The following is a 57,671-nucleotide window of genomic DNA, read 5'->3' on the forward strand; positions in this document are numbered from 1 at the left end:
TGGACGCATTTGTCGGATCATTTGCCATTGGCGGTGGAAGTGCATTTGTAGCCAATACCTGTTAGTTCTTACAGTATCCCGTCGCCTGGATTGAAGGCATCCTTTGTCAACTGTTCATTGGGCGGAAACGACGGTTCACGATGACTTCCCTTGCGTGTCACGACAGCAACACTCCGACGTTGGCAGTGATGGACTCTCGGGGGCTGCCTGTCCGTATCGTCGCCTACTGTCGTGAGCATGCAATCCAGATCGCGGAGTCGCGGATCACTCGTCAAGCCTTCAACGCTGCCGGGCAAAAGGTGGCGAGCTGGGACCCAAGACTGTGGGAAGACTCACCGACACCCAATGTGGCAACGGTGCACGGACTGTCGGGTCAAACGCTACTGACCAACAGTGTCGACGCTGGTTGGAAAGTGGATTTGCTGAATGACGCAAGCTCATCACTGGTGAGTTGGGACAGTCGCGGCAGCCAGCGTCAAAACGAGTACGATTGGCTTCAACGCCCGGTTACCATCAGCGAGCAGTTGGCCAGCGAATCACAGCTTATCGTCGAGCGATTGATCTACGGCACTGCGAGCACTGAGTTTTCGGCCCATAACCAATGCGGCCAACGTGTTCGTCATGATCATGCTGCTGGCAGCCAATTGTGGGCGGAGTACACGGTAAGCGGTGTGCCAATCGTAGAAGTCCTGCGCTTTTTGAAAAGGCTGGACACACCAGACTGGCCACTCGCTCTGCCGATGCGCGATGCATTGCTTGAGGATGGCGCAGGTTATGTTTCATATCACTCCTACTACGCAGCAGGTGCAATGCGCAGTGAGACTGATGCCGGGAATAATCTTCGGTCATTTACCTATACGCTGGCCGGAGAGCTCAAAGAGGTTCGGCTGAAACTCGCGGGTGTGGGCCAATCAACGCACGTGCTGGTCAGCGACATTCATTACAACGCCTCGGGCCAAGCTGAAAGCGAAACGGCCGGTAACGGAGTGGTGACGACCTCGCAATACAGTGCTGACGACGGCCGCCTGATTCGACTGTCGAGTGGTGTCCCCGGCTTTGCCCCGCATCAAGACTTGCATTACCACTACGATCCAGTGGGCAATATATGTCGCCTCGAAGACAAGGCACAGCTCGTCCGTCACTTCAAAAACCAGCGAACCGACCCCAGCAATAGCTATTGCTATGACAGCCTTTACCAGTTGGTTAAGGCCCATGGAAGACAAGTGGCTTCAAGTAGTCATGGCCCTGCCCTCCCATCCATACTGCCCACACCATTGGATGCGAATCAGCTCATCAATTACACCCAATCCTTCTCTTATGATGCTTCCGGCAATCTGCTTTCTCGCCACCATAGCGGCTCGCCGGCATTGAATATGGCCGTTTCCAAATGCAGTAACCGTTGTTTAACCGTGTTCGATGAAACATCTCCACCTGATGAGGAAGCAATCGCCAGCGGGTTTGATGCCGCCGGTAATCAAACGCAACTAACGCGCGGTCAGGTCATGAGCTGGAACGCTCGAAATCAACTGCATCGGGTCACGATGGTCGTGCGGGAGGATGGCCCGGACGATCTGGAATTTTATGTTTACGGTGAGCGCAGTGAGCGACTGCGCAAAGTGCGACTTACTCAAACGAGCAGCCGCACATTGCGCGCTGAGGTGCGTTACCTGAAAGGACTCGAAATACATATTGATAACGCGAGCGGCGAAGAGCGCCACGTCCTCAATGTGAGGGCGGGCCAGAACCAGGTTCGAGTTCTGCATTGGGAAACAATGCCGCCAAAAGATGTTATTCAGGATCAACGTCGTTTTGGCCTGACGGATCTGCTTGGTTCATGTACCGCAGAGCTTGATGAAAACGCTCGCCTGATCAACCAGGAAGGTTTTTACCCGTATGGCGGAACCGCATGGTGGGCGGGAGTTAGCTCTTTGGAGACGAAATACAAGACTCGACGCTATTCGGGAATGGAGCGGGATGCCGCAGGGCTTTATTACTATGGGTATCGTTACTATGCGCCGTGGTTGCAGCGATGGATGTGTCCGGACCCGGCGGGTGATGTAGAAGGGCTTAATCGATACCTGATGGCTGTAAATAATCCGGTGAGTTTTTTTGACGCTGATGGGTTGTTCCGTACACCCATAACAGAGCGGACCAGCAAGTCTAGACTTTCATACCACGATCCAGACCTACAAGAGCGCTTCGACTTAGCCGACGAAGCAACAAAAAAACGATTGGATGTGGTCAAGGAAAATTTGATACACACCGCAAAACCGAAGCACGAATTCCAATCGGTATCACGGTATGACCCATCGGTGTACAAGCCAGATAGTTTTACCAATGTATTTGAACGACATACCTGGACGTTCGAAGACAATTATCGAAACCCAGACAGCTCAAACTATTTCGCAAATGACGTAGCGAAATTTCAATACGACAGGGTCTCGAAAGCTGGAGGTTTTTTCGGACACCTGCCTTCCATAATACGTCGATGGGCTGTTAGCAATCGGCAGACACTTCAGGTCACCAGAAACATGGAAAGTGGATCATCAGAACTGTTGGAAGCTTTCATGAATAAAACAGTCAACGGAAAATCCACGCAGCGAATTTTGGATGACTTTGGACTGAGAGCGATAAGGGTAGACTTCGCAGATGATACTTTCGATGTTTACGTAGAACCGGTTACAGATGAAATCGTTGAGTATGATGAAATCAGTTATCTTGAAAGAAAAAATACAATATCAACGGAAATTTCACACTCCTCCGATACAGAATCAAACCATTCACCAGAACTTACAGCAACGCTCCACGCCATTGAAGAGCAGCCCAAGCGTTCTTCTGCTCGAAAACTTTCAATATCCTAGTAGAAACAAGGCCGGCGACTTCAACGACTGGCAGCTGCAAGGCAACACCGCCCTCGCCCGCCGTGACTACCTGCACGAAGCCTTCGAACGTCACCACGGTCGTCCTGCCAAAACCTATACGGCGCGGTTTCCGTTGCTGCGCCTGGACCGGATTTACCTGCGCAACGCCAGCAGCCACGAACCGCGAATATTGGGCAGCAGGCCATGGACGCATTTGTCGGATCATTTGCCGTTGGCGGTGGAGGTGCATTTGTGATTCGCCGCCGGCCTCGTTTGACCCCATGCTAAAAAAAAACAGCCGTACCTGTTATTTCTGACAGTAGCCACGCTGAGAATCTGTTGTTACGGTGCACGTGTCCGTATCAGTTGCAGGTACGGATGGAACCGTAGCGGCCAACATTGCCAGGTTTTATTCAGTTCGGCTTTTTTGCATTACCGATGTCGTCTCGCAATTCGCGCTGCCAACAGCGTCTGAAACCCTGTCACTCCTGACGAGTGAAGGCCTCGGGCGCCTCCGACGCGTGGAGACGAGCATGACGTTTTCGACACACCTGCCCCATTGCCGTTATTCGGCCTGCGCCATTTCCCTCTCGCTGTGCATAGGCGCATCCCCTTCCACTCTTGCCACTTGCGCATTCACACCAACCGCCGGCAACGACAGTTTCACTTGTGACAGCGGCAGCAGTGGGCCTTTGACCGATCTGTCAGGCAATAACACCCTGAACTTTCCCGTCAATGGCACCGGCACCCTCAACGGCAATGTGATCTTTGGCGCCGGCGACGACACCGTAGACATGAGCTCGGGCAGCCTCGCGGGCACTCTCGATCAGGGCGATGGCGACGACAGACTGATCATCAGCGCCGGCCAGATAACCGGTGCCGTCAGCCAAGGCAACGGTATCGATGACTTCATCATGTCGGGTGGAATCATCGCGTCCCTCGCCCAAGGCGACAGTCGAGACACCTTCCTCATGACCGGCGGCACCATCGTCGGCGCGTTCGAGGACGGCGATAACGCCAGAATGACCGCCGGGACCATCGGCCGGGTCGACATGAAGCTCGATGACAACCTGTTCGATCTCTCCGGCGGGCGGATTATTGGCAATCTCGTTACCGGATTTGGCACTGACACCCTTATCGTTTCCGGCGGGTGGATCGGCGGCAATGTCAGTGTCAGCGGCGGCAACGATAGCGTCACGGTGACAGGAGGCGAGATCGTCGGCGAAGTCCGACTCAGCGCTGGTGATGACACCTTGCTCTGGGACGGCGGCGGTGTCATCCACTCGGCCATCCTCATGGGTGAAGACAATGACAGCGCCACGCTGCGCGGTCTTGATGAAAGCATTCTCGCCGCCTCGCCGGCCATCGATGGCGGCAACGGCAACGACATGCTGATGTTCGACCGGACCGCCTCGGCGGGCGCCAGCCGTTATATCAACTGGGAAACGGTAAACTTGAACAACGGCTCGCGCTTCGACCTCGCCGGCAATTTTGTGCTGGGCGATAACGCCAGCGGTACGGGTGTGTTCAATATCGACGGCAATAGCATCCTGACGTCCACCCAGGGCAGCATCACGCCGTTCTCTGCTGCTCAGCGCGTCACTTTGAACAACGCTGGCGCGATCGATTTGAGCAGCGGCAATACCCGCACCAACGACACCCTGACGGTACAGGGCAATTATTCGGGCAGCGGCGGTCAGTTAGTGTTGCAAAGCGCGCTCGGCGCAGACAATTCCCCCAGCGATAAACTGGTGGTCAACAACGGGACAATGACCGGAAACACTCTGCTTACCGTCAGCAACGTCGGAGGATCCGGCGGTTTGACCCTGCAAGACGGTGTCCAGGTGGTTCAGGCACAGGGAACGACGACCAGCGACAACGGGGCCTTTGCCCTAAGGGGCCCGGTTTCGGGCGGGCCTTACGAGTACTTTCTGTTCAAGGGAGGAATCACTGCAGGCAGCGAAAACAGTTGGTTCCTGCGCTCCACTATTGTGACCTCTGCCGAGGGCACTCCGGTGGCGGCTGCCGGAACGCCAACTTTGCCCATCGCCGTCGCCGGAGCGGCGCCGATTCCCTTGTACCGTCCGGAGGTCCCGACCTGGTCAGTCATACCGCCGGCAGCGGCACAGCTGACCATGGCGGCGCTCGGGACGTTCCATGATCGCCAGGGCGATCAGCGCCTGCTTAAAGAAACCGGTACCGTCGGCGCTGGCTGGGGCCGGGTCTATGGCAGGAACCTTGACCAGACCTGGGCTGGCACTGTATCGCCGCGACTCGATGGATCGCTTGACGGTTTTCAAGTCGGAAACGACGTGTACAGCTCACAAACGCCCAGCGGCCAGACCTGGCGCACTGGTCTGTTCGTCGGCCACACCCGCTTGCGGGGCAATGTGGACGGTTTCAATCAGGGTTTTGAAGGCAAGCGTGCGGGCAAAGTCAAGCTGGAAGGCGAGAGCTTTGGCCTGTACTGGACGTTGACTGATCCCGAAGGCTGGTACGTCGACGCCGTCGCAATGGGCACTCGACTGAGAGGCGACAACCGTTCCGAACGCGGACTGAAACTCGACAACCGCGGCCACGCCCTCACCCTTTCGGCCGAGGCCGGTTATCCGATTGCGCTAGCGGGCGACTGGGTCGTGGAGCCCCAGGTGCAAGTGATCCACCAGAAAATCGATCTCGACAGCCAGGACGATGGCGTTTCACGCGTCTCGTTCGATGCCGATGGCCTCTGGACCGGGCGCCTGGGGGCTCGACTCAAGGGCCGTTATGCAGTCAGTGGCCGGCCAATCGAGCCCTATCTGCGAGCCAATCTTTGGCAGACCTTTTCGGGCACTGACACGGTGACATTCGGGACCTATCCGATCGAAACCCAACAAAAATCCGCTTCCGCCGATCTGGGTGTCGGGGTGGTGCTGAGCCTCGCGTCGTCCGTCAGCGTGTACGCCAGTGCCGACTACAGTAGCAATATCGACAGCAATCCATTGCGCGGGAGGTCGGCAAATCTGGGTGTGCGAATCACCTGGTAAGATGATAGCAAGCTACCAAAAAGCCTCTAGCCCGAAGGTTTCATGACGTTTTTTCGAACAAACAATAACTTAGATGGCCGTCGAAAATCAGTCACTTGCGAACGCTAAAATAGCACTACCACTTATCGGCCATTTTCTTGACGCAGCGCCACGGGTCTTCTTAGCTACACGGTACTACCCCGGAATTAACACCTGAGGCAATCCCCCAGACACCCGTGAAAACGAGCGGGCCAAGGCTTGCCCCACGCCATTCGGTCGCCCCTCAATCGGGGTAGGAGAGACGCCAGAGCGAGATACCGCATGCGACTGCAAGGTAGACCTCCATGAAAACTTCATTCACCCCACAAGAGATCAAAGTCACTTTTTGCACAGTCTCGAGCTCACTCCTGCTGTGCTCATCCATGGAAGTGCAGGCCTCACCTGCCGAGGAAGAAACATCCCTCTGGTATGACCAGGAGGTCCCGGCGCTTACCTTGCCCGCGCTCGCCTCAACCTACCCCGGCCGCTTCAGCGCCAACCCTGATTTGCGAAGTTCACACCTGACCATCGAAGACGCTGCACCCTTAGCCTGGGATCAGCTGTACGGGCAGACGTCGCGGCAGGCTCAAACCGATTACCAGTCTCAGGGCTTCACGCTTCCTGGTGCCCATCAATTCAAAGGTCCGGCGATCCTGACCCTGCAAAGTGGTAGCGGCCATACCCAGCAGTTCGGTCTGATCGGCGGCACCAGTCAATTCCAGAGTAACGGCAACGGCCTGCTGACCAGTCGCGCCCTCGCCGCCCCCAATACCGACACGCTTAACCTGCAAGGTCAGAGCCTCGGCGCCTACTACAGGCTGACCGGCCCCCAAGGCTGGCACGTGGATTTGACGGCCAGCGGCGGTCGGGTCAACGGCATCAGCCGCAGCGAACAAGGCGCCCGGCAAGTCACCGAAGGCAGCGCAGTCACCTTCTCGGTGGAAGGCGGCTTTCCGATTGGTCTGAGCGACAACTGGGTCGTCGAACCTCAGGCGCAGTTGATCAATCAGCGAGTCACACTGGACACCCCTTATGCAGGATCGGGAAATGCCTCGTCCAGCGACCTGTCCTCCTGGAGCGGCCGGGTCGGTGCGCGACTGAAAGGCAGTTACGACATCAAGGGCCTCGCCGTTGAACCGTATGTGCGGACCAACTTGTGGCACACGGTGTACACCGGCAATACCGTGACCCTCGATCAGGTCGACAAGATCAGCAGCAGTCGCTACTCATCCACCGTCGAAGTGGGGTTGGGTCTGGTGGCCAGGGTGACGCCCGCCGTGAGTCTGTACTTCAGCGCCGATTACAGCAGTGATGTGGATGACAATGATTTGAATGGGTTGATTGGCAGTCTGGGTGTGCGGATGCGGTGGTGAAAAAAACCGGGCTCCACTGTTATTTCTTACAGTAGGCAAGCGCGTGAAGGTCGTGCATTTTGATGCGCAGTCCACATTGATCAAGGCCAGCACGGATGCCTACTGGAATCTTCACCAACGCGCACACCGGCACACCGACCCTTCGGGTGTCGGAAGCGCGTGGGCTGGTGGTGCGGGACGTGCAGTTTCACCGGCGTGAGGTGGATGACCCGATTGATACGCGGGTAACCGAACAACGTTTCGATGCGGTTGGACGGTTGGTGGCCAGCCGTGATCCGTATCTGTTCGACCTGGCGAAGACTGATGAGACGACGCCGTTCAACCTGAGGCAGACCATGAGCCTGTCCGGCCTCGCGCTGGCGAACGACAGCGTGGACGCCGGATGGCGCGTTGGCCTGCAGGGTGAAGCCGGGCAGAGCCTGGAAAGATGGGACGGTCGCGGCAGCCACTCACTGACGCAATACGATGAACTGCTGCGCCCGACGGCCATCCGAGAGCGGGGACAGGACGTCGCCGAGCACACGCTGGAGCGTTTTACCTATGCCGATGCCAATGCGGAGGCTGCCGCGCACAACCTGTGCGGCCTGCTGATTCGCCATGACGACCCGGCGGGCACGGTTCGTGTGCATGACCAGAGTCTTGCCGGTGGCGTGCTGAGCCACACCCGGCACTTTTTACGCGACACCGAGGCGCCCGACTGGCCGCTGGAGGTTGCCGAGCGAGAGGCACTGCTCGAATCTGGCGACGGTGCGACGACATTGAATGCCTATTCCGCCAACAGTGAGCCGTGGAGCCAAACCGACGCCTTGGGTAACCGCCAGGCGTTCACCTACACAATCGATGGCCAACTGAAAAACACCCGGCTGACCCTCGCCGGCGACAGTCAGACCGAAAAGCTGCTGGTCAGCGATCTCCGTTACAACGCCACCGGCCAGCTCGAAACGGAAACTGCCGGCAACGGCGTCATCACCCGCCACCGCTACGACGAGGCCGACGGCAGGCTGACGCAACTCAGCGCCCACAAAGCCGATGGCACGCCGCTGCAAGACCTGAACTATCTCTATGACCCGGTGGGCAATGTGCTGAGTATCGAAGATGCCGCGCAACCGATCCGCTACTTCAATAACCAACGCATTGAGCCGATCAAAACCTATCGCTACGACACGCTCAACCAGTTGATTTGCGCCACGGGGTGTGAGGCCAAAACCGGCCGCGGCGGCCCCGCCCTGCCCGATTTTCAGCCATTGCCCCCCGACCCCAGTCAGATTGCCAACTACACGCAAACTTATCATTACGATGCGGGCGGCAATTTGCTGGATCTGGTGCATGTTGGCGCCCAAGCTCATGGCCGTACCTTGACTAGGTCCCGCTACAGCAACCGCTGTTTGCCCCAGCGCGACAATCGGCCGCCGACCGAGGACGAGTTGGCCACCGGCTTCGATGCCAACGGCAATCTGCGAGAGCTGCAAGCCGGTCAGTCACTGTTCTGGGACTTGCGTAACCAACTGCGAGAAGCCCACCCCGTTGTGCGCGAGGACAAAGAAGACGACCGGGAATGCTATATCTACGACGGCGACGGCCAACGCGTGCGCAAGGTGAATTCAAGTCAAACCAACGCGCGCACGATCATTCGCGAAGTACGTTACCTGCCCGGCCTGGAAATCCGCCGTCACAGCGGCACCGGGGAAATCCTCCTCGTCATCACCGCCAGCACCGGTAGCAACAGCCTTCAAGTGCTGCATTGGGTGTCGAAGCCGCCCGATGAAATTGCCTTGGACCAGGTGCGTTACAGCCTTGACGATCACCTGAAATCCAGCACGCGGGAACTGGATCAAAATGCTGGCCTGATCAGCCAGGAATGGTATTACCCGTTCGGTGGGACTGCGTATTGGGCTGGACGAAATGCAACCGAGGCCAAGTACAAGACCGTGCGTTATTCCGGCAAGGAGCGCGATGCCACAGGGCTTTATTACTACGGATTCCGCTATTACGCGCAGTGGTTGCAGCGGTGGATTAATCCGGACCCGGCGTGGGCGATTGATGGTCTCAATTTCTATCGTATGGTCAGGAACAATCCAGTTGCGTTATTTGACACCAATGGGTTGTCGCCGCAGGGCGAGCTAGCGGACAAAATGATGAATAGCAACAAATTTCACGATATCTATCTCGATAGTCCAGAGAAGGCATTTAGGTACTTATCCCATAGACACAGAGACGAAGACCCGGATGTTGTTGCAAAGGCTCTAAAGCGAGTCCAAAAAAGAATGGCTCCCAGCGATGAATCGCTGACCCAGAAAATGAGCAATCTTACAGTTACTACACACCAAAAACTCATACGCAATCCATCGCAAGAATATAGTTACATGAAAGAATTCAAAGCCATATACGCAACCACTCATGGATCGCACGCAATCAACACGGCCATGAGAAAAAATGAGGAAATTTCACTCAGCGGAAAAACAATAATACGCGAACTGACTGATCGCCATGGAGATCAGGAGTTTTCGGGGGCGCACGGAAAAGAAGCTGCAAGATCCATCGAAATAATCGCAAAAGTTTTCAATCTTCATGACACAAAGCAAATAAGCTCTCAGCTATACAATCAAACTAACGAGTCAACCCGCACCTATTTTCGAGGACAATCTTTAAGTGCGGCTGCACTGGAGGTATTCAGGACGGCACAAGAAGATGGTTCCATAGTCTACTCAAAGAGTTTTCTTTCCGTCGCCAAAGAAAAAGAAACAGCCGTAGATTTTATACGCAGTGAGTCAGCTGTTCTTTTTATAATATCTGGATTTAGTGCCGCAAACGTAGTTTCAAATTATTCTGCGTCGACCGTAAAAACCCTCGTATTTACGCCTTATGCAGACTTCAAAGTGACCGCCGTCGGTTATAGCACCGAAAAAGAAGGCAGAGTTATTATCAAACTAACAGAAGTGCGAGGTCATACGGGAAACCGCATCCCCATGCCTCGTTAATTAAAACCAAACAGGCACTGGGCATTGGCATATACCGAAATCACCAGACTGATATCGCTCGCCTGTTTTTGCGCTTCAACATACACTCAGCACCCTTTATAGCTACATGCCCATCAACCCTCCGGCCGCAACATCAACACCGCCAACGGCGGCAAATTCAACACCAACGACAACGCTTGGCCATGGCTCGCCTCTTCCTCGGTAAACGCCCCGCCGCTGTTTCCGTAATTCGACCCGGCATACATCGCCGCATCACTGTTGATCACCTCAGTCCAGCGCCCGGCAAACGGTACGCCAATCCGATAGCCCTCACGCGGCACCGGCGTAAAGTTGGCCACCACTAACACCGGCCGGCCGTCCTTGCTCCAGCGCATAAACGCTGTTGATCGCATCATCACCGATCAACACTGGAACCCTTGCCGCGCGTCGTCCTGGCCATGCTCCTCGACCTGTTACTTCTTACAGTAGGCAGCCGTGTGAAGGTCGTGCATTGTGATGTGCAGTCCACATTGATCAAGGCCAGCACGGATGCCTACTGGAATCTTCACCAACGCGCACACCGGCACACCGACCCTTCGGGTGTCGGAAGCGCGTGGGCTGGTGGTGCGGGACGTGCAGTTTCACCGGCGTGAGGTGGATGACCCGATTGATACGCGGGTAACCGAACAACGTTTCGATGCGGTTGGACGGTTGGTGGCCAGCCGTGATCCGTATCTGTTCGACCTGGCGAAGACTGATGAGACGACGCCGTTCAACCTGAGGCAGACCATGAGCCTGTCCGGCGTCGCGTTGGCGACCGACAGCGTGGACGCCGGATGGCGCGTTGGTCTGCAGGGTGAAGCCGGGCAGAGCCTGGAGAGGTGGGACGGTCGCGGCAGCCACTTACTGACGCAATACGATGAACTGCTGCGCCCGACGGCCATCCGTGAATGGGGACAGGACGTCGCCGAGCACACGCTGGAGCGTTTCACCTATGCCGATGCCAGTGCAGAGGTCGCCGCGCACAACCTGTGCGGCCTGCTGATTCGCCACGACGACCCGGCGGGCACGGTTCATGTGCATGACCAGAGTCTTGCCGGTGGCGGGCTGAGCCACACCCGGCACTTTTTACGCGACACCGAGGCGCCTGACTGGCCGCTGGAGGTTGCCGAGCGAGAGGCACTGCTCGAATCTGGCGACGGTGCGACGACATTGAATGCCTATTCCGCCAACAGTGAGCCGTGGAGCCAAACCGACGCCTTGGGTAACCGCCAGGCGTTCACCTACACAATCGATGGCCAACTGAAAAACACCCGGCTGACCCTCGCCGGCGACAGTCAGACCGAAAAGCTGCTGGTCAGCGATCTCCGTTACAACGCCACCGGCCAGCTCGAAACGGAAACCGCCGGCAACGGCGTCATCACCCGCCGCCACTACGACGAGGCCAACGGCAGGCTGACGCAACTGAGCGCCCACAAAGCCGATGGCACGCCGATGCAGATCCTCAAATATCTCTACGACCCCGTGGGCAATGTCCTGAGCATCGAGGATGCCGCGCAACCGATCCGCTACTTCAACAATCAGCGCATCGACCCAATCAAGACCTACCGCTACGACACGCTTTACCAGTTGATCTACGCCACTGGTTGTGAGGCCCAATCCGGACGCGGCGGCCCCGCCCTGCCCGACTTTCAACCCTTGCCGCCCGATCCCGGCCAGATCGCCAACTACACGCAAACCTTTTATTACGACGCGGGTGGCAACCTGCTGGACCTGGTGCACGTCGGCGCGCAAGCCCATGGCCGCACCTTGACCCGAGCACGTTACAGCAACCGCTGCCTGCCCGAGCGCGACAACCGGCCACCGACCGAGGAAGAACTGGCCAACGGTTTCGATGCCAACGGCAATCTGTGTGAATTGCAAGCCGGCCAGCTGCTAAGTTGGGATCTGCGCAACCAACTCAGGAAAGTCTGTCCCGTCGTGCGCGAAGATAAAGAAGATGACTGTGAATGCTATTTCTACGACGGCGGCGGTCAACGCGTGCGCAAAGTACACTCAAGCCAGACCAATGCCCGTAGCGTCACTCGTGAGGTGCGTTACCTGCCCGGCCTGGAAATCCGCCGTCACAGCGGCACTGGGGAAATCCTCCATGTCATCACCGCCAACGCCGGCAGCAACAGCGTGCAGGTGCTGCATTGGGTGTCGGCACCACCCGACCCAATGACTCAGGACCAGGTGCGTTACGGCCTCAACGACCACCTGAAATCCAGCGCACTGGAGCTGGATCAAAACGCCAACCTGATCAGCCAGGAATGCTATTACTCGTTTGGTGGCACGGCGTATTGGGCCGGTCGAAATGCGACCGAGGCCAACTACAAAACCGTGCGCTACTCCGGCAAAGAACGGGATGCAACAGGGCTCTATTACTACGGATTCCGCTATTACACGCCATGGTTGCAGCGGTGGATCAATCCTGATCCGATGGGATACATAGACGGGATGAATTTGTTTTTGATGGTTTATAACAACCTGATTAACTATCAGGATGCCCGTGGACTATGCGGCTCCAAAGTCAAAGCAACACCCCCCATAAAATCTAAAAACATGAAGGCCGCAAAAAACAAGCTCGCAACCATGCATAAAAACAAACAGAAATTCCACGCAGAAAACCTTAAACACCTAGGAGAGTGGAATATTTTACCCAATGAATTATTATTGGTTCACACATTAAGACTGGATCTGGAATCACACAAAAACAGCGAGTTACTCTCACAGAGCGCAGCATCGTTATTTTCAAGCTGGGATATTATAAGCGCTAGCTTAATAAAGCTTAGCGATCGAAGCACAGCCACCTATTCAAAAAATATTAAAACACAATTAAGTGGATTCGAGGGTATGACCTTTGATTCGCCAGAAAATACTTCGGAGCATTACACCCAATCCAAAAGAATTACTTTCGGAGAAATTGCTTTTAAACTTAGAGTACCAGCAGCAAACATCATAGGAACCATCCCGTTCGATAACGGTTTTCCTAATCAAACGGGCCGAAACGCAAAGACTACCGAAGAAAAAGGCAGTCTTGCCAAAGCATTCCATAACGGACAAACAAAATTCAATGGAGAAAAATCAGAACTGAACACTTATTACCAAATTGTTTCTCCAGAGCAGCTAATCAAAGATCAAAGTGAGTGCGGCGGCGATTGGAATGAAGTTCTTATTGTGGGGCGAAAGGATATCTCAATACATCCTGGTTTCCCAAATACGGGGGCCATTTCAGTAGAAGAAATATTTATATTGCCACAGCAAGATATACGACTATCAGATGGAAAGCCGGTACTTCCAGACTTTCTTCAGGAAGCAGCTGACAGAATAAAAATTGCAAACCCCGGAATTCCTATCACTATAAAATAATAGGCGACCGGCTCCAGAAACATATCTGGGGCCGGCCCCCTGACTTATTACGCTGCTTATCCCTCCGGCCTCAACATCAACACCGCCAACGGCGGCAAATTCAACACCAAGGAAAGCGCCTGCCCATGACTCGCCTCTTCCTCGGTAAACGCCCCGCCGCTGTTCCCGTAATTCGACCCGGCATACATCGCCGCATCACTGTTGATCACCTCAGTCCAGCGCCCGGCAAACGGTACGCCAATCCGATAGCCCTCACGCGGCACCGGCGTAAAGTTGGCCACCACTAACACCGGCCGGCCGTCCTTGCTCCAGCGCATAAACGCATAAACGCTGTTGATCGCATCATCGCCGATCAACCACTGGAACCCTTGTGGGGCGTCGTCCTGGTCGTGCAAGGCGGGTTCTTCGCGGTACAACCGGTTCAGGTCGCCGACGAGTTTCTGCACGCCTTTGTGTTCCGAATACTGCAGCAAGTACCAATCCAGCTGCTGATCGTGGTTCCACTCGCGCCACTGGCCAAATTCGCAGCCCATGAACAACAGTTTCTTGCCCGGATGTGCCCACATGAAGCTCAGGTAAGCCCGCAGGTTGGCGAATTTCTGCCAGCGGTCACCGGGCATTTTGTCTATCAGCGAGTGTTTGCCGTGAACCACTTCGTCGTGGGAGATCGGCAGGATGAAGCGTTCGGACCAGGCATACACCAGGCCGAAACTCAGTTCGTTGTGGTGATGGGCGCGGTACACCGGATCTTGCTGGATGTAGTGCAGCGAATCGTGCATCCAGCCCATGTTCCATTTGTAGTCGAAACCCAGGCCACCCTGCTGCGTACTTTGGCTGACGCCAGGCCACGCCGTGGACTCTTCGGCGATCACCAGCGCGCCGGGCGCTTCGAGGTTGACCACATCGTTGAGGTGACGCAGGAAGTCGATCGCTTCAAGGTTTTCCCGACCGCCGTGACGGTTCGGCACCCACTCGCCGGCCTTGCGCGAGTAATCGCGGTACAGCATCGACGCCACCGCATCGACGCGCAGGCCGTCGACGTGGAAATGCTTGAGCCAGTGCAGCCCAGAGGCCAGCATGTAGCCGTGCACTTCGGTGCGACCGAGGTTGTAGATCAGCGTGTCCCAATCCTGGTGGAAGCCTTCCTGCGGGTTACCGTATTCGTACAGCGCGGTGCCGTCGAATTGCGCCAGGCCGTGAGTATCGGTCGGAAAATGCGCCGGGACCCAATCGAGAATGACGCCGATATCGGCCAGGTGGCAGGCGTTGACGAACGCTGCGAAATCATCCGGCGAACCGTAACGGGCGCTCGGGGCAAACTGTGAGAGCAGTTGATAGCCCCATGAGCCGCCGAACGGATGTTCCATGATCGGCATCAGTTCAATGTGGGTGAACCCCAGTTCCTTGACGTACGGAATCAAGCGTTCGCCCAGCTCATGCCAGGAGTACTGGCGCGCCACTTCGCCCAGATCGTCCAGCTCGCACTGCCAGGAACCGGCGTGCAATTCGTAGATCGACAGCGGCGCGCTCGGTTTTGAACGCTCGACGCGAGCCTGCATCCACTCGTGATCCTGCCACTCGATGCTCAAGGGAGAGGCGACTTTCGACGCAGTGTCCGGCGGCAGCGTGGTGGCCAGGGCCATCGGATCGGCCTTGAGCGGCAGAATGCCGTGGGTGCCGAGGATCTCGTATTTGTAAGCCTCGCCTGCCTGCAGGCGCGGGATGAACAGTTCCCAGACGCCGGTCGGGTGACGCAGGCGCATCGGGTGCCGACGGCCATCCCAGTTATTGAAGTCGCCGACCACCGACACCCGTTTGGCGTTCGGAGCCCACACGGCGAAACGCACGCCGTCGACACCGTCGACGTTTTTCAGCTGCGCACCCAGGCAACTGCTCAAGTCACGGTGATTGCCTTCAGCGAACAGGTACAAGTCCATTTCACCGAGCAACGGACCGAAGCTGTAAGGGTCTTCGGAAACCTGTTCGCCGCCCGCCCAACGCATGCGCAGCACATACGGCTGCGCCCGATCGAAATGCCCGACAAACAGCCCGGGCGTTTCGGTGGCCTCAAGGGCGCCGAGTTCCTCCCCGGAATCCTTGGCCAACACCTGTACGCTCAACGCGTCAGGCAGGTAGGCCCGAATGAATTGCCCGCCAGCGCCATCGCCATGGGGGCCGAGAATTGCAAAGGGGTCTTGATGCTGGGCGCGTACCAGCGCGTCGATGTCCCGCGATCTGGGCAGTAACGCCTCTTTAGCGTGACCCTGTTCCTTGTTCGAGAAACTCATGACTACTCTCCACCAAGATCGGAAAAGGGTTTAAGCCCACTCAATAATCCATATAAACCGTGCAATGGCACGGGCAACCAGGTGGGCCGATTTTCTGCTTCATAGGCCACCTCGTACGCCGCTTTTTCCAGACCGAACAACGCCAGCGCGGCGTCCTCGCCTTCCGGATCTTGCCACGCATGAGCAAGACTAGCTGCCGCCAGCCGATAAGCGTCGACAAATGCCTGTTTCGCTTCATTTAAATAGCGTTCCGATACCCGCAGCCGGGCTGCCCGGGCATCGGTGGTGTTATCGACGTTGTGCACGTTGATGGCCATAGCCGCCGCGTAGTCGAACGAGCGCAAGACGCCGCTGACATCCTTGTAGGGGCTGTGCTTGCCGCGCCTTTCGGCCAGGGGCCGCGCCGGTTCGCCTTCGAAGTCGATCAGGTAGGCATCGCCCTTGATCACCAACACTTGCCCCAGGTGCAAGTCGCCATGGACGCGAATCCGCAACCCACCGGTCGCCTTTTTGCCCAGTTCCTGGACGTGGCTGAGGATGGCTTTTTTGTTGTCCAGTAAACGAGTGACCAGGGTTTTGTCCGCCGGGTTCAGTTCGTTTTGATGCTGCTTGAGCAACTTCAGCGCGTGTTCCAGTTGCGCGGCGACATCCTTGGCCGAAGCCAGGGCATCTTTTTGCGTGGTGACTTGCGGGGCGAAGTCCGGGTTGTCCGTGGGCGCTGCCAGCACCTGATGCATTTCCCCCAGACGCTGACCGAGCATCCCGGCGAAGTCGCGCAGTTCGCCGAGGGCGTTGTAATGCTGCTCCTGCTCGGACATGGCATCGGCGAGTTCGTCGCGCAATGCTCGTTCGAGGTTGTTCTGCGTCCATTCCCATGCATCGCCCTGATTGCTCAGATAGCCTTGGGCGATCATCAGCAGGTTGTCTTCGCCCTTGGCATCGCGACGGACCACCGACCCCAGCAATGGAGAGATATTGGCGAAACCCGCATCGGTCAGGTACGCGCTCATTTCCAATTCCGGGTGAACGCCTGAGGCCACCTTGCGGATCAGCTTGAGCACCAGGCTGCTGCCGATCACCACCGAGCTGTTGGACTGCTCGGCCGACAGATAGCGCACTTCCGATTCAGCGCTCAGGCCCAGCTTCGCCAACTCGGCAGTCGGTTCGAAGCGAATCTCGCCGCCATCGGACGGCAGCACAGTGTTGTCCTGCATGCCTTGCAGCACCGCACGGATGAAGTTTTCGAGGCTGAACGCATCCGTGATCAAGCCCACTTGCGGACCTCGTCGCACCCGAGACAGCGCCAGTTGCTGCGGCAACGCGGGGCCCACCTGATCATCCGCAATGAAGCCGAACGGCAATTGGTAACGGCTGGTCTGACCGCCGCTGGTGACTTCGATTTCACTCAGCAGCACCGGATGCAACGCATCACCGAAGCGCACGCCATAGGCCAGGTTGACCTTGTCAATGGCCGCATCCTTGCCGGCGAACCAGCGCCGGTTTTGTAACCAGTTAGGCAGGATGCCCTGTTCCAGCGTGCCGCGAGACGGCGCTTCGAGCAGTTCTTCCATGCGCTTTTTCAGCACCAGGGTGGTGAAGTCCGGCAGGCTTTGCGCCGGTTCTACGTGCCAGCTAGGCATTTGATTCTCCGCTGCGAGTCCGAACCAGTAAAAACCGTAAGGCGCCAGGGTCAGGAGAAAATTCAACTGGCCGATCGGCGGGAACGCGTTACCGCCCAGCATCTCGACCGGCACCATGCCGACGTAGGCCGACAGGTCCAGTTCTGCCGCTTGTGCACTGCGGGACACGTTAGCCACACACAGAATGATCTCGTGCTTGCCATCTGCCCCGGTGAATTCACGGGTGTAAGCCAGAATCCGTCGGTTGCTCGGCGACAGCATTTTCAGTGTGCCGCGTCCGAACGCCTTGGATTGCTTGCGCACGGCGAGCATGCGCCGGGTCCAGTTCAACAATGAATGCGGATCGCCCGCCTGGGTTTCGACGTTGACCGACAGGTAACCGTATTGCGGGTCCATGATCGGTGGCAGCACCAGGCTGGCCGGATCGGCGCGGGAGAAGCCGCCGTTACGGTCGATCGACCATTGCATAGGCGTGCGCACGCCATCGCGGTCACCAAGGTAGATGTTGTCGCCCATGCCGATTTCATCACCGTAATACAGGGTCGGCGTGCCGGGCATCGACAGCAACAGACTGTTCAGCAGCTCCACACGGCGACGGTCGCGTTCCATCAACGGTGCCAGGCGCCGGCGAATCCCCAGGTTGATCCGCGCCCGACGGTCGGCCGCGTAGTAGTTCCACAGGTAGTCACGCTCCTTGTCGGTGACCATCTCCAGGGTCAGCTCATCGTGATTGCGCAGGAAAATGGCCCACTGGCAGTTGGCCGGGATCTCCGGGGTCTGGCGCAGAATGTCGGTGATCGGGAAGCGGTCTTCCTGGGCCAGCGCCATGTACATGCGCGGCATCAACGGGAAGTGGAAGGCCATGTGGCATTCGTCGCCGTTGAGGCCTTTTTTATCGGTGTCACCAAAGTACAGCTGCGTATCTTCCGGCCATTGGTTGGCTTCGGCGAGCAGCATGCGATCTGGGTAATTGGCGTCGATTTCGGCGCGGATCTGCTTGAGGACGTCGTGGGTCTCGGGCAGGTTTTCATTGTTGGTGCCGTCCCGTTCGATCAGGTACGGAATCGCATCCAGCCGCAAACCGTCGATGCCCATGTCGAGCCAGTAGCGCATCACCGACAGCACGGCTTTCATGACTTGCGGGTTATCGAAATTCAGGTCCGGCTGGTGCGAATAGAAACGGTGCCAGAAGTACTGGCCGGCGACCGGGTCCCAGGTCCAGTTGGACTTTTCGGTGTCGAGAAAGATGATGCGGGTGCCGTCATATTTTTGATCGTCATCGGACCAGACGTAAAAGTCCCGCGCCGCCGAACCGGGTTTGGCTTTTCGCGCCCGCTGGAACCAGGCGTGCTGGTCCGAGGTGTGGTTGATGACCAGTTCGGTGATGACCCGCAAGCCACGTTTGTGGGCTTCAGAAATAAAGCGCCTGGCGTCGGCCATGGTGCCGTAATCGGGATGCACGCCACGGTATTCGGCAATGTCGTAGCCATCGTCGCGCCGGGGCGACGGGTAGAACGGCAGGAGCCAGATGGTGTTGACGCCAAGGTCGGCGATGTAATCGAGTTTGGCGATGAGGCCGGGAAAGTCGCCGATCCCGTCATTGTTGGAGTCGAAAAAAGACTTAACGTGAACCTGGTAAATCACTGCGTCCTTGTACCAGAGCGGGTCCTTGATAAAGGTGGCAGCCTTGGGTTTCTTCGCCATTTGAAACTCCTGTTGAATTCAATAAAGCCCCCGCTGAAGCACACGGGCTGCAGAAGAAGGCTCTTTTGTGGCGAGGGCGCGTGCTCCCGCTGGGCTGCGAAGCGGCCCCTGCTTTCGTTCTGACAAACCGCATCCACAGGACTTACGACTGCTTCGCAGCCGAGCAGGAGCAAGCTCCCTCACCAGAAGAGCGGGCAGCCTGTCTAGACAGTGATCCGCCAGATGCCGAACGGTTGATGCGCCGGGTCGATCCGCATGAATTGGTACTTGCCGTGCCACGTCCAGCGATGGCCGCTCATCAAGTCCTCGCCCTGAGTACTGGCGTCGTCGGGCAACCCCATTTCCCACAGCGGTAACTCGAAATTCGCTTCCTGAACGTTATGCGGATCGAGGCTGACCGCGACCAGAATGAAGTTGCTGCCATCCTCGCTGCGTTTGCCGAAATACAGGATGTTGTCGTTCCAGGCGTTGTAGACCTTCAGGCCCAGATGCGTGTGCAACGCAGGGTTCTGCCGGCGAATGCGGTTGAGCTGCGCGATCTCGGCAATGATGTTGCCCGGCGCGTTGAAGTCCCTGGGGCGGATTTCGTACTTCTCGGAGTTGAAGTATTCCTCCTTCCCAGGCACGGGTGCGGCTTCACAAAGCTCGAAACCTGAATACATGCCCCACAGCCCGGAGCCCATGGTTGCCAGGGCCGCACGGATCAGAAAGCCGGCGCGTCCGGACTCGTGCAGAAACGCCGGGTTGATGTCCGGTGTATTGACGAAGAAATTCGGCCGGTAGCATTCGCGCCACGGCGACTCGTTCAACTCGGTGAAGTACGTCGACAGTTCGTACTTGGTGTTGCGCCAGGTGAAGTAGGTGTAGCTCTGCGAATAACCGACCTTGCCCAGGCGCGCCATCATCGCCGGCGTGGTGAAGGCTTCGGCGAGGAAGATCACTTCCGGGTACAGCGCCCGCACATCGGCGATCAGCCACTGCCAGAACGGCAGCGGTTTAGTGTGCGGGTTGTCGACGCGAAAGATCTTCACGCCCTCCTCGACCCAGCCGACCACGATGTCGCGCAATTCGACCCAGAGGCTGGGGATCGCGTCAGCGGCATAGAAGTCGACGTTGACGATATCCTGATATTTCTTCGGCGGGTTCTCGGCGTATTTGATCGTGCCGTCCGGGCGCCAGTTGAACCAGCCGGGATGCTGTTTGAGCCACGGATGATCCTGGGAACACTGAATGGCGAAGTCGAGTGCGATTTCCAGGCCATGGTCGGCTGCTGCGGCTACCAACCGACGGAAGTCTTCGCGGGTGCCCAGTTCCGAGTGAATCGCCTCATGCCCGCCCTCTTCACTGCCGATGGCATACGGGCTGCCTGGATCGTCGGGGCCGGCGGTGAGGGAGTTGTTCGGGCCTTTGCGGTAGCTGCGTCCGATCGGGTGGATCGGCGGAAAGTACAGCACATCAAACCCCATGTCCTGAATCATCGGCAGCCGCGAATGCACGTCGTTAAATGTGCCATGACGGGCCGGATCGTCGGTGATCGAGCGCGGAAACAACTCATACCAACTGGCGAACTGGGCGATCTCACGTTCGACGTCCAGCGGATACTCGGGGCTGAAGCTCAAATAGGCGCGGTGATCGGCCTGAGACATCAGGTCGGCGCTGCGCTGGTGCAGAAACAGCGCCACCTGCTCGATTTCGAGCAACCCGGCCAGTTCGTGGTGCAGCGCTGCCAGCCCTTCACTCAGTTGGCCTTCGGAGCGTTCGGCTGCCTGTTGAACCAGGGTGCGACCTTCCTGCAGCTCAAGACTGACGGGCACACGGGCCGAGTGCTTCTTCTCCAGCTCATAGCAGAAGCTGGCGAACTGATCGATCCAGGCCTCGATGCAGAACACATAACGGCCCTGACGCGAGACGCGGAATTGGCCTTGATACCCGTTATTGCCCAGCTCACCCATGACTTCGCTTTGCCAGGCGTCATCATCGGCAGCGCGCCAGCGAACCCGCACGGCCAGTTTGTCGTGCCCGTCGGCGAAGACTTTACTCGTGACCACCACGTCTTGCCCGATCACGGCTTTAGCGGCGAATTGCCCGCCATCCAGGGTCGGCATGGTGTTTTCAATGGCGATGCGCGGCAGCAACAAGGCCTGCGACAACGGCATATGAGGGTTGTAGTTCAGCTCTGTCGGTTTTTCTGCAGTCATCGAGCATCTCTCCTTTACGCCCCATGGACGCTCTTGTACCTGATCGTCGTTCGCGCAAGGCCAGCGGCCCCGGAATGAACTCACTTAGGTTCCGAGCGACAGGCTTCGGTAAAGTTCACGTGGATTTGCCCGCATCTGCGGTGGAATCAATTCGTATGCAAAGAGGTCAATCCACTTAAGCACGACTTGCGCCATCTGCCACTGGAGGCTTCAACGATGAGTATTCCAATCCCGGCTGAAACACCCGATCCAAACATCGACACCCCGACGATTCCTCCCACCGAGCCGCCGCCGGTGCCCGAGCAGGAGCCGCCGGGGACTACCCCGCCGCCGCGGGAAGATCCGCCGGAGACGATGCCGCCGGTGATCGTTGCCCCCGAGTAAAGTGGCGAGGGAGCTTGTCGGAACGCCGCACCATCCCCTTCGGCTGCGCAGCGGTCGTGATTTTTTGGAGGAGCTTCTCACCCCAGCGGGAGCAAGCTCCCTCCCCACACAAGCTACTCCGCCACAAATGCGCCGTCCGTCAGGGTTTATCTTCCTGCTCGTTTTTCTCAAGCAACTTAACGATCCTCGGCATCACACTGAAAATCGCCAACGCCAGCAACGTACTGAACACCGCCGTCGCCTCACGCCCCAACCCGGCGGAAACACCAATCGCCGCTGTCAACCACAACCCGGCGGCGGTGGTCAGGCCTTTCACGTGGCCCTCATCGCCTTCCTGGTTTTTAAGGATGGTCCCGGCACCGAGGAAGCCGATCCCGGCGATCACCCCTTGCACCACGCGACTCATGGCATCGGCCTGAGAGCCGGACATCTGCGGCACCAACACAAACAGCGCGGCACCGAGCGCCACCAGCATGTGCGTACGCACACCGGCGGCCTTGCCCTTGTGCTCGCGTTCAAAACCGAGAATCCCGCCCAACACGGCGGCCATCAGCAGTCTTACCGTGATACGTGTCAGTTGTGAGGCATCGCCAATGTCAGCGAACTCCGCTTGCAGCGTCACCCAAACTTCATGCCACCAGGCGTCCATGGTGCATTCCCTGTAAATGATCGATAGAGGATGGACCGCGCCGACCATTAATCGGTTGCACAGAACGATGGCCGCCTGTTGAGCCCTAACCTTGTATAACCCGCAGAAAAAAGGACCTCTCCATGACAGTGCGCATCGAAAACAAGACCTGCTTTTTCACCACCGAGAACGGCGAGGAAATCCGCCTGTGCCCGGATGTGACCATCGTCACCGACCCCGAGAAAGCAATGTCGGCAGTCGATATCAACGGCCAGCACATCTACATCACCGAAGCAGAAGCCGATGCATTGACCGTAGCAGGTGCGGTGGACGGTCGCCGGCATTTGAAGGCCACGGACAGTGATTCGGTGATTTGACTGACCCGGATCAATACGACCCGCGGGCGTCTGTAATAGCGCCCGTAGGCCCGTTGCCGCAGGTGCTTCAAGTTGTCGCACGTAGCGGCTAAGCGCTCATCTGATCCGCTTTTTATTGCGATACCTGAGTCTGTTATGCAAACAGATCGACGCTCATAGTGACCTGGCCTGATGGAGGCTGATGAGCGTATGACCATGAGCGAAAGAATCCCCGTCCGAACTATAGAAAGTGTCCCGTTAGTCAGCAGCTATGAGCCTTCGCGTCCAAAGATGAAGGCCAAATCCAGCGACAACCTGATCCACACCCGCAGCTTCACCGGCCTGTTCCGCACCCTGCGCATGAGCGGTGCGGGCTTTCTGTTCCTGCTGTTCTTCGGCACGGTGTGGCTGAACTGGGGCGGCCGCCAGGCGGTGCTCTGGGATCTTTCTGAAAGCAAATTCCACATCTTCGGTGCGACCTTCTGGCCACAGGACTTCATCCTCCTGTCGGCATTGCTGATCATTGCGGCGTTCGGCCTGTTTGCGATCACCGTGTTTGCCGGACGCGTCTGGTGCGGCTACACCTGCCCACAGAGCTCCTGGACGTGGATCTTCATGTGGTGCGAGAAGATCACCGAAGGTGAACGCAACCAGCGGATCAAACTGCAAGCCGCGCCCTGGGGCCCGAACAAATTGATGCGCCGCGCGGCCAAGCACACCTTGTGGCTGGCGATCAGTTTGCTGACCGGCCTGACCTTCGTCGGCTACTTCACACCGATCCGCCCGCTGGCCGAAGAACTGCTGACCTTGCAGATCGGCGGCGTCAGTCTGTTCTGGGTGCTGTTCTTCACCGGCGCCACGTACATCAACGCCGGTTGGCTTCGTGAGGCGGTGTGCATGCACATGTGCCCGTATGCACGGTTCCAGAGCGTGATGTTCGACAAAGACACCCTGACCATCTCCTACGACGTCGCCCGTGGCGAAAACCGTGGCCCGCGCAAACGTGACGTGAAACCTGCCGAAGTCGGCCTTGGTGATTGCATCGATTGCCAGCTCTGCGTGCAGGTGTGCCCGACCGGCATCGACATTCGCGATGGTCTGCAAATGGAGTGCATCGGGTGCGCCGCGTGTATCGACGCCTGTGATTCGATCATGGACAAAATGGGCTACGCCCGCGGCCTGATCAGCTACACCTCCGAACACGAGTTGCAAGGTGGCAAGACCCACCTGCTGCGACCACGGCTGATCGGCTACACCGCGGTGTTGCTGGTGATGATCGGTGCGCTCGCCCTGGCCCTCGTCGAACGGCCGATGGTCTCGCTGGACGTCAGCAAGGACCGTGGCCTGTTCCGCGAGAACAGTCTGGGGCAGATCGAAAACATCTACAGCTTGAAGGTCATCAACAAGACCCAGCAACGCCAGGACTACCGTTTGGCCCTGGTCGATGGCGACGGCTTCCAGTTGCAAGGCAAGACCGAACTGAGCCTGGCGCCCGGCGAGATTGTTGACGTGCCGGTGTCCGTGGCGATGACTACGGAACGGCCGAGCAGCAGTTCGCAGAGCATCGGCTTCAAGATTGTCGACAGCGATGAGCCTGACATTTATAGCGTCGCGGACAGCCGCTTTGTTGCGCCGATGAACCGTTGAGCCTTTAAGATGCAGTGCTTGTGAGATGCGGTCCTCTGTGGCGAGGGAACTTGCTCCCGCTGGGGTGCGAAGCGCCCCCAAGATCTACGAAAGATCTACGACTGCTACGCAGCCGAGCGGGAGCAAGCTCCCTCGCCACATCAGTGCACTAACCGAACAATTCCAACCGGGCCTTAGATGAAACGCTACGAAAAATTCGCCGATGACATCGCTGAACTGATCCGCTCCGGCGTCCTTGGCCCCGGCCAGCGCGTGCCGTCGGTGCGCTACGCCAGCCAGACCTACGGCGTCAGCCCGTCCACGGTGTTCCAGGCCTACTACCTGCTCGAACGTCGTGGCCTGATCCGCGCCCGTCCGCGCTCCGGTTATTTCGTCAACACCCATGCACCGAGCCCGTTTTCGGAGCCGGTGATCAGCAGCCAGGTCAACGAATCCACCGAAGTCGATGTCAGCGAACTGGTGTTCTCGGTGCTCGACTCGATCAAGGACCCCAACACCGTACCGTTCGGTTCCGCGTTCCCCAGCCCTACCCTGTTTCCCCTGCAACGATTGTCCCGTTCCCTGGCCAGTGCCGCCCGGGACATGGACCCGCGCATGGTCGTCACCGACATGTCGCCGGGCAACCCGCAACTGCGTCGACAAATCGCCCTGCGCTACATGGTCGGCGGCCTGATGCTGCCCATGGAAGAACTGCTGATCACCAACGGCGCACTGGAAGCGCTGAACCTGTGCCTGCAAGCCGTCACCGAACCCGGCGACCTGGTGGCCATCGAAGCCCCGGCGTTCTACGCCTGCCTGCAAATCCTCGAACGGTTGAAGCTCAAGGCTGTGGAAATCCCCGTGCACCCGCGCGACGGCATCGACCTCGGCGTGCTCGCGCAAACCCTGGAGCGCCACCCGATCAAGGCCTGCTGGTGCATGACCAGTTTCCAGAACCCCATGGGTGCGACCATGCCCGAAGCGAAAAAGCGTGAATTGGTGGAATTGTTGCGTAGCCACCAGGTGCCGCTGATCGAGGACGATGTCTACGCCGAACTCTATTACGGGCAACAGGCGCCGAAACCGGCCAAGGCGTTCGATACCGAAGGGTTGGTGATGCATTGCGGCTCGTTCGCCAAAAGCCTCGCACCGGGTTATCGCATCGGCTGGGTAGCTGCCGGGCGCTATGCACAGAAGATTGAGCGACTGAAACTCATGACCTCACTGTGCGCGTCGATGCCAGCTCAGGCGGCCATTGCCGATTACCTGCAACATGGCGGCTACGACCGGCATTTGCGTAAATTGCGTTATGCGCTGGAAGAGCAGCAGAGTGCGATGCTGGCGGCGATTGCGCGCTACTTTCCGGCGCAGACCCGCGTCAGTCAGCCGGCTGGCGGCTACTTTTTATGGCTGGAACTCCCGGCGCAGATGGATTCATTGAAGTTATTTCAGATGGCGTTGGCGCAGGGGATCAGCATTGCGCCGGGGCCGATCTTTTCGCCGGCGCAGCGGTTCAGGAATTGTATTCGGTTGAATTATGGGAGCCCTTGGGATGAGGCTTCGGAAAAGGCGATGGAGACGTTGGGGCGAATTGTAAGGTCGTTTTGACAGTGACAAATGCCGTCTAACTATTGGTGCAATGAAAGCTGAGCACTGCGGCTTGATCTTTCTCGGCTTATCGCATTAGAGAAAGCCGCTAGCGTATCGGCGTTATTAAGAGCCATGTGCGTCCTAAGCGCCGGGTTTTCTTTAAAACGTTTGAATGCCTCATCCATATTATCGGCTTCGGCGGCCAATAAGAAATATCGCCGGGTTCCAGATTTAATATTACGCTCATCAGCATCCACGCCACTCATCATATTTTTCGACGCAGCCTCCATTGCTATGTATTGTAGTTCGTCCACTACGTAACGATCACCGCTTATTGTGAGAACGCCGTTTAATTCATCACCAATCGGAACACTTAAATACCACCAGTCTTCAGACCGCAATGTTTTACTGCGATGTGTCAGCTCATGAATTAATACATGACTATTGCTTTCCACTGTTCCGCGCGCAATAAAATATGAGTTGAAGTATATTTTTCGCCGCCTATCATTGGGCAAAACAAACGCCCAAGACTTGCTCAAACTTTCAGCATCAGAAAAAGCTACCATTTTTTCTGGTTTGTCTTGCAGCTCGCGAATATCGTTTAGAATTTCACGATAGCCTTGCACGAGCCTGTCAATATCATCAGAGTCAACTGCACCAAAGTAATCATTAATAAGGCCCCTATCAAAGTCTCCGCCTTCCAGCTCTGCCACGACATCTTCCAATACCTTCTCAGACCTATAAAAAGCTTCAATCAATGCGTTTGCCAGTTGCGGAAGGTGCTTTCTAATATTCTTCATTCCTCGCTGTTCGATCAAAACATGGTCGTCTTTATTCCGCTCGATCATTCGATCACTTATCCACGCCAGAATCGAAAACTTTCCTTGTTGGTCCACATACTTAATAGGATTATTTCTGACAAAACGATAAAAGTTCAGACCATCCACATTCCCTGCCGAGTCCGGACTCAACCAGCGCTGCAACCACGTCGCGTAATAACGCGCGCCATAGTAATAAAGCCCCGTCGCATCTCGCTCCTTGCCAGAATAACGCACAGTCTTGTAACTGGTTTCTACCTCATGCCGCCCCGCCAGCCATGCCGTGCCGCCAAACGGGTAATACACTTCCTGGCTGATCGGTTTCGCCTGCGCATCCACTTCAATCGCACTCGACCCCAGGTGATCGTCGAAGCAGTAACGCAACTGATCGTTTTCCACGCCGTCGGGCGGCGGGCTGTCCCAATGCAGCAGCCGCACGGAACAACGCCCGGCCTGAACATTGAGGACCTGCAACTGCTCACCCGTGGCGCTGTTGGTGTGCAGTTCGATACCCGGCAGGTAATGTACTTCGGCTGTATGGGTAATGGAGTGCGCCGCAGCGCTGCGCCATTTGCGCAGACGCATGCCTTCAGCATCGTAAATGTAGCGCTCCCAATCATCGGCGGCAGCGATCCGGGTTACCTGGGTGACCTGGGCCAATTCATTGCGACCATTCCACTGCAACGCCTGACCCGGTTGCAGCTCCAGCAAATTGCCACGAACATCGAACAGCGCCTCCAAATCCGCGCCCGGTCGATCTTTGATGCTGCGATTGCTGTGCTCCGCCACCCGCATGATCAACGTGTCGTTCTCGGCACCGAGATGAGTGCGCTCCAGCAGATTACCCGCGGCATCATGGTGATAGGTTTCGCTGTAGTTGCGCCAACGGCTGGCATCGGGCGGGCCGAAGGCTTGCCACTCGGGTAATGCGGGACCGAATGAGGGCTTGGCGGTTTCCCAGCCAGTGGCTTTGATCAGTTGATTCAACGTGTCGTAGGTGAAGCGGCGGACCGGTTCGATGCGCTGGTTGGCGAAATACTGGATCGGTAACGCGGCGTCGGTGATTTCGGTGATGTTGCCCGCCGGGTCATAGCGGTAGCTCAGGTTTTGCAAAAACATGCCGTCCGGGCCTTGATTGGCCAGCGACAGCAGATGCCCATCGGCCGGGTCATAACTGGAAACGGTGCGCATGCCGTTGCCGGCGAGTTCCTGCTGAACCTGTCCGAGTGCGCTGTACTCGAGGGCGCTGACCAGCGTTTCGGCGGCAGGTTGTCCGGCCCGTCGCAGGCGAACTTCGCGCAGCTGGCCGGCCCGATCATGGGCGAAGTGGCGGACGTGGCCTTTAGCATCGGTCTGGCTCAGCGCCTCACCGGTGACCGCGAAGTGCCAGGCAGACTGCGAACCGTCACCCGGCTCCAGCAAGCTGTCGCGTTCAGTCTCGGCGAAGGGCCAGTCCGGCGGATCCAGGCTGTCGAGGAAATGTCGGACTTCGGCCAGTACTGCGCCTGTCAGCCCATACTCAGGGAGCAATCGGCTGCCCGCCGGATCATCGTGTCGCACCGGTTGGCCGCAGCGATTGTGCCGCGCATCGTCGGGCGAAGAACTGCCCCAGGTGATCCGCTCGGTACGGCGCGCAGGCTCGTCGGAAAAGTGCTCGACTATCGCCACCGGTCGCAGCGACGAGTCATGCTCGGTTTGACGATGCCAGCCTCGCTGATCCCATGCCTCAAGCGCCTGCCCCGCAGCGCCAGACAAACTCAGCTGCCAGCCCGCATCGACGCTGTCGCTGCACAGACTCTGGCCTGACAAGCTGAAGAAAGTAGACAGATTGGGGGGCACCGCAGCACCCGACTGCATCAACGCAAACAACCGGGGATCCCGCTGTTCAGTGAGCCAGCCCGCTGCATCGTGAAGCTGGTGCGTGACCCGCGCTTCAACAGGATCACCCACATCGCGTCGATAATAAGCCACTGCACGAACGGGCAGCCCGCGTGACTCAATGGCACTTATTGACGGTGTGAAACTGTGCAAATCGTGGCACTCAACGATGGAGAGGCCACTCGCAATCTAGGCGCGTCGGGGACCAACGTCTACTGTCAATAATGACAGTAGACGTTGGTCCCCGTTGATCAGAGGTTGGAATGCTAGAGCAGATAAACTCGCTGTGGCGGATTGTGCGGTATTTTTGAGCAGTCCTTGAATAATCTCCAAGGCAAGACACTCATTGAGTCGCGCCATTTAAATAGCCGGAGCCATAATATAACTCGCGTAGTTATCAGGATTTCTAAATGCCATTTTTGTTCGAAGCGCAGGAGTTTTTTTGAAACTCTCTAATGCTTCATCAATGGATGCGCCCCCCGCAACGTTTACAAAGTCATCTTGAACGCTAGGATCGATATCGTCTATTACAATATTTGTTGTCGTCATCATTCTTTTCGACATGCTTGCCATGGCCGCATTTTTCGAGGCTTTTAAGTCAACGTTTCCGCTGACAAGTTTGGCGCCAGCATAGTCGCTAGATGTCGGCACCAAATACCATAAGTCTTTTTGAGCACTTATAACTTTGCTTTGATGAATGCGCTCATGAATAATAATAAAAGCTAACTCTTCTGTCGGAGCACTTGTGAAGAACTGATTGTTTACGTATATTTTTTCTCTTCTATCGCCAGGAATGACAAATGCGGCGGTATCTGCGTAGTCGCCATCGACATCGTCGAAAACGACAATTTTTTCAGAGATGTCAGTAATTCGCTTAAGTCCTGATAATGCTTCTTTGTAAACCTTGATTAACTGATCAGTATTGCTGCCACCTTCAACTCCGAAGTGTGCGTTCAGTTTTTCTCGATCATGGCTACCATTTTTCAACTCCTCCACACTTCGACTCAAACCCTCTACTGCTAATTTAAGCGCTTCTTTTAGTTTGCTAGCCAAAAGTGGCAGGTGAAGACTGATGTTCGCCATTCCTCTATGCTTGACAATGTCAGGAATTCCGATTTTCTGTTCGAACATAACATCATATTCGGCAGCTGAAATTGGGGCGTATCCGTCGGGATCAAAAAATACAAGCGGCCTATTGTTTACAAAATCATAAAAATTTAACGCATCTATATCCCCCGCGGGATCTGGACTCAGCCACCGCTGTAACCATGGCGCGTAAAAACGCGCGCCATAGTAATAAAGCCCCGTCGCATCTCGTTCCTTGCCCGAGTAACGGATAGTCTTGTAACTGCTTTCCACCTCCTGCCGCCCCGCCAGCCACGCCGTGCCGCCAAACGGGTAATACACTTCCTGGCTCATCGGTTTCGCCTGCGCATCCACTTCAATCGCACTCGACCCCAGGTGATCGTCGAAGCAGTAACGCAGTTGGTCGTTTTCCACGTCATCGGGGGGCGGACTGTCCCAATGCAGCAGCCGCACCGTACAGCGCCCCACCTGAACACTGATAACCTGCAACCGCTCACCCGTGGCACTGTTGGTGTGCAACTCGATACCCGGCAGGTAGCGCACTTCGGCTGTGTGGATGACGGATTTAGCTGCAGCGCTGCGCCATTTGCGCAGACGCATGCCTTCAGCATCGTAAACGTAGCGCTCCCAATCATCGGCGGCAGCGATCCGGGTTACTTGGGTGACCTGGGCCAATTCATTGCGACCATTCCACTGCAACGCCTGACCCGGTTGCAGCTCCAGCAAATTGCCACGAACATCGAACAGCGCCTCCAGATCCGCACCCGGTCGATCTTTGATACTGCGATTGCTGTGCTCCGCCACCCGCATGATCAACGTGTCGTTCTCGGCACCGAGATGAATGCGCTCCCGCAGATTGCCGGCCTCGTCATAGTGATAGGTTTCGCTGTAGTTGCGCCAACGGCTGGCATCGGGCGGGCCGAAGGCTTGCCACTCGGGTAATGCGGGACCGAATGAGGGCTTGGCGGTTTCCCAGCCGGTGGCTTTGATCAGTTGATTCAACGTGTCGTAGGTGAAGCGACGGACCGGTTCGATGCGCTGGTTGGCGAAATACTGGATCGGTAACGCGGCGTCGGTGATTTCGGTGATGTTGCCCGCCGGGTCATAGCGGTAGCTCAGGTTTTGCAAAAACACGCCGTCCGGGCCTTGATTGGCCAGCGACAGCAGATGCCCATCGGCCGGGTCATAACTGGAAACGGTGCGCATGCCGTTGCCGGCGAGCTCCTGCTGAACCTGTCCGAGCGCGCTGTACTCGAGGGCGCTGACCAGCGTTTCGGCGGCAGGTTGTCCGGCCCGTTGCAGGCGAACTTCGCGCAGCTGGCCGGCCCGATCATGGGCGAAGTGTCGGACGTGGCCTTTGGCATCGGTCTGGCTCAGCGCCTCGCCAGTGGCTGCGAAGTGCCAGGCAGAACTCGAACCGTCATCCGGCTCCAGCAAGCTGTTGCGTTCAGCCTCCGCAAGGGGCCAGTCAGGCGGAGCCAGGCTGTCGAGGAAATGTCGGACTTCGGCGAGGACCACACCCGACAGCCCGTACTCGGGGAGCAATCGGCTCCCCGCCGGATCATCCTGTCGCACCGGTTGGCCGCAGCGATTGTGCCGCGCATTGTCCGTCGAAGAACTGCCCCAGGTGATCCGCTCGGCACAGAGCTCGGCTTCGTCGACGCTGTGCTCGAAGATTGCCACCGGTCGCAGCAACGCATCAACTTCGGTGCGGCGGTGCCAGCCTCGCTGATCCCACGCTTCAATGGGCTGCCCGGCCGCACCGGGCAAACTCAGTTGCCAGCCGGCATCGACGCTGTCGCTGCACAGTGGCTGGCCGGAAAGGCTTGGGATGCTGACCAGATTCGGCGGCACCGCGACGCCGGACTGCGCCAGGGCAAACAAGCGAGGATCGCGCTGTTCAGTGAGCCGACTCGCCGCGTCATAAAGCTGGTGCGTGACTCGCGTCACCACCGCTTCGCCGGCGACGCGTCGATAATAGGCCAGGGCACGGACAAGTAAACCGCGGGGCTCAATGACACTGATTGATGGCGTATGGTTGTACAAGTCGTGGCGCTCACCGATGAGAGGCCACTCGTAATTTAGGTGCGCGAGCTATCGACGTCTACTGTCACAAATGACAGTAGACAGCCATTCAGCGCCCACCACCAAGATCAACAAACGTGCCGGTCGCGTAAGAAGCCTTGTCCGACAACAACCACACAATCGCCTCAGCCACTTCATCCGGCCGGCCCCCGCGCGCCATCGGGATCGCCGATTCCAGTTTGCTGACCCGGTCCGGATCGCCGCTCAGCGCATGGAAATCGGTGTAGATGTAACCGGGGCGCACGGCATTGACCCGAATGCCTTCGCCCGCCACTTCCTTGGACAGGCCGATGGTAAACGTGTCGAGCGCGCCTTTGGACGACGCGTAATCCACGTACTCATTTGGCGCTCCCAGGCGCGAGGCGACCGAAGATACGTTGACGATACTGCCGCCCTGCCCGCCGTGTTTCGGCGACATGCGCAGCACGGCGTGCTTGGCGCAGAGGATCGGCGCCAGGACGTTGGTCTTGAGGGTTTTGAGAATGCGGAACTCGGACATTTCGTCGACGCGGGATTTGTGCCCCACGGTCCCGGCATTATTGACCAGCGCGGTCACCCGGCCCAGTTCGGCGTCAACGCGGTTGAACAGCCCGATCACTTCGTCTTCGATACTAACGTCGGCTCGTACCGCGATGGCCTGGGCACCGAGGGCGCGTACTTGCTCAAGCACGCGGTGCGCCGCCTCTTCGTCGGATTGATAGTTGATGCAGATCCGATAGCCCTGTGCGGCGGCCAACAAGGCTGTGGCGGCGCCGATGCCGCGGCTGCCGCCGGTGATGACGATGACTTTGTCCATGCGAGCGTTTCCCCCGTTAAAGCGTTTGCAGTCGGGGCCAAGAATAACCGCCATTGGCGGGTTTTGCATGGGGTCTGTGGTTGTCCTGTGGCGAGGGAGCTTGCTCCCGCTGGGCTGCGCAGCAGCCCCAAAGCCTTGCGTCGCAGTGCATCAGTTAACCGCATACATTGTTTTACGACTGCTGCGCAGTCGAGCGGGAGCAAGCTCCCTCGCCACAGAGGGGTCAACTTACCGCCAACCGCTCCCCGCGAAGAATATCCACCATGAAGCGCTCCGCCGGCAGCGGATGCCCCAACAGATAGCCCTGCAACGAGTCGCAACCGAGTTGAGTCAGGAAATCCTGCTGCACATCGGTTTCCACACCTTCGGCAACGATGCGCAAATCCAGCGCCTGGCCGAGGGCGACGATGGCGGAAACGATGGCCGCGTCGTCGCTGTCACGTTCCAGGTCGCGAACAAACCCCCGGTCGATTTTCAGTTCGTTGGCCGGCAGGCGCTTGAGGTACATCAGGCTGGAATAGCCGGTTCCAAAGTCGTCAATCGACAGGTCGACCCCCATCTCCGAGAGTTCGTTAAGCACCATCATGCTCGCATCGGCATCGCTCATGGCGGTGGTTTCGGTGATTTCCAGGGTCAGGCTGTTGGCCGGCAAATGATGCGTAGCCAACGCCTTGGCGACACTCTGGACCAGGCCAGCGTGGCAGAACTGCAAAGCCGACAGATTCACGGCGATGCGCCAGTCGGTGTAACCGAGCACGTACCATTCGCGCATTTGCCGGCAGGCTTCGTTGAGCACCCAATCGCCGATCGGGATGATCAGGCCGGTCTTCTCCGCCAGTTCGATGAACTTGTCCGGCAGCAGCATGCCCTGCGTCGGGTGCACCCAGCGCAACAACGCCTCGGCGCCGACAGGCCGGCCGTTGCCGGCATCGAATTTTGGCTGGTAGTAGAGGCAGAATTCTTGCTGTTCCACTGCATTGCGCAGGTCTTGCAGCAATTGCAGCTGTTTGCGCGCGTTGCTGTTCATCGAGGCGTCGAAGAAGCTGTAGCCGTTTTTGCCCGCGCCCTTGGCGTGATACATCGCCGCGTCGGCGTTCATCAGCAGTTCTTCGCAGGTCTGGCCGTTTCCCGGATAAAGGGCGATGCCGACACTGGCGGATATTTGCAAATCATGTTCAGCAACGCGAAACGAGCGCGCGATCAGCCCGACTTGCCGCGCCGCCAGATTCAGTGCGTCATGTTCATCAGCCAGTTGCACCAACAGCACGAACTCATCGCCACCAATCCGCGCCAGCGTGTCCTGGCTACGCAAGTCCTCACGCAGGCGCAGTGCGACTTCGCGCAGCAACTGGTCCCCCATGTGATGGCCGAATGCATCATTGACCGGCTTGAAACCGTCCAGATCGATGAACATCAAGGCAAAACAACCGCCTTGCTCCTGCACTCTCGACATGGCCTGGTCGATACGGTCAGCCAGCAACACCCGATTTGGCAGACCGGTCAGGGTGTCGTGCAGCGCCAGTTGGGTGAGTTCGCGATTAGCCTCTGTCAGCGAATGGGCCAGCTCGGCGGTGCGAGCCTCCAGGCGCGCATCGAGAATCGAGGTGAGCAAGGCAATGCTCAGCACCGCCATCGTAGTGATCAGTACCAGGCTGTCCAGGCCCTTGCCGTTCAAACCGTTGATCGCCGCGCCACAAAAACTGCCGTCTGGAAAACGCGCAGCGGCCATGGCGGTGTAGTGCATACCGACAATGGCAATGCCCATGATCACCGCCGCGCCGCCTCGAAGCAGACTGACAGAAGGCGTGTGCCGGCGCAGGCGGAAGGCGATCCATAATGCAGCGCCCGAGGCGCCGACGGCGATGAGCAAAGAGGCGCCGAACAATGTCGGGTCGTAATCGATACCCGGTTGCATGCGCATGGCCGCCATGCCGGTGTAGTGCATGGCGCTGATGCCAGCCCCCATCACCAGCGCCCCGAACGCCAGTTGCCAGCCCGGCAGTTGTGGCTGGCTGACCAGCCACAGGGCAAAGCCGCAGGACAGAATGGCGGTCAGCAGCGACAGGGCCGTCAGGGTAACGTCGTAGCCGAGGTCAATCGGCAGTTCAAACGCGAGCATGCCGATGAAATGCATCGACCACACGCCGATGCCCATCGCCAAAGCGCCGCCGGCCGTCCACAAATGCACGGCACGGCCTTTGGCCGTGGCGATGCGCCCGGTCATGTCGAGCGCGGTGTAGGACGCGAGAATCGCCACAAAAAGCGAGATGATAACCAGCGTGGGGGAATAGCTACCGATGAGCATGGGACTTCTCGTGACGACCCGCCGTACTGCTTCCATTCTCGGGGGACAAATCCGGCGATTGTACTGATTGCATGAAAGAACGCACTGACAAAATTAGCAAAAGGCCATCAACCCGATGAAACGCTTGTTTGATTGCTGGCGATGACGCTGGATTGGCGTTCCCGGAGCCCACCCCACGCGCCGCCGGGCGCCCTGTAGGCGCTGTCGAGTGACCTACAAGTTACGGTCGAGCTGGCCATCCCATCCGCCACCCAGCGCCGCAATCAACTGCACGCTGGCAATCAAGCGGCTCTGCAACAAATCCAGCATGTTGCGTTCGTTGTTCAGCGCTGTGGCTTGCACGACCACTACATCCAGATAAGCGATCAACCCGGCCTTGTACTGATTCCGGGTCAGGCGCAAGGACTCACGCGCCGCGTCCAGGGCCTGCTGACGCACGGCCGATTCGTTCTCCAGGACCTTGAGCTGGACCAGATAATTCTCCACCTCGCGGAAGCCGTCGAGCACGGTCTGGCGGTACTTGGCGACGGTTTCGTCGTAGGCTGCTTCGCTGCGGTCGACTTCCGCCGAGCGTTGGCCGCCGTCGAACAAGGTCATCGCCAGTTGCGGGCCGACCGACCAGAAGCGGTTTGGCACACTGATCCAGTTCGAAGTGGTGCTGCTGCTGTAACCGCCATTCAAACTCAACGTCAGGTCCGGGTAATAAGCGGCCTTGGCCACACCGATGTTAGCGTTGGCGGCCATGACCGAGCGTTCGGCGGAGGCGATGTCCGGGCGGCGTTCCAATAACTGCGAAGGCAGGTTCAGCGGCACCTCGGGCAGCATCGGGATATCCGCGGATTCCGCGAGGCTGAACTCGGCCGGCGGCAACCCGATCAGCACGGCAATGGCGTTCTCGAACTGCGCACGCTGCCAGATCAGATCGACCAGTTCGGCCTCGGTGCTCTTGAGCTGGGTGGTGGCCTGGGCCACCGCATCTTTGCCGGAAACACCGGCGCGGTACTGGTTTTCGGTCATTTTCAGCGAGCGTTGATAGGCCTCGACCGTGGCTTGCAGCAGACGTTTCTGCTCATCGATCACGCGCAATTGCAGGTAGTTCTGCACCAGTTCCGACTGCTGGCTCAACCGCATCGCCGCCAGATCGGCAAAACTCGCCTCGGCATTGGCGGTGTCGGCTTCCAGCCCGCGGCGCAGCTTGCCCCAGACGTCGGCCTCCCAACTGACCCCTGCCTGTGCGGTATAGGTGTCGCGGATACCACTGGAGGAACTGGTCAGGCTCGAACTGCTGCTGCCGGTGCCCTGGCTGGAGCGGTTTTTCCCGACCGTCAGGTCCACGGTCGGAAAAAACGCACCGCGAGCACTGCGCACCAACGCCTGGGCTTGACGGTATTGGGCTTCGGACTGGGCAACCGTCTGGTTGGCGCTGTTGAGTTTCTCGATCAGGCCATTCAATTGTTGATCGCCATACAATTCCCACCACGCACCGCGGGCCAGGGAATCGCTCGGATTGGCCTGACGCCAACCGGCCGCTTCCTTGTACTGCACCGGCGCAGCGGTTGGCGGGCGCTGGTAATCCGGGCCGATGGCGCAGGCACTGAGCAGCGCAACGCACAGCGACAGGCTCAACAGGCGCGAGCCTCGGGCCGTGATCAGCGGTGCGGACAGGTTGATTAGCGAACGGTCAGTCATAGCGGAGTTTCCAGGGCAGCATCGGTACGCACCCCACGCCAGTGGTTGAAGCGATGGCGCAGTTTGTCGAGATAGAGGTAAACCACCGGGGTGGTGTAAAGCGTCAGGACCTGACTGAAAATCAACCCGCCAATGATGGTCAGGCCCAGTGGTTGACGCATTTCCGCACCTTCGGCACGGCTCAGTAGCAGCGGCAAGGCACCGAGGATCGCGGCCAGCGTGGTCATCAGAATCGGACGCAGACGTTGCAGGCAAGCGCTGCGAATCGACGCCAGCGGTTCCAGGCCCTGATGCCGCTCAAGTTGCAATGCGAGGTCGATCATCAGAATGGCGTTTTTCTTCACCACGCCGATCAGCAAAAACAGCCCGAGCAACGAGATCAGGCTGAACTCACCGCCCAGCGCATAGATCGACAGCAACGCGCCGACCCCGGCCGACGGCAAGGTCGAGAGAATGGTCAGTGGATGGATGTAGCTTTCATACAACACACCCAGCACCAGATACACCGCCACCAGCGCGCCAAGAATCATCCACGGCTGGCTTTTCTGGGTCGCGGCGAAGGCGTCGGCGGTGCCGGCCATTTTCACGATCACGTCTTCCGGCATGCCGAGCTTGGCAATCGCCCGTTCGATGGCCGCAGTGCCCTGCTCCACCGTCACGCCTTCAGCCATGTCGAAGGAAATGCTCTCGGAGGCGAACTGACCTTCGTGGCTGACACGGTCGTCCTCCAGGCTGTTTTCGTAATGGGCGATGGTCGACAGCGGAATCCGCGCGCCATCGGCGGTGATTACCTGAACCTGCTTGAGGGTGATCGGGTCCTGGGCGTACTTCGGATTGACCTCCATCACCACCTGATATTGGTTGAGGCTGTCGTAGATGGTTGAAATCTGTCGCTGGCTGTAGGCGTTGTTCAGGACGGCGGTGACCATGTCCATGTCGACCCCCAGGCGTTTGGCCTGGTCGCGATCGACGATCAAGGTCACCTGCTGCGCCCCGCGTCCTTCACGGGCGTCAATCGCGGTCAGCTCCGGCAACGCCTTGAGCGCGGTCACCACCTTCGGATACCACTGGCGCAGTTCGCCAAGGTCGGCGCTTTGCAGGATGTAGGAATACTGCGAGGTGGTCTGCTCGCGGCCGCCGCCAAATTGCAGGTCCTGATCCGCCATCAGCATCAACTGCGCGCCGGCGACCTTGGGCATTTCCTTGCGCAGGCGCTCGATGACTTTTTGCGCAGAAACGCCCCGCTCCTTGATCGGTTTCAGGCGTACCAGCATGAAGGCGTTGTTGGTGCCGTTGGTGCCACCGATGAAGCCGGCGACGCTTTCCACCGCTTCATCCTTGAGTACAGCGCGGCGGAACGTTTCCATTTTCGGCTGCATGACGCTGAACGACAGACCGTCGTCGCCCCGCACAAAACCGATCAGTTGACCGGTGTCTTGCTGGGGCATGAATGTTTTAGGAACAACGACATACAGCGCAATGTTAACGCCAACTGTCACGATAAGGCTGAGCAAGGTCAGGCGACGGTGACGCAACACCCAATCCAGGCTGGTGGCGTATTTAGCGACCATCCACTCGTTGGCGCGGTGGCTCCAGCGTTGCAGGCGGTTTTCCTCACCCGGCGTATGCGGCTTCAGCCAACGGGCGCAGAGCATCGGTGTCAGGGTCAGCGAGACCACCAACGACACCACGATGGACGCGGCCAGGGTGATGGAAAACTCACGGAACAGGCTTTCGATGATCCCGCCCATGAACAGGATCGACAGGAACACTGCGACCAGCGAGACGTTCATCGACAGCAGCGTGAAACCGACTTCCTGCGCCCCGAGGTAAGCGGCCTTCATCGGCGGCACGCCTTCGTCGATGTGCCGGGTGATGTTCTCCAGCACCACGATGGCGTCGTCCACCACCAGCCCGGTGGCCAGGATCAGCGCCATCAGCGACAGGTTGTTCAGGGAAAATCCGTACAGGTACATCACCGCGAAGGTGCCCACCAGCGACACCGGTACCGCAAGGGTCGGAATCAGCGAGGCGCGGAAGTTACCGAGAAACAGGAACACCACCAGGATCACCAGCGCCACGGCGATCAGCAGGGTCATTTCCGCTTCGTGCAGGGTCGCCTTGATCACCGGCGAGCGGTCCATGGCCAGGTTCAGCTTGACGCTGGCCGGCAGTACGGCTTGCAGTGCCGGGAGCTGAGCCTTGATCTCGTTGACCGTCTCGATGATGTTGGCGCCGGCCTGACGGTTGATCACCAGCAAGACCGCCGCGTCATTGTTGAAGAAACCGCTGTTGTAACGGTCCTCGACGCCGTCGCTGACCTTGGCCACATCCTTCAACCGCAGTGCTGCACCGCCGTTGTAGTGAATGATCAGCGACTCGTAGTCCTTGGCTTTTTCCAGCTGATCGTTGGCCTGGACCTGCCACAACCGCTGACCGTCTTCGACCGAGCCTTTCGGCCGACGCACGTTGGCATTGGCGACGGTGTTGCGCACATCGTCCAGCGCCACGCCGTACTGGTTGAGCGCCTGGGGTTCGAGTTCGATCCGCACCGCCGGCAGGGAGCTGCCACCGATCTGTACTTCACCTACGCCCTGCACCTGGGACAGGCTCTGGGACAGGATCGTCGAGGCCAAATCGTAGAGCTGGCCCTTTTCCAGCACATCCGAGGTCAACGACAGCACCATGATCGGCGCCTGGGACGGGTTGACCTTCTTGTAGGTCGGCATGCTGCGCATCCCGCTTGGCAGCAGGTTGCGCGAGGCGTTGATCGCCGCTTGCACTTCGCGCGCCGCGCCGTTGATGTCGCGATCAAGGTCGAACTGCAGAATCACCCGGGTCGAGCCCTGGCTGGAACGGCTGCTCATGGTGTTGACCCCGGCGATGGCGCCGAAGGAATGTTCGAGCGGTGTAGCCACGGTCGAAGCCATCACCTCCGGGCTCGCGCCCGGCAGACTGGCCTGGACCACGATCACCGGGAAGTCCATTTGCGGCAGCGGTGACACCGGCAGCAAGCCGAAGCTCACCCCGCCCAGCAGCATGATCGCCAGGCTCAGCAACATCGTTGCGACCGGGCGCTTGATGAAAGGTCCGGAGAGGTTCATGGCTGTTCGACCACTTCCACGGGATCAGCCTGACGGCCCCAGCGCCGACCGAGGCGGTCGAAGTAGAGGTAAATGACCGGTGTGGTGAACAACGTCAGCACCTGGCTGACCAACAAACCACCGACCATCACCAGACCCAGGGGCTGACGCAGCTCAGCGCCGGAACCGGTGGCCAGCATCAACGGCACGGCACCGAACAATGCCGCCAGCGTGGTCATCAGGATCGGCCGGAAGCGCAGCAGCGCTGCCTGATAGATCGCCGTCTCCGGGTCCATGCCCTGATTGCGCTCGGCGTCGAGGGCGAAGTCGATCATCATGATCGCGTTCTTCTTCACGATACCGATCAGCAGGATGATGCCGATGATCGCGATCATCCCCAGGTCATTGCCACTCAACAGCAACGCCAGCAAGGCGCCGACCGCCGCGGACGGCAAGGTCGAGAGAATGGTGATCGGGTGGATGTAGCTCTCATAGAGCACGCCGAGCACGATGTACATGGTCACCACCGCTGCCAGAATCAGCAGCAACGTGCTCGACAACGACGCCTGGAACGCTTCGGCCGCGCCCTGAAACTGGGTCTGTACGCCAATCGGCATGCCGATGTCTTTCTGCACTTGCTCGATGATTTCCACCGCATGCCCCAGCGCCACGCCGGGCGCAAGGTTGAAGGACATCATCACCGCCGGGAACTGGCCGATGTGAGTGATCGCGAGCTGCGCCTGACGTTCCTCTATGTGCGCCAGGCTGGACAGGCGCACTTGCCCGCCATCGGTGGTCTTGACGTGAATCTGGTTCAGCGCATCCGGGCCGATCTTCTCGCCGGACTGCGATTGCAGCACTACGCGGTACTGGCTGGCCTGGGTGTAAATGGTGGAAATCTGCCGCTGACCGAACGCGTCGTACAGCGCGTCGGTAATGTTCGACACCGACACCCCGACCCGCGACGCCGCATCACGGTCGATCACCAGGTAGACCTGCAGCCCTTTGTCCTGCAAATCACTGGCAACATCGGTCAGCTCCGGCCGTTGGGCCAGTGCTTCCACCAAACGACCACTCCACAGGTTGAGCAACTCGGAATCCGGCGACGACATGCTGAATTGGTACTGCGTACGGCTTACGCGGTCTTCGATGGTCAGGTCCTGAACCGGCTGCATGAACAGACGAATGCCGACCAGCTTGTCCAGTTCCGGTTGCAGGCGGGCAATCACTTCGGTGGCGCTCAAATCGCGGTTGCTGTGGGACTTGAGGTTGATCAGCAAACGACCGCTGTTCAACGTCGAGTTATCGCCATCGACGCCAATATAGGAAGACAGACTCTCTACGGCCGGATCCGCCAGGATCACCTTGGCCAGTTCCTGTTGCCGCTCGCTCATTGCTGCAAAGGAAATCGACTGCGGCGCCTCGGAAATGCCCTGAATGACGCCAGTGTCCTGCACCGGAAAGAACCCCTTCGGCACGAGCATGTAAAGGAATACAGTCAGCGCCAGGGTGCCGATCGCCACCAGCAACGTCAGCGGTTGATGCTTGAGAACCCACTTTAACTTGCGCCCGTAAGCCGCGATCATCCAATCAATTGTGGCACCGCTGGCCCGGTAGAAACGGCCCTGTTCTTCTTCCTTGGGTTCGCGCTTGAGCAGTCGCGCGCACATCATCGGTGTCAGGGTCAGCGAGACGACCAGGGAAATCAGGATCGCCACCGCCAACGTGATCGCAAACTCGCGGAACAAACGCCCCACCACGTCGGCCATGAACAGCAACGGGATCAGTACAGCGATCAGCGACAAGGTCAGGGAAATCAGGGTAAAGCCGATCTGCTTGGCGCCCTTGAGCGCCGCGTTCAACGGGCTGTCACCCTCTTCGATAAACCGGGAAATGTTCTCCAGCATGACGATCGCATCGTCCACCACAAAACCGGTGGCGATGGTCAGGGCCATCAGGGTCAGGTTATTGACCGAAAAACCGGCGAGGTACATCACGCCGAAGGTGCCGATCAACGACAGCGGCACGGCCACCGAAGGAATGATCGTGGCACTGGCGCGCCGCAGGAACAGGAACGTCACCATCACCACCAGCGCGATGGCGATCAGCAATTCGTGTTGTACGTCGGTGACGGACGCACGGATGGTCTGGGTGCGGTCGGTCAGCACAGTGACGTCGAGGCCGGCCGGCAGGTTATCCGTGATGCTCGGCAGCAACGCCTTGATCCGGTCGACCACTTCGATGACGTTGGCGCCGGGCTGGCGCTGGATGTTCAGCAACACGGCCTGGTTTTCGTTGGCCCACGCCGCCAGACGTTCGTTCTCCGCTCCGTCGACGATTTCCGCCACGTCCTTGAGCCGCAATGGCGCACCGTTGGCGTAGGCCAGGATCAGGTTGGCGTAATCCTTGGGCGAGGTCAGTTGATCGTTTGCATCGAGCATCGAGACCCGGGTCGGACCGTCGAAGTTGCCCTTGGGCTGGTTGACGTTGGAGGCACCGATCAAGGTGCGCACGTCCGACAGGTTCAAACCGTTGGCCGCCAGGGCTTCGGGGTTGACCTTGATCCGTACCGCCTGACGCTGGCCGCCGGCAATGCTGACCATGCCGACGCCGCTGATCTGGGCGATTTTCTGTGCCATGCGCGTATCGACCAGGTCATTGAGCTTGGGCAGCAACATGGTCTTGGACGTGATCGCCAGGGTCAGCACCGGGGTGTCCGCCGGGTTGACCTTGTTGTACACCGGCGGCGCGGGCAGGTCCTTGGGTAGCAGATTGGTGGCGGCGTTGATCGCGGCCTGCACCTGCTGCTCGGCGACGTCCATGTTGATGTCGAGGCTGAACCGCAGGGTCAGCACCGAGGCGCCACCGGAACTGGTCGAGGCCATCTGGGTCAGGCCGGGCATCTGCCCGAACTGACGCTCGAGCGGCGCGGTCACGGCGCTGGTCATGACGTCCGGGCTGGCGCCGGGATAAAGGGTCATGACGCGAATGGTCGGGTAATCGACCTGGGGCAAGGCCGACACCGGCAACAGCCGATAGGCAATGACGCCGGCCAGAATAATGGCCAGCATGCTCAGGGTCGTGGCGACCGGGCGAAGGATGAACAGCCGCGAGATGTTCATGCGCCGCCCTTTTTCGCCTTGTCGGTGGTCGCCGGATCAGTCGCGCTGGCCGCCGGTTTGCCCTGCAGGTGCCCGGTCGGAGAGGTCGGCACGTCCTTGGTGTCATTGACCACTTCTACTTCACTGCCTTCCTTCAGGCGGTCGGTGCCTTCGAGGACTACGCGATCGCCGGCGGTCAGGCCTTCGGTGACTACGGTGTTTTCACCGTCGCTGGCGCCGACTTTCAACTGACGGATCGTGACCTTCTTGTCGCCATCCATTGCATAGACGAACGTGCCATTGGTGCCAAACTGGATGGCTGCCGAAGGCGCGAGTACCACGTCTTTGAGCGTGTCGGCGAGCAGGTGGACGTTGACGAACTGATTGGGGAACAACGCCTGATCGCGGTTTTCGTAGCGAGCCTTGAATTTCAGGGTGCCGGTGGTGACGTCGATCTGGTTGTCGAGGCTCTGCAACACACCGGTGGCTTGCATTTTGGTGTCGCCACGGTCCCAGGCTTCGGCGGGCAGTTTGGCGCCACTGCGATAGCGGGCCAGCACCACGTCGAGGCTGTTTTCCGGCAAGGTGAAGGCAACGTTGATCGGTTGGGTCTGGGTGATGATCGCCAGCGCCGTGGTGTCATTGGCGGCCACCAGGTTGCCGACGTCGAGCTGACGCAGGCCCACACGACCGGTAATCGGCGCGCGGATCCTGGTGAATTCGAGATTGAGCTTGGCGTCATTGACCGCCGCCTGATTGGTCTTGACCGTGCCCTGATACTGGCCGACCAGCGCTTCGGCGGTGTCCAGGGTTTGCTTGGCGATGCTGTCTTCACGGTACAGCCCGCGATAACGTTCGACATCGACTTGAGCGTTCTTCAGTTGCGCCTGGTTTTGCAGCAAGGTGCCTTCGGCCTGCAGCAAGGCGTTCTGGTAAGGACGCGGGTCGATTTCAGCCAGCAGATCGCCGGCCTTGACCATCTGCCCTTCTTCGAATGACACCTTGATCAGCTCGCCGCCCACCCGGCTGCGCACATTGATGGTGTTCAGCGCCGTCACGGTGCCCAGCGCCTTGTAGTACAGCGGGAAGTCGCCTTTGACCGCTGGCGCGACACGCACCGGAACCGGCCCCGTCGCGCCCCCGAAACCCGGACGCATGCCGCCCGAACGACCGGTATGCCCCGCCACGGCTTTTTGTCCTGCACCTTCTTTTGGCGCAGCGCTGCCGGGCCAGAATTTCCAGCACAGGCCAGCGATGACCAACAGGACAAGCAGGCCGAACAGCCAGCGACGAGGACTACGGGAAGCGGAGGATTGCATTGAATGATCAACCATTGGGCGCGTGGGCTTCTTCTACGGGAGGCTGAACGATAAGCACTGGCGGGTATTTAGCAAAGCGCCTTTACCGGCAATTTACCTTCGGCTTACGTAACAGGAGATTTATCTAAGACACTGAAGCACAAATGAAAACGGCCTGGACAGGGCCAGGCCGTTAACAATTGTAATGAACTGCTTATTTCAGAACGGCAAGTGCGGCTTCGTAGTTTGGCTCTTCAGCGATTTCCTTGACCAGCTCGCTGTGCAGCACGTTGTCGTTCTCGTCCAGTACCACAACGGCACGGGCGGTCAGGCCTTTGAGTGGGCCGTCGGCAATGGCAACGCCGTAGTTCTCGATGAATTCGGCACCGCGCAGGGTCGACAGGTTCTGCACGTTTTCCAGGCCTTCCGCGCCGCAGAAACGGGCCTGAGCGAACGGCAGGTCAGCGGAGATGCACAGCACCACGGTGTTGGCGACATCGTTGGCCTGGGCGTTGAACTTGCGCACCGACGTGGCGCAGGTCGGGGTGTCGACGCTTGGGAAGATGTTCAGCACTTTGCGCTTGCCGGCGAAGCTCGCCAGGGTCACGTCGGACAGATTGCCGGCAACCAGGGAAAAGGCTGGCGCCTTGGAACCGGCTTGTGGCAGTTGGCCGTTGACTTGAACCGGGTTGCCTTTAAGAGTGACTTGAGCCATGAAAGGAGTCCTTCTGAACGTTGGTGTGGAGAATTTTGAAGAGGCCGAAGTTAACCACGAAACGGGCTGACGACCTATGGGCGGATACAAATTGTGAAGGGTCGTCGCAGAGACTGGATACAACCCTTGCAGAGAAAAAAGCCTGTGGGGATCCGGTAGGTGCGGTATTGCGGCGCACAAATCAGGAACGTGCAGAGGCTGATCACCTCGCCCCTAATGGCCTCAATTTCGCCGGGTACATATTTGCCGATGAGGAAGGCAGCCACTGGCCCCTGAGCATTTCGCCTATGGAATGCCGGTCGCCGACTTCTCGGGACATATTAATGACGGAATGAATGTCGAAAATTAATCGACCGAATCCCGTTAAAACGACGTTTTTTTGAAACGTTGTCGATTTGGCAAATCACCAATCGACCATACAGTGAATCATTCAAATCCAGAGGACACACCACCATGCGATTCATGATCATTGTCAAAGCCAGCCCGGATTCCGAGGCTGGCGTGATGCCCAGTAAAGAACTGCTGACCGCGATGGGCAATTACAACGAGGAACTGGTCAAGGCCGGGATCATGTTGGCAGGCGAAGGTTTGCACCCGAGTAGCCAGGGCGCCCGCGTACGTTTTTCGGGCGACAGACGCACAGTGATTGACGGCCCGTTTGTCGAAACAAAAGAGCTGATCGCCGGTTACTGGCTGTGGCAGGTGAAGTCGAAGGACGAAGCAATCGAGTGGGTCAAACGCTGCCCCAACCCGATGCCGGGTACCGAAGCCGAAATCGAGATTCGCCAGGTGTTTGAGGCCGAGGATTTCGGTGCCGAATTCACGCCGGAGCTGCGGGAGCAGGAGGAGCGGCAACGTGAGCAGATGAACAAGCGCTGAGTGCCTGTAACGGTTTTCGGGGTCCGGCGCTCCGAAAACCGTCAATCATCCTGCTATGGACAAACCAAGGTTCAAATTACAATGGTTTTTGCTGAATGAGGCTGGCCAAGCACATAGGTTTCCACTGAAACCGGCCCGTTCACTTCCCTCGCATCAAACTCCACGGAGCTGGCGCCCAGGTTGCTGGTGACGCCAGTCAAGAGCGCTCCACCTCGCCAACTCCACTGGATAGCCACGCCGGGTACACGTCGGAACGGCGGAACCTGGGAAAAAGTCGTCAGTGTTATTCGATTGCCAGCGGTCCCCTTGAGAATCGTCGTCAGATACAAAACAAGATCGTGATTTCCCAGTTCCAACGCTATTTCAAGACGGATTTCGGGGTCGTCCTCCAGATACACGATCATCGAAAACTTGCTATCCCGGGTGTTGCCACACACCAGATCCCAGGAAGCGCCTTGCGCTTCCAGGACTTTGGATTCGCCGGGCGATGGTTCGAGGGTCACGTCCAGTCCTGTGGGGGGTATTCCCCAAACCACGACCGCGTTGAGGTTGATGGATGGACTACCGGCCAGTGGCTGTATTTGGACGGGGTAACGGTTTCCTCGCACTGGATAAGCGCTTCCGGCCGGATCATATTCGGCTCCGTTGAACAAGACCTTCACCTCATCCCACAGGGTCAGTGACATAACCCGACACGGGAGTGGCCAGGGCTCGGTTACTTCCCTGCTCAAAAACACCAAGGTGACATGAGCACTGCTGCCTTCGCTCGGTGTGAGTGCCCAGTTAAACCGGCCACGAACCGGGTCCACCCAGTGTTTAAAAGCAGGCGACGCCACGATGTTCAGGCCTCCATCTTCAGCCAGGCCCAAACAGAGCTGCCTCGCGATGGACGGTGGAACTTCCACGCTCACGGTGTTTTCCTGGTCGCGGCGCAGGACGATAGCGCCATTCCATTGCACCTCCTTGCCATTGATGATCAGTCGGGCCTGTTTCCAGGGGCTTTCAACAGCGGATACGGATTTGAATGCAACAGTCATGGCCTTGGTCTCGATAATCGACGGTGGGTTGAAATCCGCCACTGCAACTATCAGTAAAAAGCACCTCGCGCGGAACTGTCATAAATGACAGATCGTTAAGGCTAATCCGAACTAAAAGAGATGCCTTTTATTCGGATTCACCCAAGGGTGAGCTGTGCACAGATACCCACCAATTAATCCTGTCGACTGGATAACCCGTCGGCAGCTGCTAACGTCCATCAGACGTGTCCTACAGGCTTGATAGGAAAGAGATTACGCAGTAACGGCCGCCAAGTGCCGAGTTGACCAATGAGCCACCAAGGAACCGGCGAATCATGTCGAAGCATCCAGGAGCGCGCACCCTTTTTTTGGCGATCTCTTTAACATCTGTGGTTTGTGTCCAGGCGGACGATCCCGACATGGTCAGCAAAAGCAACAATCCATTGAACCCCGAGCCGGGGATGAACCTGCTGGATTACTACACCCCGAAATACTACGACTCCAACATCCACACCAACGACCTGCTGGTGCGCGGTACGCTGCCGCTTGCGCCCAACGATTTCATTGGCGTCCCGCAATTGCTGCGCGCCACTGCGCCGATCAGCATTCGCCCTGATTCGGGTGGGAGTTACAGCATCGGTGAAGGTGATCTGAATCTGCTCGATATCTTCCTGCTCAAGACCGAGGGCGTGCAGTTGGGCATCGGTCCGCAGATCACTGCGCCGTATGCCGATAAGGACGAGTTCGGCACCGGCAAATGGCAAGCGGGACTGGCGGCCATTGCGATCGAGTCATCGCCCCGTGGCTTGCTCGGCGCGTTGGTGCAATACCAGAGTTCCTTCGCAGGCGACAACGACCGCCCGCATGTCGAATCAGCCACCTTGCAACCGTTTGTCATTCACAACCTGGAGAGAGGTTGGTACCTGCGCTCAACCGCGACCTGGACCTTCGACCTGAAGAATGACACCCATTACATCCCCCTTGGTCTGGGTGCCGGCAAGGTCTGGAAATCAAGGGACAATATCCTCAATGTATTCATCGAGCCGCAGTGGACCGTCGAACACAAGGGTGAAGGCTTGCCGCAATTCACGCTGTTCGCCGGCCTTAATGTCACTTTCGGTCAATAAGGATTTCGCCATGCACATTGCACTTCGCGCAGCCGGTTACAGCCTGATGTCCATGTTCGTCAGTTGTGGGGTTGGCGCCCGGGATTTCAGCGTCGCCCCATCAAGCTTCACCGCCATGGGGGAGGAATCTCGAGGTATTACCAGTGGGGCTTGCTGCCCCCGGACGGTGGATCAGGAGAGTGCAGAGCTCAGAACCGTCGCCAGGTGATACGTGGGGATAGTGGGAATCGGTTTTTTCCGGTGGTTTGTCGGAGAACGATTTTGCGACTGGACCACCGTCTCCGCGAGCAGGCTCGCTCCCACAATTGATCTCCAGTGAGCACAAATTATGTGTGCGACAGAGATCTACTGTAGGAGCGAGCTCGCGAAAAGGCCCTTAGCCCCACCGCATCATTTGGATTTCAATTTCAGAAACGACTGATGCAAATCCGAAGCCCAGCCATCGATCACGATTTTCACGTCATCGGCCTTCATCACCTGAGCCTCGTTTTCCAGCGGTTTGCCAGTGCCCTTGCGCACCACCTGGGCCAGCACCTTATTGTTCCCGCCATCCAGGAACACCGCTTCAGTGGCCAGATCGGTCTGCTGATCACGAATCCCGCTCGCGGTGCTGACCGCCGCCGCGACGAGGGCAATCGGAATCACTTCATAAGGCTTCAGCCCTTCGGTCTTGCTGCTGACGGCGGTAATGGCCGCACGCACCACCATCACACCAGGGCCAGGGCCTGCCGCCAAAGGCAGGGATTTGCCAATCTCGCGTTTGAGCGCCTGATCGTAATAACTGGTAATCCCGTTCAAGGTGGTCTGAGGGATTTTCACGGTCGGCTGAGGCTTGGGATACATCTGGGTCGGTTCGACATACACGCTTTTGTATTTGTTGAGGTCGAACTTCGGATCCACCCAGCGCATCACCACCGCCCCCGAGGGGGATTTGGCTTCCTTGAGCTGACTGTAATCTTTGAGGAACCCCGAATACTGGTCCGGCTCGACCTTGGAGCTGGTGCAGCCCACCACGCCGATCGAGGCAATGCACAGTGTGCTCATCATTAACGCTAGCTTCATGCTGTAACTCCTGTAGGGCGGTGGACAACAGTTTGGGGAACAGGTGTTACAGGTATAGCCAATGCCGTACTTTTTGTTCTGATAAATATCAATATTCATTCGTTACTGCACCCTACGAGGCCGTGTCGGCGATAGCGCCGACACGGCCTCCCCTATCAATCACCAGGACGAACCACTCTTCGCCGCCAACTCCCGCCGACTGTTGGCCCGCATCGCCTTGATCAACGACACCGTGCCCACCAGCAAAATCGCGGCGCCGAACAGGAAGTCGATGTTGTACAGCTGAAAGTCATTCAACGGCCCCACCAACAGCACCCGGATCGCACCGATACTCACCAGCGTCGCCAGAAAATCGATACCCGGCTCGTCGCGATAGAACACGTGCATCAGCGGCAGGCAGATCACCAGCAACAACAGCAGCACGATCACCTTGAACGAGCCTTTGCGCTCGACGCTGAAGGCGCACTCATAGGCCGCGTAAGGTTTGTAATCCTCCTCGCGGACCAGTGAATTTTTCTCATTGATGTACTCGGCGCGGTTGTACTTCTGAATCGGCGTGAAGGTGTTGGACATCTCCATGTGGGTGGTGATGCGCTTGAATTTCAGGTCAATCCGTTCATTGCCCTTGAGGATGTACAGCACCGGCTTGTAGCCGTAGCGATAGCTATCGAACGGAAATGCTGCTGCCCTCCCCTGGACGCCGATGGGCCGGGTTTCAAGCTCGGCGTAGGCGCTCTTGTCGAGTGAGGAGAGATTGCGACTCAGGGGCTTGACCCTGACCTGCTCGAGGAAAATCGGCGTGACGCCGTAAGACCATTGCAGCGGTTCCAGGCGCAGGCGCAATTCGTTGCGGCCCAGGTCATAACGATCGAAGGTACGCTCGGACACGATGACCGCCCCCGAGAGCATGAATTCGCCGCGCACATTGCTGGTGATGCGCAGTGTCAGCCAATCCTTGCCCAGGGCCGCCACGTCGCTGGCCGGTGGCGTTCCGCACCAGGCAGCACTGTCGAATGACTCCCCGAGTTGCCCGTTGCGGTTTTCCTGAAACAGATAGAAGTAACTGCCCCACAGGGCCGCCATCAGCACCAGTGCGATCAGCCCCAGAATTTTCTTGCCCGCGCTCAAACCAGACTCCTTTCTTTGCTGACTTCCTTGTGAGGCGCGGACTCTATCAAAACGGGATCGCCGTCCAAAGCAAAAAGATCGCAGCCTTCGGCAACTCCTACACAGTGCTGTGTCCACCTGCAGGAGCTGCCGAAGTCTGCGATCTTTTGATCTTCTCTTATCGCCGTCGAAATAGCGGGCGCGGCTCAATCACCGAGCGCCCATACAGCACGCTCATGCCCGCCAACCCCTTGAGCGCATCTTCGGCGGACTTGTCTTCACGTACGGCAAAGCTGTCAAAACCGCATTGACGCATGTGGCTGAGCTGATCACGCAACACATCGCCGATCGCGCGCAATTCGCCGGTCCAGCCCAGTCGGGTGCGCAGCAGGTACGCCTGACTGTAGGCGCGTCCGTCGCGGAAACTCGGGAAATCCAGGGCAATCAGCGGCAGTTGCGCAAACCATGGCTTGAGGCACTCCACCTCATCGTCCGGGCCCAACCAGACCCCGCGCTGTTGCGGATCTTCCAGCCAGCGGGACAGCGGCAGAATCAGCGGACCTGTGGGCCATCCCGCATCGGGGTCCCTGAGCAACGTCCACGGGTCGTCAGGGACAATCCGCGCCTTACCCACCTCCAGCCGCAGCAGATTGTTCATGCCGACACCTCCAGCAGCTTCGGATAAACCGCTTCCTTGAACGGCTCCAGACCGATGCGCTGCAAGGTGTCGACGAACAGTTCTTCGCTCTCGCGGTAACGCACGAAGGTGGCGATGATTCGTTCGATGACGTCGGGCACTTCGGCGGAGCTGAAGGACGGGCCGATGACTTTGCCCAACGCGCTGTTCTTGCCCTGGGCGCCGCCGAGGGTGATCTGGTACCACTCGCTACCGTTCTTGTCGACGCCGAGAATGCCGATGTTGCCAATGTGGTGATGGCCGCAGGCGTTCATGCATCCGGAAATGTTGAGGCTGATGTCGCCCAGGTCATGCAGGTAGTCCAGGTCTTCGAAGCGCGCCTGGATGCCCTGCGCAATCGGGATCGACTTGGCGTTGGCCAGGGCGCAGAAGTCGCCGCCGGGACAGGCGATGATGTCAGTCAGCAATCCGACATTGGCGCTGCCGAGGCCATGCTCGCAAGCCAGGCGCCACAGAGCGAACAGGTCCGACTTCGGCACGTCGGGCAGGACGATGTTCTGCTCATGGGCGATGCGGATTTCGCCGAAACCGAACTGCTCGGACCACCCGGCAACGGCGTCCATTTGCTCGCCGGTGACGTCGCCCGGCGGTGCCGCGATGCCCGGCTTGGTCGACAGCACCACACTGGCGTAGCCCGGCACCTTGTGCGGTTGGACGTTGCGCGACACCCAGCGGGCGAAGGTCGGGTTCTCGGCCAGGCATGTGCCGAACTCCAGATCGGTGTTAGACAACGAACGGTAATCCGGTGGTACGAAGGCACTGGCGACACGCTCGTATTCAACGCCGGTCAACTGTGCCGGGCCATCCTTCAAGTGCTGCCACTCCTCCTCCACTTCCCTGGCAAAGGCTTCGATGCCCAGCGCCTTGACCAGAATCTTGATCCGCGCCTTGTACTTGTTGTCGCGCCGGCCGTGGCGGTTGTAAACCCGCAGCACCGCCTCGACGTAGGACAGCAAGTGCTGCCACGGCAAGCCTTCGCGAATCTGCAAACCAAGAATGGGCGTGCGCCCCAAACCACCGCCAACGATGACTCGCAGGAGCATTTGTCCGTCGGTGCCGGGGTAAAGATAGAGGCCGATGTCATGCATCATGATTGCCGCGCGGTCCTGCTCGGCCGAGCAGATGGCGATCTTGAACTTGCGCGGCAGGAACAGGAATTCCGGGTTGATGGTCGACCACTGGCGCAGGATTTCCGCCAGGGGGCGCGGGTCGATCAGTTCGTCGGCGGCCACCCCGGCGAAGGCTTCGGTGGTGATGTTGCGCACACAGTTGCCAGAGGTCTGGATGGCATGCATTTCCACCTCGGCCAGGCGCTCGAGAATCTCCGGTACCTGGGCCAGTTCGATCCAGTTGAACTGCATGTTCTGCCGCGTGGTGAAGTGGCCATAGCCGCGATCGTAATCCCGGGCGATGCTCGCCAGTGTGCGCATCTGCCGGGCGCTGAGCGTGCCGTAGGGAATGGCCACGCGCAGCATGTAGGCGTGTTTTTGCATGTACAGGCCGTTCTGCAAGCGCAGCGGCAGGAACTCCTCTTCGCTCAACTCGCCCGCCGTGAAGCGTTCGACCTGATCGCGAAACTGCGCAACCCGCTCGAAGACCAGCGCCCGGTCATAGTCGTCGTACTGATACATGTGGCTACCTCATCAGGATTGATCGGGCTCTGCGGCTCGTTCTCGATGAGGCGACTATGAGGGGCGCCGGGAAAACATTACAGATTCAGAAAGCGGCGAAAAAACCATATCAGCCTTCACATTACAGGGGTCGTTTCAGCATTTCCCCAACGATGTCCAATCGTACGAATCCCCGACCGGGGTTTATTAAACTTCTGGATTCCATCCACCGATACTGTCCACTCTGCCAAGTGCAGGCTCTCGCAACTGATCCGTATAAATTACGCTTTCCTGAATCTGTTTTGTTTTCGATCAGGTTTCTACAGTTCACGGCATGCCAGTCCGGGTGGCCTGGCAAGACTTTGCAACCGTGGAAGCATTGACCATGAGCACAGCGACAATCGGACAGGCCTATAACTACAAGGTCGTCCGCCAATTCATCGTGGCGACCATTGTCTGGGGCGTCGTGGGCATGGCGATGGGGGTGTGGATCGCCTCGCAACTGGTGTGGCCCGAGATGAACCTCGACCTGCCGTGGACCACCTTCGGCCGCTTGCGTCCGCTGCACACCAGCCTGGTGATTTTCGGCTTTGCCGGCAGCGCGCAGTTCGCTGCCAGTTACTACGCGGTGCAGCGTACCTGCCAGGTGCGGCTGTACTCGGACACCCTCGCCGCGTTCACTTTCTGGGGCTGGCAATCAGTGATCGTGGTCATGCTGATCACCCTGCCGCTGGGCTATACCACCACCAAGGAATACGCCGAGATCGAGTTCTCCGGCGCGGTGTGGATGACCGTGGTCTGGGTGGCCTACGCCATCGTGTTTTTCACCTCCGTGGTGCAACGCAAGACCCGACACATCTACGTCGGCAACTGGTTCTTTGGCGCGTTCATCGTGGTGATTGCCATGCTGCACGTGGTCAATCACCTGTCGATTCCCGTGGACTGGTTCAAGTCCTATCCGGTGTATTCCGGGGCGACCGATGCGATGGTGCAGTGGTGGTACGGGCACAACGCGGTGGGCTTCTTCCTGACCACCGGGTTCCTCGGAATGATGTATTACTTTGTGCCCAAGCAGGTCGGGCGGCCGGTGTATTCGTATCGTTTGTCCATCGTGCATTTCTGGGCGCTGATCACCCTGTACATCTGGGCCGGTCCGCACCACTTGCACTACACGGCGTTGCCGGACTGGGCGCAGTCGCTCGGCATGGCAATGTCATTGATCCTGCTGGCGCCGAGCTGGGGCGGGATGATCAACGGCATGATGACGCTGTCGGGCGCCTGGCATAAGTTGCGCAGCGACCCGATCCTGCGTTTCCTGGTGCTGTCGCTGGCCTTCTACGGCATGTCCACCTTCGAAGGGCCGATGATGGCGATCAAGACCGTCAACGCCCTCTCCCACTACACCGACTGGACGATCGGCCACGTGCACGCCGGCGCCCTCGGTTGGGTGGCGATGATCACCTTCGGTGCGGTCTACCACATGATTCCGAAAGTCTTCGGCCGCGAGCAGATGTACAGCACGCCGCTGATCAATCTGCATTTCTGGCTGGCGACCATTGGCACCGTGTTGTACATCGCGTCGATGTGGGTCAACGGCATTACCCAGGGGCTGATGTGGCGCGCGATCAACGACGACGGCACGCTGACCTACTCCTTCGTCGAAGCGTTGCAGGCCAGCCATCCAGGATTTGTGGTGCGTTTTGCCGGCGGCGTGTTCTTCCTCAGCGGCATGCTGCTGATGGCGTACAACGCCTGGCGCACCGTGCGGGTTTCCGACGCGGCGATGGCAGAACGTGAAGCGCAGATTGCCTGAGGCGAGGAGCTGGAAATGATCGAGATGATACTCAATGGTTTAGGCGTGGCGGGGCTTTGGCTGGCGGTCGAGTACTGCCTGAAGCAGCAGACGGCGCAGAGCCTGGAAGAGGCAAGCCTGATGCCGTTTGCCGATGACCCGGAGGTGGCACGGCGGGTGGAACTGGCGACGGGGAAAGTCGTGAAAGCGGTGGCGCCGGAAGAGCCGAAACCGGGATGGTTAAACCTCGAAATCTGAATCACCACCAGCCAATGTGGGAGCGGGTTTGTGTGGCGAGGGCGCTTGCTCCCGCTCGGCTGCGAAGCAGTCGCAAAGCATCTGGGGCCGCTTCGCGACCCAGCGGGAGCAAGCTCCCTCGCCACAGGGGATCGGGTTTAGCCGCGATCGCGTGGAATCAGGCTCTGCAACTGTTGCGCCAGGAAATTCGCATCGAAGGCAAAGGTGTCCGGGTCTTTCAAGCCATTGGTCTTGCGCCACTGCCAGTTGCTCGAAGGCGGCAGGCACACAAGAGAAATGCTGCCATAGCGCGCGGCGGTCAGGCCCATCACGGCCAGGGAAATCTGCCCGCCCGCGCCCATCACATCCGGTACGAACTCCACCGGTTTGCCGGCGATCACGATGCCGAGTTTCTCGGTCTTGAACGTTGACGTCTCGACCGGAACGCTTGGCCCCGAGGCCACGTAGGCCTCACGGCTCACTTCCAGCAGGTTGGGCGCCTGGACCGGTTCGAGCCATTGCTGGATCTGATCGAACAGCTCGCCAATGCGCGTCGCCCATACGGCTGACTGCGACTCGAACAGTTGTTTTTTGTGCGCTTCGCTGTCTGCGTAGTGGCGAAGCATTTCACCCAGTTGCTGTACATCGTCCATTACGGTGTTCCTTTGGTTGAAACCGTGCTGCGGACTTTGAGCATGGCAGATGCCGGCGCCGGGCGTACAAGTCAATTGCACAGACGGTCACATCACAGGACACTCGCGCCTCGCATTGGCGCAGTCACTCAACCGTCCTTGGGCGTGCGACGCAGGCGCGCCATGCTCAAGGTGTCCACCAGCCTTCCGTCACGCACCGCGTAGTCACGAAACAGGCCTTCGGTTTCAAAGCCGAACTTGCGATACAAACCGATGGCCGCTTCGTTGTCGGCGTACACCGCAAGCTCGACCCGTTGCAGGTTCATCCAGTTGTCGGCGATGTCCAGCGCGGTGGCCAGCAGCTTCGAGCCAACGCCCTTGCTCTGCCACCCTGGCAAAACGCCCATGCCGAAGCTGCCGGCGTGACTGCGACGGATCCGCGAAAACTGCTCCAGGCCAATGCTGCCGATCACCAGGCCCTGATGCAGCGCCACCAGTTTGATTTCGCGTTCGTTGTCCGACGCCAGGCGTTTGCGCCAGAGCTCGGTGGTTTGAAACGGCATTTGCAGCACTTGCCGGGTAACGGCCGGCTCGTTGTAAAGCGCGGTGATGCCTTCGATGTGGCTTTCGTTGAAGCGTTCGAGGGTGACGACAGCGTCAGTGACGGGCATGGGTGATTCATCCTTGAGACAGACATGGCCGCTCACTCTACAACGCATACTTCAAACATGGCGAGTACCCGATGTGTCAGCCTTCAAACCATTCCCGGCGCTCTTCGAAGGTGTTCTGGATCAGCTCGACGATCATCTGCACCTGCGCTTCGCCCTCGGACTGCGCATTCACCGCCATCCACACCGCACGCTGCATCGGCTGGACGAACAGCCCCGGCAACGCAATAAGACCGCGGTCAAAGCGGCTGATGTAGCCGGGCAGCAAACCGATGCAGGCACTGCAGCGAATCATCTCCAGCAGCAGCTCATAGGAATGCAACTGCACGACACCGGCCAGGCGCTGGTCCACCACGGCATTCCACGGGACGAAACTCTCGACCTGACGGTGAGACTGCCATTGCACCAACAGGAAATCCGCGAGGTCATCGAGGCTGTCCGGACGCGACGCCGTGCGTGAGTATCGCTTGGCGATATGCGGCAGGTAATCAAGCCGCGCCAGGCGCCGGGGCTCGCTAACCGCAAAGCTCGGGCCCGGCAGGGGCGATTCGGTGCCAGCCAGCCACACCACCACATCGGCGCTGACGGCTTGCAGTGCCAGTTCGCTGTCGAGGGTGATGATGTCCAGGCGTACGCTGGCGTTGCGGCGCAACAAGGCCACCAGGTCGCGACCAAGCATGTCGTGCAGGATCGATTCAGCCACTGCCAGGCGCACCAACGGTTGTTCGATCACCGGCAAATCGCGCTCATGAGCCAACGCAATCAACTGCGCCTGAAGCTGCAAACCTTCACGGCTGAGGGTGACGCCATTGTCGCAATGGCTGAACAGCGAACATTGCAGTTGCGTTTCGAGCAGTGCCAGTTGCTTGCGCAGCAAGGTGACCTTGATGTTGAGACTGCGGGCTGCCTGCATGAAACAGCCGCAGCGGGCACTGACCATGAACGCCCGGGCCAGTGGCGGATCGATCGCCATGGCTTGCGTGCGCCAGGACGCTGTGGTTGCTACCGGCGAACGGTATCCGGCGGGGATTTGGCGCCCTGTGGTTTCCATGAATGACATCGATGACTCCCTGTCGATATGTCCTTTGAAAACTTCATCCTGCGCAACGATGATGAACCTGGTGTGACATCCGCTTCATACGCTGGGTGTTTGGCGAAAACTCACCGCCAGGCGATTCCAGCTGTTGATGGTGGTGACGGCGATCGTCAGGTCGACCATCTCGCTTTCACTGAACTGCTCCCGGGCCAGAGCGTAGACGTCGTCGGGCACATGGCTTTGCGAGAGCAAGGTCACCGCCTCCGTCCAGGCCAGCGCCGCACGTTCCCGTGGGTTGAAGAAGCCACTGTCGCGCCAGACCACGATTGAATACAGGCGCCGGTCGGTCTCGCCGAGCCGTCGCGCATCCACCGAATGCATGTCGGTACAAAAGGCGCAGCCATTGAGCTGGGAGGCGCGGATCTTGATCAGGTGCAGCAGCGCCGGCTCGATGCTCAGGTTACTGGTCAGCGCCTCCATGGCAATCATCGCTTTCATCGCTTTGGGCGACGCGCTGTAGTAATCCAGACGGGAAGTCATGGCGTGCCTCGTGGATCGATTGATGCTTTTTACACTAGGCGCCGATGCGCAAGCGTTACAGATCCAATACAGCGAAATTCCGGTGGACCACCCGGCAACAGGCCAATCCTCGGTTTTTCACCCACGCAACTTCTGCGCAGCGGTGCTTGCGGGTAATCTGACGCGACGCACACGCGTCTCAACCGCCCCTAGGAGCCCCGCCGGTATGGAACTTCATGTTGTCATCAACGGCCGCAAGGACCTGGCAGGCCAGTTGTACAACCAACTGCGCAGCGCCATCGAATCCGGCCGTCTGACAGCCGGCACGCAGCTGCCGCCCAGCCGATTGCTGGCCGAGCAGCTGGGCATCTCGCG

At 58.5% G+C, this 57,671-nt stretch carries 38 protein-coding genes and 1 pseudogene (2 of these 39 running past the window's edge); 16 read left to right on the forward strand and 23 right to left on the reverse strand.

What is annotated here, in order from left to right; all coding sequences use genetic code 11:
• From ACM1ZW_RS26110 to ACM1ZW_RS26135, 6 genes are all read left to right on the forward strand, one after another.
• Positions 1–51 carry the final stretch of an endonuclease/exonuclease/phosphatase family protein gene (locus ACM1ZW_RS26110; protein WP_017339079.1) on the forward strand. It extends 750 nt beyond the left edge of the window, so 51 of the gene's 801 nt are visible here — the last part of the coding sequence; its start codon lies beyond the left edge, outside the window; the stop codon is at positions 49–51.
• 89 nt (positions 52–140) lie between these two features.
• Positions 141–2,861 (forward strand): RHS repeat domain-containing protein, encoded by a 2,721-nt coding sequence (locus ACM1ZW_RS26115; protein WP_416739663.1) that lies wholly within the window; start codon positions 141–143, stop codon positions 2,859–2,861.
• Positions 2,812–3,117 carry a hypothetical protein gene (locus tag ACM1ZW_RS26120; RefSeq protein ID WP_416739664.1) on the forward strand — a complete coding sequence of 102 codons (306 nt, stop codon included), beginning with the start codon at positions 2,812–2,814 and terminating at the stop codon, positions 3,115–3,117. The genes ACM1ZW_RS26115 and ACM1ZW_RS26120 overlap by 50 nt, the downstream gene beginning before the upstream one ends.
• A 277-nt stretch (positions 3,118–3,394) precedes the next feature.
• Positions 3,395–5,887, forward strand: a complete 2,493-nt coding sequence (locus tag ACM1ZW_RS26125; protein ID WP_416739665.1) for an autotransporter outer membrane beta-barrel domain-containing protein — start codon at positions 3,395–3,397, stop codon at positions 5,885–5,887.
• Between the two features lie 323 nt (positions 5,888–6,210).
• Complete coding sequence (locus tag ACM1ZW_RS26130; protein ID WP_414879229.1) at positions 6,211–7,278, forward strand: autotransporter domain-containing protein; 1,068 nt, start codon at positions 6,211–6,213, stop codon at positions 7,276–7,278.
• Positions 7,279–7,373: 95 nt separating this feature from the next.
• The gene (locus tag ACM1ZW_RS26135) at positions 7,374–10,256 is read left to right on the forward strand and encodes an RHS repeat domain-containing protein (protein WP_416739666.1); all 2,883 of its coding nucleotides are present in this window, start codon (positions 7,374–7,376) and stop codon (positions 10,254–10,256) included.
• Positions 10,257–10,369: 113 nt separating this feature from the next.
• On the opposite strand, the pseudogene ACM1ZW_RS26140 reads toward ACM1ZW_RS26135, so the two are convergent.
• Positions 10,370–10,696 (reverse strand): annotated as a pseudogene (locus tag ACM1ZW_RS26140) (alpha amylase C-terminal domain-containing protein); the annotation flags it as partial.
• Between the two features lie 88 nt (positions 10,697–10,784).
• On the opposite strand from ACM1ZW_RS26140, the gene ACM1ZW_RS26145 reads away from it, so the two are divergent.
• Positions 10,785–13,646 carry an RHS repeat domain-containing protein gene (locus tag ACM1ZW_RS26145; protein WP_416739667.1) on the forward strand — a complete coding sequence of 954 codons (2,862 nt, stop codon included), beginning with the start codon at positions 10,785–10,787 and terminating at the stop codon, positions 13,644–13,646.
• A 56-nt stretch (positions 13,647–13,702) separates the two neighbouring features.
• Here ACM1ZW_RS26145 and glgB read toward each other — a convergent pair whose 3' ends face one another.
• From glgB to ACM1ZW_RS26160, 3 genes are all read right to left on the reverse strand, one after another.
• Positions 13,703–15,934: a 1,4-alpha-glucan branching protein GlgB gene (gene glgB / locus ACM1ZW_RS26150; protein WP_416739668.1), complete on the reverse strand. Its 2,232-nt coding sequence runs from the start codon at positions 15,932–15,934 to the stop codon at positions 13,703–13,705.
• A 2-nt stretch (positions 15,935–15,936) separates the two neighbouring features.
• Positions 15,937–19,278 (reverse strand): maltose alpha-D-glucosyltransferase, encoded by a 3,342-nt coding sequence (gene treS / locus ACM1ZW_RS26155; RefSeq protein WP_416739669.1) that lies wholly within the window; start codon positions 19,276–19,278, stop codon positions 15,937–15,939.
• 203 nt (positions 19,279–19,481) lie between these two features.
• A complete protein-coding gene (locus ACM1ZW_RS26160; RefSeq protein WP_416739670.1) occupies positions 19,482–21,476 on the reverse strand; it encodes an alpha-1,4-glucan--maltose-1-phosphate maltosyltransferase in 1,995 nt (664 codons plus the stop codon).
• Between the two features lie 216 nt (positions 21,477–21,692).
• Here ACM1ZW_RS26160 and ACM1ZW_RS26165 point away from each other — a divergent pair, with 216 nt between their 5' ends.
• Positions 21,693–21,860: a hypothetical protein gene (locus ACM1ZW_RS26165; RefSeq protein ID WP_017338494.1), complete on the forward strand. Its 168-nt coding sequence runs from the start codon at positions 21,693–21,695 to the stop codon at positions 21,858–21,860.
• Between the two features lie 139 nt (positions 21,861–21,999).
• Here ACM1ZW_RS26165 and ACM1ZW_RS26170 read toward each other — a convergent pair whose 3' ends face one another.
• Entirely contained in the window at positions 22,000–22,509 is a 510-nt protein-coding gene (locus ACM1ZW_RS26170) for an MgtC/SapB family protein (protein ID WP_017338493.1), read from the reverse strand.
• Between the two features lie 122 nt (positions 22,510–22,631).
• Here ACM1ZW_RS26170 and ACM1ZW_RS26175 point away from each other — a divergent pair, with 122 nt between their 5' ends.
• The 3 genes from ACM1ZW_RS26175 (at position 22,632) to mapR (ending at position 26,078) form a co-directional block, all read left to right on the forward strand.
• Positions 22,632–22,865: a DUF3203 family protein gene (locus ACM1ZW_RS26175; RefSeq protein WP_017338492.1), complete on the forward strand. Its 234-nt coding sequence runs from the start codon at positions 22,632–22,634 to the stop codon at positions 22,863–22,865.
• Between the two features lie 195 nt (positions 22,866–23,060).
• The gene (gene ccoG, locus ACM1ZW_RS26180) at positions 23,061–24,491 is read left to right on the forward strand and encodes a cytochrome c oxidase accessory protein CcoG (protein WP_416739671.1); all 1,431 of its coding nucleotides are present in this window, start codon (positions 23,061–23,063) and stop codon (positions 24,489–24,491) included.
• 177 nt (positions 24,492–24,668) lie between these two features.
• A complete protein-coding gene (gene mapR, locus ACM1ZW_RS26185) occupies positions 24,669–26,078 on the forward strand; it encodes a GntR family transcriptional regulator MpaR (protein ID WP_416739672.1) in 1,410 nt (469 codons plus the stop codon).
• Between the two features lie 20 nt (positions 26,079–26,098).
• Here mapR and ACM1ZW_RS26190 read toward each other — a convergent pair whose 3' ends face one another.
• From ACM1ZW_RS26190 to tpx, 9 genes are all read right to left on the reverse strand, one after another.
• The gene (locus ACM1ZW_RS26190; RefSeq protein WP_416739673.1) at positions 26,099–28,828 is read right to left on the reverse strand and encodes an RHS repeat-associated core domain-containing protein; all 2,730 of its coding nucleotides are present in this window, start codon (positions 28,826–28,828) and stop codon (positions 26,099–26,101) included.
• Between the two features lie 288 nt (positions 28,829–29,116).
• Entirely contained in the window at positions 29,117–31,888 is a 2,772-nt protein-coding gene (locus ACM1ZW_RS26195; protein ID WP_416739674.1) for an RHS repeat domain-containing protein, read from the reverse strand.
• 88 nt (positions 31,889–31,976) lie between these two features.
• A complete protein-coding gene (locus ACM1ZW_RS26200; protein WP_017338488.1) occupies positions 31,977–32,723 on the reverse strand; it encodes an SDR family oxidoreductase in 747 nt (248 codons plus the stop codon).
• Positions 32,724–32,946: 223 nt separating this feature from the next.
• Positions 32,947–35,028, reverse strand: coding sequence for a putative bifunctional diguanylate cyclase/phosphodiesterase (locus tag ACM1ZW_RS26205; RefSeq protein ID WP_017338487.1), 2,082 nt, complete (start codon positions 35,026–35,028; stop codon positions 32,947–32,949).
• 213 nt (positions 35,029–35,241) lie between these two features.
• A complete protein-coding gene (locus tag ACM1ZW_RS26210; RefSeq protein WP_017338486.1) occupies positions 35,242–36,717 on the reverse strand; it encodes an efflux transporter outer membrane subunit in 1,476 nt (491 codons plus the stop codon).
• Complete coding sequence (locus tag ACM1ZW_RS26215) at positions 36,714–39,821, reverse strand: efflux RND transporter permease subunit (RefSeq protein ID WP_416739675.1); 3,108 nt, start codon at positions 39,819–39,821, stop codon at positions 36,714–36,716. Before ACM1ZW_RS26215 ends, ACM1ZW_RS26210 begins: the two co-directional genes overlap by 4 nt.
• Positions 39,818–42,922 (reverse strand): MdtB/MuxB family multidrug efflux RND transporter permease subunit, encoded by a 3,105-nt coding sequence (locus ACM1ZW_RS26220; protein WP_416739676.1) that lies wholly within the window; start codon positions 42,920–42,922, stop codon positions 39,818–39,820. Before ACM1ZW_RS26220 ends, ACM1ZW_RS26215 begins: the two co-directional genes overlap by 4 nt.
• Positions 42,919–44,235, reverse strand: coding sequence for an MdtA/MuxA family multidrug efflux RND transporter periplasmic adaptor subunit (locus ACM1ZW_RS26225; RefSeq protein WP_414878241.1), 1,317 nt, complete (start codon positions 44,233–44,235; stop codon positions 42,919–42,921). The genes ACM1ZW_RS26220 and ACM1ZW_RS26225 overlap by 4 nt, the downstream gene beginning before the upstream one ends.
• Positions 44,236–44,413: 178 nt before the next feature.
• The gene (gene tpx, locus ACM1ZW_RS26230) at positions 44,414–44,914 is read right to left on the reverse strand and encodes a thiol peroxidase (protein WP_008030203.1); all 501 of its coding nucleotides are present in this window, start codon (positions 44,912–44,914) and stop codon (positions 44,414–44,416) included.
• A gap of 453 nt (positions 44,915–45,367) precedes the next feature.
• Here tpx and ACM1ZW_RS26235 point away from each other — a divergent pair, with 453 nt between their 5' ends.
• Positions 45,368–45,793 carry a YciI family protein gene (locus tag ACM1ZW_RS26235; protein ID WP_017338482.1) on the forward strand — a complete coding sequence of 142 codons (426 nt, stop codon included), beginning with the start codon at positions 45,368–45,370 and terminating at the stop codon, positions 45,791–45,793.
• A gap of 71 nt (positions 45,794–45,864) precedes the next feature.
• Here ACM1ZW_RS26235 and ACM1ZW_RS26240 read toward each other — a convergent pair whose 3' ends face one another.
• The gene (locus ACM1ZW_RS26240; RefSeq protein ID WP_416739677.1) at positions 45,865–46,830 is read right to left on the reverse strand and encodes a hypothetical protein; all 966 of its coding nucleotides are present in this window, start codon (positions 46,828–46,830) and stop codon (positions 45,865–45,867) included.
• A gap of 314 nt (positions 46,831–47,144) precedes the next feature.
• Between ACM1ZW_RS26240 and ACM1ZW_RS26245 the strand changes: the two genes are divergently transcribed.
• Complete coding sequence (locus tag ACM1ZW_RS26245; RefSeq protein WP_416739678.1) at positions 47,145–47,936, forward strand: hypothetical protein; 792 nt, start codon at positions 47,145–47,147, stop codon at positions 47,934–47,936.
• 390 nt (positions 47,937–48,326) lie between these two features.
• Here ACM1ZW_RS26245 and ACM1ZW_RS26250 read toward each other — a convergent pair whose 3' ends face one another.
• The 4 genes from ACM1ZW_RS26250 to ACM1ZW_RS26265 all read right to left on the reverse strand — a co-directional run bounded on the left by ACM1ZW_RS26250 (position 48,327) and on the right by ACM1ZW_RS26265 (position 52,433).
• Positions 48,327–48,998, reverse strand: coding sequence for a DUF3313 domain-containing protein (locus tag ACM1ZW_RS26250; protein ID WP_416739679.1), 672 nt, complete (start codon positions 48,996–48,998; stop codon positions 48,327–48,329).
• 159 nt (positions 48,999–49,157) lie between these two features.
• A complete protein-coding gene (locus tag ACM1ZW_RS26255) occupies positions 49,158–50,126 on the reverse strand; it encodes a hypothetical protein (RefSeq protein ID WP_416739680.1) in 969 nt (322 codons plus the stop codon).
• Positions 50,127–50,283: 157 nt separating this feature from the next.
• Complete coding sequence (locus ACM1ZW_RS26260) at positions 50,284–50,763, reverse strand: DUF934 domain-containing protein (protein WP_017338476.1); 480 nt, start codon at positions 50,761–50,763, stop codon at positions 50,284–50,286.
• On the reverse strand, positions 50,760–52,433 hold the full coding sequence (locus ACM1ZW_RS26265) for a nitrite/sulfite reductase (protein ID WP_017338475.1): 1,674 nt from the start codon (positions 52,431–52,433) through the stop codon (positions 50,760–50,762). Before ACM1ZW_RS26265 ends, ACM1ZW_RS26260 begins: the two co-directional genes overlap by 4 nt.
• A 364-nt stretch (positions 52,434–52,797) precedes the next feature.
• Between ACM1ZW_RS26265 and ccoN the strand changes: the two genes are divergently transcribed.
• Together ccoN and ACM1ZW_RS26275 are read left to right on the forward strand one after the other, a co-directional pair.
• Positions 52,798–54,225: a cytochrome-c oxidase, cbb3-type subunit I gene (gene ccoN, locus ACM1ZW_RS26270; RefSeq protein WP_416739681.1), complete on the forward strand. Its 1,428-nt coding sequence runs from the start codon at positions 52,798–52,800 to the stop codon at positions 54,223–54,225.
• A gap of 15 nt (positions 54,226–54,240) precedes the next feature.
• On the forward strand, positions 54,241–54,462 hold the full coding sequence (locus tag ACM1ZW_RS26275; protein ID WP_017338473.1) for a hypothetical protein: 222 nt from the start codon (positions 54,241–54,243) through the stop codon (positions 54,460–54,462).
• Positions 54,463–54,599: 137 nt separating this feature from the next.
• On the opposite strand, the gene ACM1ZW_RS26280 is transcribed toward ACM1ZW_RS26275, so the two are convergent.
• The 4 genes from ACM1ZW_RS26280 to ACM1ZW_RS26295 form a co-directional block, all read right to left on the reverse strand.
• The gene (locus ACM1ZW_RS26280; protein ID WP_017338472.1) at positions 54,600–55,094 is read right to left on the reverse strand and encodes a hypothetical protein; all 495 of its coding nucleotides are present in this window, start codon (positions 55,092–55,094) and stop codon (positions 54,600–54,602) included.
• Positions 55,095–55,222: 128 nt separating this feature from the next.
• A complete protein-coding gene (locus ACM1ZW_RS26285; protein ID WP_416739682.1) occupies positions 55,223–55,744 on the reverse strand; it encodes a GNAT family N-acetyltransferase in 522 nt (173 codons plus the stop codon).
• A gap of 76 nt (positions 55,745–55,820) precedes the next feature.
• Positions 55,821–56,801: a LysR substrate-binding domain-containing protein gene (locus tag ACM1ZW_RS26290; protein WP_416739683.1), complete on the reverse strand. Its 981-nt coding sequence runs from the start codon at positions 56,799–56,801 to the stop codon at positions 55,821–55,823.
• 75 nt (positions 56,802–56,876) lie between these two features.
• Positions 56,877–57,317, reverse strand: coding sequence for a carboxymuconolactone decarboxylase family protein (locus tag ACM1ZW_RS26295; protein WP_017338469.1), 441 nt, complete (start codon positions 57,315–57,317; stop codon positions 56,877–56,879).
• A 205-nt stretch (positions 57,318–57,522) separates the two neighbouring features.
• Between ACM1ZW_RS26295 and ACM1ZW_RS26300 the strand changes: the two genes are divergently transcribed.
• A protein-coding gene (locus ACM1ZW_RS26300) for a PLP-dependent aminotransferase family protein (RefSeq protein WP_416739684.1) crosses the window boundary here: on the forward strand, positions 57,523–57,671 show its 5' end (the start). The gene runs 1,285 nt beyond the window's last position; the window shows 149 of its 1,434 coding nt (coding positions 1–149); its start codon is at positions 57,523–57,525; its stop codon lies off the right edge, out of view.

This window comes from Pseudomonas sp. NFX71 (assembly GCF_048079215.1).
Classification (GTDB): domain Bacteria; phylum Pseudomonadota; class Gammaproteobacteria; order Pseudomonadales; family Pseudomonadaceae; genus Aquipseudomonas; species Aquipseudomonas fluorescens_B.

Bases quoted from the DNA above. Each gene is read 5' to 3' on its own strand.
- glgB (WP_416739668.1), bottom strand. From the start codon at position 15,934: ATGAGTTTCTCGAACAAGGAACAGGGTCACGCTAAAGAGGCGTTACTG.
- treS (WP_416739669.1), bottom strand. From the start codon at position 19,278: ATGGCGAAGAAACCCAAGGCTGCCACCTTTATCAAGGACCCGCTCTGG.
- ACM1ZW_RS26220 (WP_416739676.1), bottom strand. From the start codon at position 42,922: ATGAACATCTCGCGGCTGTTCATCCTTCGCCCGGTCGCCACGACCCTG.
- ACM1ZW_RS26245 (WP_416739678.1), top strand. From the start codon at position 47,145: ATGTCGAAGCATCCAGGAGCGCGCACCCTTTTTTTGGCGATCTCTTTA.
- ACM1ZW_RS26285 (WP_416739682.1), bottom strand. From the start codon at position 55,744: ATGCCCGTCACTGACGCTGTCGTCACCCTCGAACGCTTCAACGAAAGC.
- ACM1ZW_RS26130 (WP_414879229.1), top strand. From the start codon at position 6,211: ATGAAAACTTCATTCACCCCACAAGAGATCAAAGTCACTTTTTGCACA.
- ccoG (WP_416739671.1), top strand. From the start codon at position 23,061: ATGAGCGAAAGAATCCCCGTCCGAACTATAGAAAGTGTCCCGTTAGTC.
- mapR (WP_416739672.1), top strand. From the start codon at position 24,669: ATGAAACGCTACGAAAAATTCGCCGATGACATCGCTGAACTGATCCGC.
- ACM1ZW_RS26240 (WP_416739677.1), bottom strand. From the start codon at position 46,830: ATGACTGTTGCATTCAAATCCGTATCCGCTGTTGAAAGCCCCTGGAAA.
- ACM1ZW_RS26115 (WP_416739663.1), top strand. From the start codon at position 141: ATGACTTCCCTTGCGTGTCACGACAGCAACACTCCGACGTTGGCAGTG.
- ACM1ZW_RS26205 (WP_017338487.1), bottom strand. From the start codon at position 35,028: ATGCTCATCGGTAGCTATTCCCCCACGCTGGTTATCATCTCGCTTTTT.
- ACM1ZW_RS26200 (WP_017338488.1), bottom strand. From the start codon at position 32,723: ATGGACAAAGTCATCGTCATCACCGGCGGCAGCCGCGGCATCGGCGCC.
- ACM1ZW_RS26125 (WP_416739665.1), top strand. From the start codon at position 3,395: ATGACGTTTTCGACACACCTGCCCCATTGCCGTTATTCGGCCTGCGCC.
- ACM1ZW_RS26165 (WP_017338494.1), top strand. From the start codon at position 21,693: ATGAGTATTCCAATCCCGGCTGAAACACCCGATCCAAACATCGACACC.
- ACM1ZW_RS26215 (WP_416739675.1), bottom strand. From the start codon at position 39,821: ATGAACCTCTCCGGACCTTTCATCAAGCGCCCGGTCGCAACGATGTTG.
- ACM1ZW_RS26260 (WP_017338476.1), bottom strand. From the start codon at position 50,763: ATGAACAATCTGCTGCGGCTGGAGGTGGGTAAGGCGCGGATTGTCCCT.
- ACM1ZW_RS26280 (WP_017338472.1), bottom strand. From the start codon at position 55,094: ATGGACGATGTACAGCAACTGGGTGAAATGCTTCGCCACTACGCAGAC.
- ACM1ZW_RS26250 (WP_416739679.1), bottom strand. From the start codon at position 48,998: ATGAAGCTAGCGTTAATGATGAGCACACTGTGCATTGCCTCGATCGGC.
- ACM1ZW_RS26145 (WP_416739667.1), top strand. From the start codon at position 10,785: ATGCCTACTGGAATCTTCACCAACGCGCACACCGGCACACCGACCCTT.
- ACM1ZW_RS26135 (WP_416739666.1), top strand. From the start codon at position 7,374: ATGCCTACTGGAATCTTCACCAACGCGCACACCGGCACACCGACCCTT.
- ccoN (WP_416739681.1), top strand. From the start codon at position 52,798: ATGAGCACAGCGACAATCGGACAGGCCTATAACTACAAGGTCGTCCGC.
- ACM1ZW_RS26210 (WP_017338486.1), bottom strand. From the start codon at position 36,717: ATGACTGACCGTTCGCTAATCAACCTGTCCGCACCGCTGATCACGGCC.
- ACM1ZW_RS26275 (WP_017338473.1), top strand. From the start codon at position 54,241: ATGATCGAGATGATACTCAATGGTTTAGGCGTGGCGGGGCTTTGGCTG.
- ACM1ZW_RS26160 (WP_416739670.1), bottom strand. From the start codon at position 21,476: ATGACTGCAGAAAAACCGACAGAGCTGAACTACAACCCTCATATGCCG.
- tpx (WP_008030203.1), bottom strand. From the start codon at position 44,914: ATGGCTCAAGTCACTCTTAAAGGCAACCCGGTTCAAGTCAACGGCCAA.
- ACM1ZW_RS26235 (WP_017338482.1), top strand. From the start codon at position 45,368: ATGCGATTCATGATCATTGTCAAAGCCAGCCCGGATTCCGAGGCTGGC.
- ACM1ZW_RS26295 (WP_017338469.1), bottom strand. From the start codon at position 57,317: ATGACTTCCCGTCTGGATTACTACAGCGCGTCGCCCAAAGCGATGAAA.
- ACM1ZW_RS26290 (WP_416739683.1), bottom strand. From the start codon at position 56,801: ATGTCATTCATGGAAACCACAGGGCGCCAAATCCCCGCCGGATACCGT.
- ACM1ZW_RS26175 (WP_017338492.1), top strand. From the start codon at position 22,632: ATGACAGTGCGCATCGAAAACAAGACCTGCTTTTTCACCACCGAGAAC.
- ACM1ZW_RS26225 (WP_414878241.1), bottom strand. From the start codon at position 44,235: ATGGTTGATCATTCAATGCAATCCTCCGCTTCCCGTAGTCCTCGTCGC.
- ACM1ZW_RS26265 (WP_017338475.1), bottom strand. From the start codon at position 52,433: ATGTATCAGTACGACGACTATGACCGGGCGCTGGTCTTCGAGCGGGTT.
- ACM1ZW_RS26170 (WP_017338493.1), bottom strand. From the start codon at position 22,509: ATGGACGCCTGGTGGCATGAAGTTTGGGTGACGCTGCAAGCGGAGTTC.